53 protein-coding genes (2 of these 53 running past the window's edge) are annotated in these 57,209 nt (G+C 61.5%); 30 read left to right on the top strand and 23 right to left on the bottom strand.

The features are described from left to right. Positions 1–508: the beginning of a Gfo/Idh/MocA family oxidoreductase gene (locus tag QCE79_RS30680; protein WP_309850365.1), read on the bottom strand. It extends 542 nt beyond the left edge of the window; the window shows 508 of its 1,050 coding nt (coding positions 1–508); it begins with the start codon at positions 506–508; the stop codon falls past the left edge of the window. 382 nt (positions 509–890) lie between these two features. Between QCE79_RS30680 and QCE79_RS30675 the strand changes: the two genes are divergently transcribed. Beyond that, complete coding sequence (locus QCE79_RS30675) at positions 891–1,244, top strand: Rieske 2Fe-2S domain-containing protein (RefSeq protein ID WP_250467693.1); 354 nt, start codon at positions 891–893, stop codon at positions 1,242–1,244. Between the two features lie 10 nt (positions 1,245–1,254). Here QCE79_RS30675 and QCE79_RS30670 read toward each other — a convergent pair whose 3' ends face one another. Further along, positions 1,255–2,511: an MFS transporter gene (locus QCE79_RS30670; protein ID WP_309850358.1), complete on the bottom strand. Its 1,257-nt coding sequence runs from the start codon at positions 2,509–2,511 to the stop codon at positions 1,255–1,257. A gap of 206 nt (positions 2,512–2,717) precedes the next feature. On the opposite strand from QCE79_RS30670, the gene QCE79_RS30665 reads away from it, so the two are divergent. The 6 genes from QCE79_RS30665 (at position 2,718) to QCE79_RS30640 (ending at position 8,466) form a co-directional block, all read left to right on the top strand. Further along, positions 2,718–2,894 (top strand): hypothetical protein, encoded by a 177-nt coding sequence (locus QCE79_RS30665; protein WP_250510480.1) that lies wholly within the window; start codon positions 2,718–2,720, stop codon positions 2,892–2,894. Between the two features lie 69 nt (positions 2,895–2,963). Further along, the gene (locus tag QCE79_RS30660; RefSeq protein WP_244828959.1) at positions 2,964–3,263 is read left to right on the top strand and encodes a DUF6723 family protein; all 300 of its coding nucleotides are present in this window, start codon (positions 2,964–2,966) and stop codon (positions 3,261–3,263) included. 84 nt (positions 3,264–3,347) lie between these two features. Next, a complete protein-coding gene (locus tag QCE79_RS30655; RefSeq protein WP_250510481.1) occupies positions 3,348–5,144 on the top strand; it encodes a thiamine pyrophosphate-requiring protein in 1,797 nt (598 codons plus the stop codon). Between the two features lie 115 nt (positions 5,145–5,259). Continuing rightward, positions 5,260–5,517: a hypothetical protein gene (locus QCE79_RS30650; RefSeq protein ID WP_244828961.1), complete on the top strand. Its 258-nt coding sequence runs from the start codon at positions 5,260–5,262 to the stop codon at positions 5,515–5,517. A gap of 24 nt (positions 5,518–5,541) precedes the next feature. Next, on the top strand, positions 5,542–5,871 hold the full coding sequence (locus QCE79_RS30645) for a hypothetical protein (RefSeq protein WP_250493002.1): 330 nt from the start codon (positions 5,542–5,544) through the stop codon (positions 5,869–5,871). A gap of 492 nt (positions 5,872–6,363) precedes the next feature. Next, positions 6,364–8,466 (top strand): hypothetical protein, encoded by a 2,103-nt coding sequence (locus QCE79_RS30640; protein WP_309850350.1) that lies wholly within the window; start codon positions 6,364–6,366, stop codon positions 8,464–8,466. A gap of 121 nt (positions 8,467–8,587) precedes the next feature. Here the strand turns inward: QCE79_RS30640 and QCE79_RS39405 are convergent, their stop codons facing one another. From QCE79_RS39405 to QCE79_RS30630, 3 genes are all read right to left on the bottom strand, one after another. Further along, on the bottom strand, positions 8,588–8,701 hold the full coding sequence (locus QCE79_RS39405; protein ID WP_404989432.1) for a hypothetical protein: 114 nt from the start codon (positions 8,699–8,701) through the stop codon (positions 8,588–8,590). Between the two features lie 450 nt (positions 8,702–9,151). Beyond that, the gene (locus tag QCE79_RS30635; RefSeq protein ID WP_309850347.1) at positions 9,152–10,495 is read right to left on the bottom strand and encodes an MFS transporter; all 1,344 of its coding nucleotides are present in this window, start codon (positions 10,493–10,495) and stop codon (positions 9,152–9,154) included. A gap of 32 nt (positions 10,496–10,527) precedes the next feature. Further along, positions 10,528–11,802, bottom strand: coding sequence for a glucarate dehydratase family protein (locus QCE79_RS30630; RefSeq protein ID WP_244828967.1), 1,275 nt, complete (start codon positions 11,800–11,802; stop codon positions 10,528–10,530). A gap of 154 nt (positions 11,803–11,956) precedes the next feature. On the opposite strand from QCE79_RS30630, the gene QCE79_RS30625 reads away from it, so the two are divergent. Further along, positions 11,957–12,667 carry a GntR family transcriptional regulator gene (locus QCE79_RS30625; protein ID WP_250466325.1) on the top strand — a complete coding sequence of 237 codons (711 nt, stop codon included), beginning with the start codon at positions 11,957–11,959 and terminating at the stop codon, positions 12,665–12,667. A 5-nt stretch (positions 12,668–12,672) separates the two neighbouring features. Here QCE79_RS30625 and QCE79_RS30620 read toward each other — a convergent pair whose 3' ends face one another. Beyond that, a complete protein-coding gene (locus QCE79_RS30620; protein WP_250509736.1) occupies positions 12,673–13,809 on the bottom strand; it encodes a GGDEF domain-containing protein in 1,137 nt (378 codons plus the stop codon). 155 nt (positions 13,810–13,964) lie between these two features. Between QCE79_RS30620 and QCE79_RS30615 the strand changes: the two genes are divergently transcribed. The 6 genes from QCE79_RS30615 (at position 13,965) to QCE79_RS30590 (ending at position 21,117) form a co-directional block, all read left to right on the top strand. Continuing rightward, positions 13,965–14,552, top strand: a complete 588-nt coding sequence (locus QCE79_RS30615) for a glutathione binding-like protein (RefSeq protein ID WP_244828970.1) — start codon at positions 13,965–13,967, stop codon at positions 14,550–14,552. A gap of 291 nt (positions 14,553–14,843) precedes the next feature. Beyond that, complete coding sequence (locus QCE79_RS30610) at positions 14,844–15,581, top strand: SDR family oxidoreductase (protein ID WP_309850339.1); 738 nt, start codon at positions 14,844–14,846, stop codon at positions 15,579–15,581. Between the two features lie 67 nt (positions 15,582–15,648). After that, positions 15,649–17,310 (top strand): rhodanese-like domain-containing protein, encoded by a 1,662-nt coding sequence (locus tag QCE79_RS30605; RefSeq protein ID WP_309850337.1) that lies wholly within the window; start codon positions 15,649–15,651, stop codon positions 17,308–17,310. Then, positions 17,307–18,518, top strand: a complete 1,212-nt coding sequence (locus QCE79_RS30600; protein ID WP_309850335.1) for an LLM class flavin-dependent oxidoreductase — start codon at positions 17,307–17,309, stop codon at positions 18,516–18,518. The genes QCE79_RS30605 and QCE79_RS30600 overlap by 4 nt, the downstream gene beginning before the upstream one ends. After that, entirely contained in the window at positions 18,515–19,846 is a 1,332-nt protein-coding gene (locus QCE79_RS30595; protein WP_309850332.1) for an LLM class flavin-dependent oxidoreductase, read from the top strand. The genes QCE79_RS30600 and QCE79_RS30595 overlap by 4 nt, the downstream gene beginning before the upstream one ends. Before the next feature lie 32 nt (positions 19,847–19,878). Further along, on the top strand, positions 19,879–21,117 hold the full coding sequence (locus QCE79_RS30590) for an SfnB family sulfur acquisition oxidoreductase (protein ID WP_309850329.1): 1,239 nt from the start codon (positions 19,879–19,881) through the stop codon (positions 21,115–21,117). Between the two features lie 37 nt (positions 21,118–21,154). On the opposite strand, the gene QCE79_RS30585 is transcribed toward QCE79_RS30590, so the two are convergent. The 6 genes from QCE79_RS30585 to QCE79_RS30560 form a co-directional block, all read right to left on the bottom strand. After that, positions 21,155–22,153 (bottom strand): ABC transporter substrate-binding protein, encoded by a 999-nt coding sequence (locus QCE79_RS30585; RefSeq protein ID WP_309850327.1) that lies wholly within the window; start codon positions 22,151–22,153, stop codon positions 21,155–21,157. A gap of 30 nt (positions 22,154–22,183) precedes the next feature. Next, the gene (locus tag QCE79_RS30580) at positions 22,184–22,963 is read right to left on the bottom strand and encodes an ABC transporter ATP-binding protein (RefSeq protein ID WP_309850324.1); all 780 of its coding nucleotides are present in this window, start codon (positions 22,961–22,963) and stop codon (positions 22,184–22,186) included. Further along, positions 22,950–23,858 carry an ABC transporter permease gene (locus tag QCE79_RS30575; protein ID WP_250466342.1) on the bottom strand — a complete coding sequence of 303 codons (909 nt, stop codon included), beginning with the start codon at positions 23,856–23,858 and terminating at the stop codon, positions 22,950–22,952. Before QCE79_RS30575 ends, QCE79_RS30580 begins: the two co-directional genes overlap by 14 nt. A 126-nt stretch (positions 23,859–23,984) precedes the next feature. Further along, complete coding sequence (locus QCE79_RS30570; protein WP_309850320.1) at positions 23,985–25,355, bottom strand: LLM class flavin-dependent oxidoreductase; 1,371 nt, start codon at positions 25,353–25,355, stop codon at positions 23,985–23,987. An 11-nt stretch (positions 25,356–25,366) separates the two neighbouring features. Further along, positions 25,367–26,314, bottom strand: a complete 948-nt coding sequence (locus tag QCE79_RS30565; RefSeq protein ID WP_250493015.1) for a TauD/TfdA family dioxygenase — start codon at positions 26,312–26,314, stop codon at positions 25,367–25,369. 45 nt (positions 26,315–26,359) lie between these two features. Further along, entirely contained in the window at positions 26,360–27,376 is a 1,017-nt protein-coding gene (locus tag QCE79_RS30560) for an ABC transporter substrate-binding protein (protein WP_250466347.1), read from the bottom strand. A 260-nt stretch (positions 27,377–27,636) separates the two neighbouring features. Between QCE79_RS30560 and QCE79_RS30555 the strand changes: the two genes are divergently transcribed. Then, positions 27,637–28,275, top strand: coding sequence for an NADPH-dependent FMN reductase (locus QCE79_RS30555; protein ID WP_250493016.1), 639 nt, complete (start codon positions 27,637–27,639; stop codon positions 28,273–28,275). 88 nt (positions 28,276–28,363) lie between these two features. Here QCE79_RS30555 and QCE79_RS30550 read toward each other — a convergent pair whose 3' ends face one another. Together QCE79_RS30550 and QCE79_RS30545 are read right to left on the bottom strand one after the other, a co-directional pair. Beyond that, entirely contained in the window at positions 28,364–28,957 is a 594-nt protein-coding gene (locus QCE79_RS30550) for a nitroreductase family protein (RefSeq protein ID WP_250509745.1), read from the bottom strand. A gap of 101 nt (positions 28,958–29,058) precedes the next feature. Beyond that, complete coding sequence (locus QCE79_RS30545) at positions 29,059–30,288, bottom strand: multidrug effflux MFS transporter (RefSeq protein ID WP_244828984.1); 1,230 nt, start codon at positions 30,286–30,288, stop codon at positions 29,059–29,061. A 157-nt stretch (positions 30,289–30,445) separates the two neighbouring features. Between QCE79_RS30545 and QCE79_RS30540 the strand changes: the two genes are divergently transcribed. Further along, complete coding sequence (locus QCE79_RS30540) at positions 30,446–30,682, top strand: DUF1272 domain-containing protein (protein WP_244829738.1); 237 nt, start codon at positions 30,446–30,448, stop codon at positions 30,680–30,682. A 35-nt stretch (positions 30,683–30,717) separates the two neighbouring features. Here the strand turns inward: QCE79_RS30540 and QCE79_RS30535 are convergent, their stop codons facing one another. Beyond that, the gene (locus QCE79_RS30535) at positions 30,718–31,236 is read right to left on the bottom strand and encodes a hypothetical protein (RefSeq protein WP_309850312.1); all 519 of its coding nucleotides are present in this window, start codon (positions 31,234–31,236) and stop codon (positions 30,718–30,720) included. Positions 31,237–31,385: 149 nt separating this feature from the next. On the opposite strand from QCE79_RS30535, the gene QCE79_RS30530 reads away from it, so the two are divergent. Next, positions 31,386–32,018: a YceI family protein gene (locus QCE79_RS30530; RefSeq protein WP_309850309.1), complete on the top strand. Its 633-nt coding sequence runs from the start codon at positions 31,386–31,388 to the stop codon at positions 32,016–32,018. 11 nt (positions 32,019–32,029) lie between these two features. Here the strand turns inward: QCE79_RS30530 and tdh are convergent, their stop codons facing one another. Further along, positions 32,030–33,061 (bottom strand): L-threonine 3-dehydrogenase, encoded by a 1,032-nt coding sequence (tdh, locus tag QCE79_RS30525; protein WP_309850306.1) that lies wholly within the window; start codon positions 33,059–33,061, stop codon positions 32,030–32,032. Positions 33,062–33,176: 115 nt separating this feature from the next. Continuing rightward, complete coding sequence (locus QCE79_RS30520; RefSeq protein ID WP_309850304.1) at positions 33,177–34,379, bottom strand: glycine C-acetyltransferase; 1,203 nt, start codon at positions 34,377–34,379, stop codon at positions 33,177–33,179. Positions 34,380–34,537: 158 nt separating this feature from the next. Between QCE79_RS30520 and QCE79_RS30515 the strand changes: the two genes are divergently transcribed. After that, complete coding sequence (locus QCE79_RS30515) at positions 34,538–35,140, top strand: XRE family transcriptional regulator (RefSeq protein ID WP_309850298.1); 603 nt, start codon at positions 34,538–34,540, stop codon at positions 35,138–35,140. A gap of 301 nt (positions 35,141–35,441) precedes the next feature. Then, on the top strand, positions 35,442–35,798 hold the full coding sequence (locus QCE79_RS30510; protein ID WP_250526479.1) for a DUF2471 family protein: 357 nt from the start codon (positions 35,442–35,444) through the stop codon (positions 35,796–35,798). A 34-nt stretch (positions 35,799–35,832) separates the two neighbouring features. Here QCE79_RS30510 and QCE79_RS30505 read toward each other — a convergent pair whose 3' ends face one another. Continuing rightward, entirely contained in the window at positions 35,833–37,275 is a 1,443-nt protein-coding gene (locus QCE79_RS30505; RefSeq protein WP_309850295.1) for a DUF2252 domain-containing protein, read from the bottom strand. A gap of 178 nt (positions 37,276–37,453) precedes the next feature. On the opposite strand from QCE79_RS30505, the gene QCE79_RS30500 reads away from it, so the two are divergent. Next, complete coding sequence (locus QCE79_RS30500) at positions 37,454–38,482, top strand: tyrosine-type recombinase/integrase (RefSeq protein WP_250466365.1); 1,029 nt, start codon at positions 37,454–37,456, stop codon at positions 38,480–38,482. A gap of 21 nt (positions 38,483–38,503) precedes the next feature. Here the strand turns inward: QCE79_RS30500 and QCE79_RS30495 are convergent, their stop codons facing one another. Beyond that, positions 38,504–39,703, bottom strand: a complete 1,200-nt coding sequence (locus QCE79_RS30495; protein WP_309850292.1) for a DNA-binding protein — start codon at positions 39,701–39,703, stop codon at positions 38,504–38,506. A 1,712-nt stretch (positions 39,704–41,415) separates the two neighbouring features. On the opposite strand from QCE79_RS30495, the gene QCE79_RS30490 reads away from it, so the two are divergent. After that, a complete protein-coding gene (locus QCE79_RS30490) occupies positions 41,416–42,780 on the top strand; it encodes a replication initiation protein (RefSeq protein WP_244828994.1) in 1,365 nt (454 codons plus the stop codon). A 26-nt stretch (positions 42,781–42,806) separates the two neighbouring features. Here the strand turns inward: QCE79_RS30490 and QCE79_RS30485 are convergent, their stop codons facing one another. Both QCE79_RS30485 and parA read right to left on the bottom strand, forming a co-directional pair. Beyond that, a complete protein-coding gene (locus QCE79_RS30485; RefSeq protein ID WP_309850287.1) occupies positions 42,807–43,868 on the bottom strand; it encodes a ParB/RepB/Spo0J family partition protein in 1,062 nt (353 codons plus the stop codon). Between the two features lie 24 nt (positions 43,869–43,892). Next, positions 43,893–44,555: a ParA family partition ATPase gene (parA, locus tag QCE79_RS30480; RefSeq protein ID WP_250466370.1), complete on the bottom strand. Its 663-nt coding sequence runs from the start codon at positions 44,553–44,555 to the stop codon at positions 43,893–43,895. Between the two features lie 622 nt (positions 44,556–45,177). Between parA and QCE79_RS30475 the strand changes: the two genes are divergently transcribed. Then, positions 45,178–47,574, top strand: a complete 2,397-nt coding sequence (locus QCE79_RS30475; protein WP_309850285.1) for a GNAT family N-acetyltransferase — start codon at positions 45,178–45,180, stop codon at positions 47,572–47,574. A 14-nt stretch (positions 47,575–47,588) separates the two neighbouring features. On the opposite strand, the gene QCE79_RS30470 is transcribed toward QCE79_RS30475, so the two are convergent. Beyond that, positions 47,589–48,134 carry a hypothetical protein gene (locus QCE79_RS30470; protein ID WP_250466373.1) on the bottom strand — a complete coding sequence of 182 codons (546 nt, stop codon included), beginning with the start codon at positions 48,132–48,134 and terminating at the stop codon, positions 47,589–47,591. Positions 48,135–48,222: 88 nt separating this feature from the next. Next, complete coding sequence (locus QCE79_RS30465) at positions 48,223–49,011, bottom strand: IclR family transcriptional regulator (RefSeq protein ID WP_404989449.1); 789 nt, start codon at positions 49,009–49,011, stop codon at positions 48,223–48,225. Between the two features lie 203 nt (positions 49,012–49,214). Here QCE79_RS30465 and QCE79_RS30460 point away from each other — a divergent pair, with 203 nt between their 5' ends. The 8 genes from QCE79_RS30460 to QCE79_RS30425 form a co-directional block, all read left to right on the top strand. Then, positions 49,215–50,246 (top strand): sugar ABC transporter substrate-binding protein, encoded by a 1,032-nt coding sequence (locus tag QCE79_RS30460; RefSeq protein WP_250526484.1) that lies wholly within the window; start codon positions 49,215–49,217, stop codon positions 50,244–50,246. Beyond that, complete coding sequence (locus QCE79_RS30455) at positions 50,243–51,748, top strand: sugar ABC transporter ATP-binding protein (RefSeq protein WP_309850278.1); 1,506 nt, start codon at positions 50,243–50,245, stop codon at positions 51,746–51,748. Before QCE79_RS30460 ends, QCE79_RS30455 begins: the two co-directional genes overlap by 4 nt. After that, positions 51,738–52,760 (top strand): ABC transporter permease, encoded by a 1,023-nt coding sequence (locus tag QCE79_RS30450; RefSeq protein WP_309850276.1) that lies wholly within the window; start codon positions 51,738–51,740, stop codon positions 52,758–52,760. Before QCE79_RS30455 ends, QCE79_RS30450 begins: the two co-directional genes overlap by 11 nt. A gap of 142 nt (positions 52,761–52,902) precedes the next feature. Further along, positions 52,903–53,232: a UxaA family hydrolase gene (locus tag QCE79_RS30445; RefSeq protein ID WP_250509758.1), complete on the top strand. Its 330-nt coding sequence runs from the start codon at positions 52,903–52,905 to the stop codon at positions 53,230–53,232. Positions 53,233–53,237: 5 nt separating this feature from the next. Then, positions 53,238–54,530: a UxaA family hydrolase gene (locus QCE79_RS30440; RefSeq protein ID WP_309850272.1), complete on the top strand. Its 1,293-nt coding sequence runs from the start codon at positions 53,238–53,240 to the stop codon at positions 54,528–54,530. Between the two features lie 22 nt (positions 54,531–54,552). After that, positions 54,553–55,602: an aldo/keto reductase gene (locus QCE79_RS30435; protein WP_309850270.1), complete on the top strand. Its 1,050-nt coding sequence runs from the start codon at positions 54,553–54,555 to the stop codon at positions 55,600–55,602. Further along, complete coding sequence (locus QCE79_RS30430) at positions 55,599–56,432, top strand: amidohydrolase (protein WP_250466387.1); 834 nt, start codon at positions 55,599–55,601, stop codon at positions 56,430–56,432. The genes QCE79_RS30435 and QCE79_RS30430 overlap by 4 nt, the downstream gene beginning before the upstream one ends. A gap of 52 nt (positions 56,433–56,484) precedes the next feature. Beyond that, positions 56,485–57,209 carry the 5' portion of an SDR family oxidoreductase gene (locus QCE79_RS30425; RefSeq protein WP_244829007.1) on the top strand. The gene runs 19 nt beyond the window's last position, so the window shows 725 of its 744 coding nt (coding positions 1–725); it begins with the start codon at positions 56,485–56,487; the stop codon falls past the right edge of the window.

The following is a 57,209-nucleotide window of genomic DNA, read 5'->3' as shown; positions in this document are numbered from 1 at the left end:
TGTTCGCGCCCGGGTTGCCCACAGTGAAGCCGAAGTTCGCCTGAATGGCGCGCACCGCGCCGATGGCGCCTTCGCCGATCAGCGACATCATCTGCGCGGTCTGCGGCTGGAAGTACCACGGGAAGGCTTCGAGCAACAGCACGTCGCTGCGCTCGGCGGCCTCGAACATGCTGGCGGCTTCGTCGCGGGACAACGCGAGCGGCTTCTCGCAGAGGACGTGCTTGCCGTGGTTTGCTGCCTTGATTGCCCATTCGGCATGCAGGCTGTTGGGCAAGGGAATGTAGATGGCATCGACATCGGGGCTGGCGAGCAGTGCTTCATAGCTGCCGAACCATGCGCCGATGTCGTTCGCTTCCGCGAATGCTTTTGCGTTGTCGTCGCTGCGGCTCGCCACCGCGACGATGCGCACGTTTTCGCTTGGCTGCACGTCACGCGCGAATTGCCTGGCGATATTGGCGCCGCCGAGAATACCGAGGCGCAAGGGCGATGAGGCTTGAATCGATGACAAGGCAGCTCCTTACTTGAACGAGAGAAATGAGTGGAATCGATCAGGAACCGTATCACAGCTTGACTGCGCGGCGCTTCATGTACGTGTGAAAGGTGAGGGTTTGCGGGATCGTGTGTTTGGGCGCCTCAATTGCCTGGATTTCGCTTCATTGGATGCGCTACTCGAAGCGCGCGGAGCATTGCTGCATAAGGACAAGCGGCATGACGCTTGGTTTGCTCACGCTCCGCGTATGGACGCGCTCTTCGACCAAAGGTGAGCGTTTTCGGGGAGCATGTCTGCAGACAATTAGCGCGATAACCTTAGGCGCCCTTGGGCTTATCGCTTAAGCTCAGGATGAAGCTTAAGGCGCGTTGCCCGTGCAAACACAGAGAGTCGATGGCGTATGAAGTCGTTGAAACTGCAGGAAATGTCTGGATGGGCTCACGTGTGCACGTCGGAGAACGTGCCGTGCGAAGCGGCGCGCGCCGTTTCGTATGGAGATAGACGACTCGTCGTGTGGCGCGATGGCGAAGGCGGCATCCATGTCTGGGACGATGCTTGCCCGCATCGAGGCAATGAACTGTCGACAGGACGCGTGACGGGCGGGTTGATCACGTGCGCATCGCATGGCTGGCGCTTCGATAGCAACGGTCAGCATGTGCGACCGCTGACGGTCGCATCGTCGTGCCGCGATGACTCTTACGCGAGAACATATGAAGCGCGCGAACACGACGGCACGATTCTCGCGATGCTTTGAGGACCGCGTATCAGCGAAAGAGCGGTGACGAATCCACATCCGCGAGCTTCGACAACTCTTCGCCACGTTCGTCGCATGCCTGCCGGATCTGGCCGCCGTAGCCAATCCATATCGCGAACGATGCCACCGACACGCTGCCGAGTAGCATGAACGCAACCGGATAGCCGAACAGGTGCGCGAGCCATCCGCCGATAAGCGGACTTAGACACGCGCCCGCCGCCTGAACGCCCTGCACCACGCCCTGCCCCAGATTCACGCGACCGCTGCCATGCAGAAGATGCACGACGAGCGCCGGCACGGCCACGCTTTGCAAACCGGCGCCAATGCCGTCGAGAATCTGCACGGGAAGAATGCCCCATGGCGGCTCTAACCACGCTGCCGTCACCGCGCGCAACGGCAAGGTCAGAAGCGTGACGAGAATGGTCCACCAGAAGCCGAAGCGCCGCGTCAGACGGCTCGCGAAAGCCGCCGCCAACAACATGACGACCTGCGCGATCACGATATTCGCCGCCGTGATCTGGCTTGCGCCCGCTTTGTGTGTCGATGCAACCGCGAGACTGTAGAGCGGCAGCATCGCCGAATTGCCGAGGTTGAACGCGGCAAGCGCGATGGCCAGCAGGAGCAAGGGCCGATTGCGCACGAGGATGCTCGCGCTGTCGGTTTGTACCGGCGCGTTGTCGTCGTTGTCATCGCGAGCAATACCGCGTGCGTGATGCCTATGCACGGAACGCGCGGGAATAAGGAACGCAGTAAGCACGCAGCCCACGCCGAAAGCCGCGCTCAAGGCAAACACATAGACGATGCCAAGCCACGCGCCAAGCCATCCAGAAAGCAAGGCAGCAGCAATATTGCCCGCATGATTCGCCACCTGATTGCGGCCGAATTGACGGTCGAAGTTTTGTCTTCCGACGATGCCAAGCGTCAGCCCCGCCAGGGCCGGTCCCATGGCGGCGCCCGCCACTGCCGTGGCGATCTGCGAAAGCGTGACAGGCCAGAAGCCTTGGCCCAGCCAGATGATCACCGCCGCCAGCACCGTCAGCGCGCCGCCCGCGGCCACGATGCTGCGGCGGCGCGTGGTGGCGTCGACGAGCGCGCCCGCGGGCGCCGTCACCAACATGCCGACGATGCCCGCGATGGTCAGCACCGTGCCGATCTTTTCCGACGTCCAGCCATTGGCCAGCAGATAGATGCCAAGGAACGGCCCGACGCCGGCTTGTACATCCGCCGCGAAGAAACTGACGGCGATTAAAGGAAAAGTCGGCTTCACGCGATAAACCGCCGCGATGCAGGCAGTTCGAGGTCAGGCGGATAAGCGCAGGTCACTTGCTGATCTCCCGTAGTTGGCGGTCGAGGAGCAAAGTTCGCGCCAGTGATCGGTCGTCGCGCATCTGCCAGACACGTCTCGCCCCGCGACGGTACGCCGATTGCTCGAACAATGACGATGCAATCGAACGATCGCGACCAGGTGACGAAATGAAGCGTACTGTCCTGCCGACACTCATCCTCGCCATCGCGATGGTCTCGCTCATAACCGGCTGCAAGCGCGACACGGACACAGCCGCTTCGACCACGCCCACATCCTCCGCGCCCGCAGCGGCAAGCTTTCCTGCGACGGCCGCGAGCGATACGCCGGGCGGCGCCAGCCAGTAAGCCATACGGCTCGAATGCGGCACAACGAATGCTTATCGGATTTTCAAAGTTCATCGACCACCACGAATCATGAAAGAGCCAGTTTCCGGACGAGCCAAGCTCGTGCTGTTCCCGCATAAGAAGGATCGCAATGCGAAGCCGGGTTTGACCGATGACGACTACGCGATTTACGCGTCATATCGGCCGCATGTGGGAGGCGGTTATGTCGGCACGCTGAAAGTCGTGCGCTTGACGGATGCCCGCTTGCTCTTTCCCTTCGAGGGCGCGGAAGATATTGGCCCGTTCGATTCGAAGCAGACGGCAAAAGATGCTGCCGTGCTGCGCGGCCGGGAAATCGTCCAGGCCGATTTGCAGGTTCCCGAGCTCTAAACGCAGCATTCTTTTACCTCTGCTACGTTGCGACATCGCGACGTACGCGTGCGCTTTTTGCTTCGTCATCCGGAGAAAAATTCCATGTCCACCACTGTCGGCGATTTTCTGATCGACCGTCTGCACGCCTGGGGCGTGCGCCGTATTTATGGCTATCCCGGCGACGGAATCAATGGCGTCTTCGGCGCCATGAATCGCGCGAAAGGCAAGATCGAATTCATTCAGGCGCGGCACGAGGAAATGGCCGCGTTCATGGCATCCGCACATGCGAAGTTCACGGGCGAGCTGGGCGTGTGCATCGCGACATCGGGACCGGGCGCGGCGCATTTGATCACCGGCCTTTACGATGCGCGGCTCGATCACATGCCAGTGCTCGCCATCGTCGGCCAGCAGGCGCGCGCCGCGCTTGGCGGTCATTATCAACAGGAAGTCGATCTGAGCGCGTTATTCAAGGATGTCGCGGGCGCGTTCGTGCAACAGGCAAGCGTGCCTTCGCAGATACGGCATCTCGTCGATCGCGCGGTGCGCATCGCCATTGCCGAGAAGCGCGTGACCGCCCTCATCCTGCCGAACGATCTGCAGGACCTCGACTACGAAGCGCCTGGCCGCAAACACGGGACCCTGCATTCGGGCGTGGGCTATCGCGCGCCGAAGACCGTGCCGTATCCCGATGACTTGCAGCAAGCCGCCGATGTGCTCAACGCCGGCAAGAAGGTCGCGATACTCGTCGGCGCGGGCGCGTTGCAGGCAACCGACGAAGTCATCGCCATTGCGGAGAAACTCGGCGCGGGCGTGGCCAAGGCGCTGCTGGGCAAGGCTGCATTGCCGGACGATTTGCCTTTCGTGACCGGTTCCATCGGCTTGCTCGGCACCGAGCCGAGCTACAAGCTCATGACCGGATGCGACACGCTGCTCATGATCGGCTCGGGTTTCCCTTATGCCGAATTTCTGCCGAAGGAAGGCGCGGCGCGCGGCGTGCAGATCGACCTGAAGGCGGACATGCTGAGTATCCGCTACCCGATGGAAGTCAACCTCGTCGGCGATAGCGCCGAAACCTTGCGGGCACTTCTGCCCTTGCTTGAAGAGAAGACGGATCGCTCGTGGCGCAAGGACATAGAAGGATGGATGAGCGACTGGTGGAAGACGCTCGAAAAGCGCGCGCTCGAGCCCGCTACAACCGGCGTGAACCCGCAGCGCACCGTGTGGGAATTGTCGCCGCGCGTGCCGTCGAATGCCATTGTCACGAGCGATTCCGGCTCGTGCGCGAACTGGTATGCGCGCGACCTCAAGGTGAAACGCGGCATGATGTGCTCGCTTTCGGGCGGCCTTGCATCGATGGGCGCGGCCGTGCCTTACGCCATCGCGGCGAAGTTTGCGCATCCCGAGCGGCCGGTGATCGCGCTCGTCGGCGACGGCGCCATGCAGATGAACAACATGGCCGAACTCATCACCGTGGCGAAGTACTGGAAACAATGGTCCGATCCGCGCTGGATCTGTCTTGTGCTCAACAACCAGGACCTGAATCAGGTGACATGGGAGCAGCGCGTGATGGAAGGCGACCCGAAGTTCGAGGCATCGCAGGACATTCCATCGGTGCCGTATCACAAGTTTGCCGAGATGATCGGCCTCAAAGGCTTGTATGTAGACGATGCCGAACGCATGGCCGCCGTGTGGGACGAGGCGTTTGCATCGGACCGGCCTGTCGTGATCGAAGTCAAGGCCGATCCCAATGTGGCGCCACTGCCGCCGCATATCACGCTGCAGCAAGCGAAGGCGTTCGCGACCACACTCTTGAAGGGCGATCCAAACCAGGGCAACGTGATCGTCGATACGGCGCGGCAAGTCCTGGGCGCTGTGCTGCCGGGGCATCGGGACAAATAGCTTTCGATGCGACGTGATGCATTGCGGCGGCATAACCGTTGCTGCGTTATTCGCGTAACCGTTGCAACTGTGCGGCCGACCTTCGGCGCACTGATCCTCGATCAGGAGCAAAGAAATGAATAGCGAACCTTCGGACCCGGTGGAACGCGCGGACCAGCGCCGCGAAGCGATTGGCGAAGGCGACGTGAAGGAGAAGGCCGACGGCACGATCGAACAGCGCGAACACGGAAACATGGATGCATCGCTGGTCCCGAAGGGCAAGGACCATCCGGAGCAAGGGCCTTACACGCCGGAGAACGATCATATCGATCCCGATGTCGATCCGGACGCCGGGCCCGATCATCCATCGAGCAAGCGCGATTCGGAAGCGTGAGTCTTATCGAAAAGGAGAGATGCCATGAAGATCAGCAAGCAACTCGTTCTATGCGCACTCATGTCGGGATTGTCCGGCGCGGCGGTCGCGCAAAGCGCGCAGACACAGCCGGGTGCGAGTCATGGTCCGGCCAGCCCCGGACAGGTCAATAGCGATATGACTCGTTCGGGCACCGCCGATATCACTACTGGTAAATCGGCAACGGGTGGGTCCTATAACGGCACGAGTGCCGCGGGTCGTGGCACGAATCAGGGCTCGGGCGGAATGCAGCCGCGCGTAACCGGATCGGGCGGCGGTAGTTCGAATGGTGGAACGAGTCCTTCAACCAATGGCGGCGGTGGACAGGGCTTCTGATAACCGATCGCTTGAGCGCAATGCGGCGGTGTTCGATGGTTCGGACACCGCCGCTTTTTTTATTACGCGCTTGAGGAAGTTATGCGGTGTGGACCGCATATCGACTGTCATTGAAGCTTTCGAATAACCATCGAATTAACTTTCAACTAGCATTCGTTCCGAGTGCTCGACCGTGCTCCTACGTGCGTTCGATGTTCCTCCTATTAGTTAGGATGCCGACTATTTTCACGATTCTCCCGTTGCTGATCGATGCATTTCTCCCATTGCGGCAAGGCAAAATTTCCGCTGATGATCGGCTCCACGTGGTAACTGCAACCGTGTCTTTTGTGGCTTATGCAAACGTTTTCTGAGAGGTCGCGCACGCCCTGCTACATGGCCGCCCGGCGCTAGGTTGAGTAACGCACAGAACGACATCCTGAGACTGCCATTCTTGCCCCACATCGCGTTAAACGCCTCACCGAAGCGTCGCGATAGCCAAACTACGGGGAAGACATGAGGAACCCAAACAAATACAAATTGAGGACGGCGCTCAAGCTTAGCGTGATCGTTATCGCGGCTGCGGTGTCGAATCTTTCACATGCTCAGACAGCCACGGAGGCTTGCAATAACCTGACATCGGCGGCATGCGCGAATGGTGTCATCGGGGTTGCGCCGGCGGCGGTGTCTGCTGCAACGGACCCGCAAACGCGTGCTCAAGCCGCCGTTTTGCCGGGACGGATGGTTGGACTTCCAGCGGGTAACCGGAGTGGGACATCCGCTGGTGCTGCGGGTACTTCGAGCAGCAATGGCGCGAGCACGGGTAGTGGAACCGCTAGTGCTGGAACGGCGGCTGGTCAGGGATCGACCGGAGGGCAAGGTGCGGGGTCGACTGGTTCGCATGGTGGCTCGAGTTCCGGTAGCACGGGGTCGGGTTCTGGGTCGGGTTCGAGTTCGGGTGGCGGGAGCACGGGGTCGGGTGGTGTAGGCGCTGGTGGTGGTAGCACGGGCGGTGGCAGCACGGGCGGTGGCAACACGGGTGGTGGCAGCACGGGTGGTGACAGCACGGGCGGTGGCAGCACGGGTGGTGGCAGCACGGGCGGTGGCAGCACGGGCGGTGGCAGCACGGGCGGTGGCAGCACGGGCGGTGGCAACACGGGCGGTGGCAACACGGGTGGTGGAAGCACGGGCGGTGGCAACACGGGCGGTGGCAGCACGGGCGGTGGAAGCACGGGTGGTGGTAGCACGGGCGGTGGCAGTACGGGTGGTGGAAGCACGGGCGGTGGCAGCACGGGTGGTGGTAGCACGGGCCATGGCGGCGGCAGCTCCGGTCACGGCGACGGCGGTCACGGCGACGGCGGTCACGGCGACGGCGGCCACGGCGATGGTGGTCACGGCGACGGCGGCCACGGCGACGGTGGTCACGGCGACGGCGGTCACGGTAACGGTGGCGGCAACGGCAGCAGCGGTGGTCACGGTGACGGCGGCCATGGCGACGGCGGTCACGGTAACGGTGGCGGCAACGGCAGCAGCGGTGGTCACGGTGACGGCGGCCATGGCGACGGCGGTCACGGCGATGGCGGTCACGGCGATGGCGGTCACGGCGACGGTGGTCATGGCGACGGTGGTCACGGCGACGGCGGTCACGGCGACGGCGGTCACGGCGACGGCGGTCACGGCGACGGTGGTCACGGTAACGGTGGCGGCAACGGCAGCAGCGGCGGTCACGGTGATGGCGGTCATGGCGACGGCGGACATGGCGATGGTGGCCACGGCGACGGCGGCCACGGTAACGGCGGTGGCAACGGCAGCAGCGGCGGTCACGGTGATGGCGGTCACGGCGACGGCGGTCATGGCAACGGCGGCGGCAACGGCAGCACCGGCGGTCATGGCAATGGCGGCGGCGATGGTGGTGGCCACGGTGATGGCGGCCACGGTAACGGCGGTGGCAACGGCAGCACCGGCGGTCATGGCAATGGCGGCGGCGATGGTGGTGGCCACGGCGACGGCGGTCATGGCAACGGCGGCGGCAACGGCAGCACCGGCGGTCATGGCAATGGCGGCGGCGATGGTGGTGGCCACGGCGACGGCGGTCATGGCAATGGCGGTGGCAACGGCAGCAGCGCTGGCGGCCACGGCGACGGCGGTCATGGCAACGGCGGTGGCAACGGCAGCAGCGCTGGTGGTCATGGCGATGGCGGTGGCCACGGCGACGGCGGTCATGGCAACGGCGGCGGCAACGGCAGCACCGGCGGTCATGGCAATGGCGGCGGCGATGGCGGTGGCCATGGCGACGGCGGTCATGGCAACGGCGGCGGCAACGGCAGCACCGGCGGTCATGGCAATGGCGGCGGCGATGGCGGCGGCCACGGCGACGGCGGTCATGGCAATGGCGGTGGCAACGGCAGCAGCGCTGGCGGCCACGGCGATGGCGGTCATGGCAATGGCGGCGGCGCAGGTAGCACCGGCGGCCACGGCAATGGCAGCAGCGGCGGTCACGGCAATGGCGGCGGCGCGGGCAGCAGCGGTGGCCACGGCAACGGCGGCGGTGGTCACGGTGGTGGTGGCGGCGGCGGCGGCGGCGGTGGCGGTGGCGGTGGTGGAGCAGGCGGCCGCTAACCCACCCTTCCCAAACGCGTCGATCGGACCGCAATCCGGTCGACGCGAATCAAAAGCAAAGCCAACACAAAGCGCTAGAAGCACCCGATGCTGCCTTTGCAGCATCAAACAGATTCAAACGTCAATCGACAACCGCGGGCCCGATGCAATGCGCCCGCGGCCGCAACAAACTTCCCTCCTCGATCTGCTCCATCGAATGCGCCATCCATCCCCCGCTTCGCGCGATGGAGAACAACGCGAACGCCGCACCCTCCGGTACTCTCAATGCTCAACGAGCGCAGCCAGCGCGACGTCGATGCGGGCTTCCTACCTGTCAGACGCTCGGCTCAATCGATCAAGGCACGCAACACATCGGATGCCTCGAAAGCGCATAAAGATCCGCGCGGGAATCGCCCTGCGGATAAGGCTCGGCGTGACGCGAGGCATGCCAAGCGCGCGCAAGACGCATATGCAACGGACGAGCAGCGAAAGCAAGCTCGACAAAGCTGCTCGCGAGCCGGCCGATAAGTTCGGCGGCGCACTAGAACATGCCTGCGAAATCGGCATATCGGTTTGAGTACGGAAGAAACGCGCCAAGCGATGGCCGAACGTAGTCGATGCGCTGGCCAAGCATTCCAACATTGCCAGGCCGCGCGATGAATCGAAACGACGTGCGGTGCGTATCGCCTGACGCCGGACGCCACAATCAGTGCGAACGCCCCGCCTTTGCAATCATCACGCCGCGTCCATCGCGCGGCTTCATGGCCGCGAAGAAGACGAGCGCCGCGGCCACGACCGACATCGCGGCGAGCCCCGTGAGGCCGCCTTCGATCGATCCCGTCTTCTGCTCGAGAAAGCCGAAGGTCGCGGGCGCCACGAAGCCGCCGAGATTGCCGAGCGAATTGATGAGCGCGATGACCGGCGCCGCGATGCGCGCGTCGAGATAGCCTTGCGGAATCGGCCAGAACAGCGACGACGCGGCCTTGAAACCCATCGCCGCAAAACAGATCGCCACGAACGAAAACACCGCGCTGCCCTGCCCCGCCGCATACATGCCGAGCGCGGCGATGATCAACACCACCGCCACCCACGCCTGCTGAAATTTGAAGCGCGCCGCGAGCATGGCGAAGACGTACATCGCTGCAATGGAGATGATCCACGGAATCGAATTGAAGAGCCCGACCTGGAAGTCGTTGAAGTGCCCCATCTTGCGGATGATGCTCGGCAGCCAGAACGTCGCGCCGTAGATCGTCAGCGACACGGAGAAGTAGATCAGGCAGAAGATGAGAATCTGCGGATCGCGCAACAGGCTCCACGTGGATGGCTTGACGGTATGCGACGCGTCACGTTCCACTTGTTCGCGCTCGATCTCGTCGATGATCGCGTCCTGCTCCGCACGCGTGAGCCACTTTGCATCGCGCGGCTTCGAATCGAGCCAGAACCACACGAAGGCCGCGAGCACCACGGAAGCGGAACCTTCGATCAGGAACATCCACTGCCAGCCATGCAGACCCATGCCGTCTACCAGCATGAGCGCGCCGGAGATCGGCCCGGATAGCACCGAAGCCAACGCGGAGCCGCTCAAGAAAATCGCCATGGCACGGCCACGCTGATTGCTCGGCAGCCAGCGCGTGAAGTAGAACACCACGCCGGGAAAGAAGCCCGCTTCAGCCGCGCCGAGGACCAGGCGCATGATGTAGAACGAAGTCTCGCCGCGCACGAAAGCCATGCCGACCGCCGCCAGTCCCCAAGTAATCATGATGCGCGTGAGCCACGCCTTCGCGCCGAAGCGCTGCAACAGCATGTTCGACGGCACTTCGAACACGGCATAGCTCACGAAGAACAAGCCCGCGCCCAGTCCATAAGCCGCAGCGCCGATCCCGAGATCAGCGCTCAGATGCTGACGCACGAAACCGATGTTCACGCGGTCGATGTAATTGACGATGAACATCACGACGAGAAGCGGCAGGATGTGCCACTTGATCTTGCTGACGGCGCTCGTCAGTGGATTCGTCGGTTCATCCGCGCGATCTGGCGTCGAACTGCTCATGGGCTTGTCTCCTCGTTGATCGTGCGTGCCGCTCAGAAGCGCGGATTCTTGCCGGTGAATTCCGGCTGATATTTGCGCATCTGCTTGAGGTCGTCACGATTGCGCACGCCGCACGAGAGATATTGCTCATGCAGTTCCGCGAGCCTGTCGCGGTCCAGTTCGACACCGAGGCCCGGCGTCGTCGGCACGCGCACCGCGCCGTTATCGAACTTCACCCGGCCGCCCTTGATGACTTCCTCTTCCTGCCACGGATAATGCGTGTCGCATGCGTAAGTGAGATTGGGGATACTCGCGGCGACATGCGTCATCGCCATCAGGCTGATGCCCAGGTGCGAGTTCGAGTGCATCGACATGCCAAGCTCCCACAGGGCGCACATGCGTGCAAGCGTCTGCGTCGCGCGCAGGCCGCCCCAGTAGTGATGATCCGACAGCAGCACCTTCACCGAGCCCATTTCGCAGCCGCGCCGGAAGTCGTCGAAAGTCGTGATGACCATGTTGGTCGCAAGCGGCAACCGCGTGTGCTTGGCGAGTTCCGCCATGCCTGCCAGACCCGGACACGGGTCTTCGTAGTATTCGAGCAGTTCGTCGAGTTCGGGCGCGGCCTCGATGCTCGTTTCGAGCGTCCAGTTGGCGTTCGGATCGAGCCGCAGCGGCGTGCCGGGAAAAGCCTCGGACAGCGCGCGCATGCAGGCAATTTCATGCTTCGGCTCGAATACGCCGCCCTTCAGCTTGATACTCTGAAAGCCGTACAGATCGATCATGCGGCGCGCCTGCGCCACGATCTGTTGCGGGCTGATGCCTTCGCCCCAGGCATCCGGCGCATACGGCTTGTCGATGTGTTCCGCATACTTGAAGAAGAGATAGGCGCTGTACGGCACCGCGTCGCGCACCTTGCCGCCGAGCAGATCGACGACAGGCGCGCCGACCATTTGCCCTTGCAGATCGAGCATCGCGACTTCCAGCGTGCTGATCACTTTCGACGCGTTCTTGGCCGTGTGCGAGCCGGGTGCGAGTTCGAATTCCACCGCGCCCGGGCTTGGCTTGATGCTCGCACGCACGCGCTCCTCCATGCGGTTCAACTCAAACGGCGAGAGGCCGATGGCCAGTTCCTTCGCTTGTTCCAGCACGCGCAGCATCGGCTCATCGCCATAAGTTTCGGAGATACCGACGCGCCCGTCGCTCGTTTCCAGTTCGACGATGGCGCGCAACGCCCACGGCTCGTGAATACCGGCCGCGTTCAGGAGCGGGCCGTCGCGAAAGGCGATCGGTGTGATGCGGACTTGCGTGATGGTGACGCTGCGGCTCATGGGAATGTCCGAAATGGAATCGATGTCCGCATCATAAACACTAATATATTAGTGCGTCAGTGGGGAAAGTACCCATCGTCGCTGCCGCGCCATGCGGCCGGATATCGCTCTTGCAGGCCTTAAAATCGCGAATATCGCAATCAAACAGTCCACCATGAAACTCATCGACGCCCCGGCTGCGGCAACCCGACAAGGCCTCGACCGGTCGCGCCACGCCGCGCCGCAAGTGTTCGAGCAGTTGCGCGCGCGCATTCTTTCGCTCGAACTCGCGCCGGGCACGGTGCTGTCGCGCGCCGATCTCGCCGCGCGTTATGGCCTCTCCCAAACGCCCGTGCGTGACGCGTTGATGAAGCTGGGCGAGGAAGGTCTCGTCGATATCTTCCCGCAGCACGCCACCGTGGTTAGCCGCATCAGCGTGACTTCGGCGCTGCAAGCGCATTTCCTGCGCCGCTCGATCGAGCTGGAAGTGGTGCGCACGCTGGCGAACGCGCGCAATGCCGAGTTGGTGGAGCGGCTGCGCACGACCATCGAGAAGCAGATGGAGCTGCGCGACCTCAAAAACTACGAGCAGTTCTCGCTACAAGACCAGGCGTTTCACCGGCAGATGTACGAAGCCGCCGGCGTGCCGCAGTTGTGGGATCTGGTGCGCCGGTTGAGCGGCCATATCGACCGGTTGCGGCGGCTGCATTTGCCTGTCGAGGGCAAGACGCTTGCCGTGGTGCGCGATCACACCGAAATCGTCGATGCCATCGCGAATGGCGACGCCGAAGCCGCCGACGCCGCGTTGCGCAAGCATCTGTCCGGCACGCTGCATCAGATCGATCAGATTCGCACGCGTCATCCGACCTTTCTGGCGGACGACTGAGCGCGCTACCAGCACGCGTCGCCAATAGCGGTCAGCTTGTCGCGTCCGGCGACCTTCGCGCGATACAGCGCCTTGTCCGCGCGTTGCAACGCATCCTGAAAGCCTTGCTCGCCTTCGCTCACCTGCGCGACACCGATGCTCATCGTCCATTCCGGCATGCCTTCCGTGAACGAGCGGCACGCGCGATGAATCTGGTTGGCGCACGCCTGTGCATAAGGCGCGCGCCATTCCGGCAGGATCGCGATGAACTCGTCGCCGCCCAGCCGCCCGAACTCGCCGCCGAGCGAGCCGACTTCCGCGCCCGCCAGCCGTGCCAGTTCCATCAGCACGTTATCGCCCGCAAGATGGCCGTGACGGTCGTTGATCTGCTTGAAGTGATCGAGGTCGATGGCGAGGATGGTCGCGCCCGGTGCGATCAACGGCCGCGCGTGTTGCTCAAAGCCCGCGCGATTCCATACGCTCGTCAGCGGGTCGCGCAACGCGGCGTCGCGCAGACGCTGCTGCGCGCGTTCCGCCGGAATCGCGAGCAGGCCAAGATTGAGCACGGCCAGAAGCAGTTGATCCGAAAGCATTGGAATGACCGCGAGAAAATTCACGCGCGAGTCGCCCCACGCCAATGCCGCGAGCGTGATCGCGTAACCCGGCAGATAACCGAGCATCGCAAGACCGGCGATGCGCCCGCCCCGGCTCTTTAGGCGGCGCGCGTCCAACACGAGCATGGCGCCCGCGATCAGCGCCGATATCGCGATGCCGATGGTATCGCCCGCGCGCGTCCAGGCGAACACGGCCGGCCGCGCGCCGAACGTCAACGTGGGAAGCACGTGGACCAGCACGGAGCCCGCAATGGGCGCGAGCATCCACCAGCGAAAAGGCGGCTTGCCGTCGAACGCGCGCATGCCCGTGATCAGCAGCATATTGCTCGCCGCCAGCCCGCCCAGCAGCAGGCCATCGAGGAATAAACGGTCTTCCCAGAACTCGAAGCCGACCAGAACCGCCGCATAGAGAAACGCGCTCGCCGACCAGTGCGCGAAGTAGCGTTCCGCGCGCGGTTCGAAGCGCACGAGCGCAAAGACGAGGCCGAACGCGCTGCTCGAAAGCACGCTGCAAAGACGTAGGGTTTCGGTGTCGGGTGTGGGGAACATGACCGGGCGACGCGGCCTGCGCGCGCGAGGGAGAAGGACACCGGTATATCGGCAGCCAAATCGTAAAACTTGAGCCACGGCGCGACGTTTGCGCGCGGCATAACCCTTGCTCGCCTTCAAGACGCCAAATCAACGAAACCAAGGAGGGGCACACGATGAAACTTTATTACGCACCCGGCGCATGCAGTCTCGCGGATCACATTGCCATGCACGAGGCAGGGCTCGATTTCGAACGCGTGAAGGTCGATCTGAAGACCAAGCTGACTGAAGACGGCCGTCCATTCGACGAGATCAACCCGAAAAGCTACGTGCCGGTAGTCGAATTGGACGATGGCCGCCGTCTGACCGAAAACATCGCGATTCTCTCGTGGGTCGCGCGTCAGAAGCCCGCGCTCGCACCATCCGACGATGAAGGCGGCACGCGTCTGCTCGAAACGCTCGCCTTCATCTCGACCGAAATCCACAAGCAGTTCGGCCGCGTGTTCCGCCCGACATCGGATGCGGAAGCGTCGGCGGCGCGCGAGAAGATCGGCCAGCGTTTTACGCTCATCGACAAGATGATGAAGGGCGACTATCTCTTCGGGGAATCCGCAAGCGTCGCGGATGCTTACCTTTTCACGATGCTGACATGGGCCAACAAGATGAGCATCGAAGTGCCGGCAAAGCTCAAAGCGTTCTACGAGCGCATGCGCGAGCGGCCCGCTGTCAAGCTCGCGCTCGAACACGAAGGCATTTCGCTTTGAACCTGACCATCTAACCAAATACGAAATCAGGTAAGAAGCATCGTTGAAATGATCGGTTTGCGATGACCGCAAGCAAGGCGAAGATGGGCGACTCCGCTTCCGAAACACTTCGTCCATGCTCCTTTCCGCTATCGCCACCAACACACCGGGGCGGCGCGCATGAACGCGTTGCCCCGGCGCCTGTCCGCCTCGTTCCTTGACGTTTTCCGCGAATCTTCCGCCGGTCGCCTCGACTACCGGCTGTGTGGGCGCGCGCGCCGCATACTTTCCAACCATTTATCGGAGTAAGCCATGAGCAGCACATTCAAGGACCGGGTTGTCTGGGTGACGGGCGCTTCCGGCGCGCTGGGCGCGGCCACCGCGCGCACGCTCGCCGATGCGGGCGCGACGATCGTCGCATCGTCACGCAGCGTCGATGAGCGATTGTTCGCAGCGTCGCCGAACGTGGTCCCGCTCAAGGTCGACGTGACCGATGACAAAAGCGTGAAGGCGGCGTTTGCGCAGATCGAAGAGCGCTTTGGGCGCCTCGATGGCCTCGTCACCAGCACCAACGTCTCCACTTTCGGCGACTTCCTCGAACTCACCGACGACGACTGGCAAAGCGTGATCGATGCCAAGCTGCTCGGCTCGGTGCGCCCGATTCGCGCCGCCTTGCCGCTCTTCATCAAGCAAGGGCGCGGCGCGATCGTGGCGATCTCGGGACGCGGCGGCATCGCGCCGCCGCCGAATCATTTCCCCGGTTCGAGCGTAAACGCGGCTATCGATCTGCTCGTGCAAGGTCTCGGCCGCCGCTACGGTCCGCAAGGCGTGCGCGTGAATGCCGTCGCGCCCGGTCCGATCCGCTCGCCGCGCTTCGATGCGCTCGCCGGCGCGCAAAGTCAGAACGAGCCCACGCGCCTGACCGCGCTCGAAGGCCCCGGCACGCCGGAAGACGTCGCGGCCGCGGTCGCGTATCTGCTTTCGGACGATGCCCGTTTCGTCACCGGGTCGCGTCTCTATGTCGATGGCGGCGGGCCGCCCTACGCGTAACTCGTAATGCGTAACGCATAGCGCCCGATTCGCCGCGTCAACCGAAACCCATCCAAGGACCTTCTTCATGTCACGTTTCGTTTCTCCCGCGCAATTGCGCACCCTGATCGCTCAACACAATGAACTCGCGGTGCTCGACGTGCGCGAAGAAGGCGTGTCGTCGAAAAAACGCCTGTTCTATTCGTCGGTCGCGCCGGTCGGACGCCTGGGTCTCGTGATCGATCGGCTCACTCCACGGCGCGGCACGCCCGTCGTTCTCGTCGATGCCGAAGGCGCCGAGGACGGCTATGCGCAACGCGCCGCCGCATTGCTGGCGCGCTGGGGCTACACGGACGTGTCGATTCTGGATGGCGGCGTGGAAGGCTGGGCACGCGCCGGCTTCGAAATTTTCAGCGGCACCAACGTGCCGGGCAAGGCGTTCGGCGAACTGATCGAGCATCGGCTGCATACGCCCAACATCGAGGCCGAAACGCTTAAGGCGCGTCAGGATGCGGGCGACGATCTGGTCGTGCTCGACTCGCGCCCCTTCGGCGAATTCAACAACTTCAATATTCCCGGCGGCATCGACTGCGCGGGCGCGGAGTTGGTGTATCGCGCGCTCGCGGCGGCGCCTTCGCCGGATACGCTGATCGTCGTCAATTGCGCCGGGCGCACGCGCAGTATTCTCGGCGCGCAATCGCTCATCAATGCGGGCGTGCCGAATCCGGTCGCCGCACTCACGGGCGGCTCGATGGCTTGGCTGCTCTCGGGCCTCGAACTCGAACACGGCGAGATTCGCACCGCACCGCGTCCCGAAGGCGCGAGCCTCGCGACCGCGCGCGAACTTGCGGCGGCCGCCGCGCGCAAGGCGAACGTGCCCGTGATCAACGGCGAAACGCTCGCGGCGCTCGAACGCGAAAGCGGCGAGCGCACGCTGTATCGCTTCGATGTGCGCGATCCGCTCGAATACGCGGCGGGGCATCCGGCAGGCTGGCGTTCGGCGCCGGGCGGTCAACTGGTGCAGGCGACCGACGAGTACATCGCCACGCTGCATGCACGCGTGGTACTGCGCGACGACGATGGCGTGCGCGCCCGCATGACCGCGTCGTGGCTCAAGCAACTCGGCTATCTCGATGTCCGCGTGCTCGACGATGCCGCCAGCGCCGCCCTCACCCACGACGCGCTCGAAGCCGGTCCCGAGCCGTTGCGCGTGCGTCCGCATGGCGCGCGCACGCGCTGGATCGAGCCGGATCATCTGCAACGCGCGCTCGATGCCGGCCGCGCGCAAGTGATCGATATCGACGCGAGCATTGCGTATCGCAAAGGCCATGTGCCGGGCGCGCGTTTCGTGGCGGCAAGCGCAGTGGAAGACCACCTGCGCTCGGGCGTTTTCAAGCGCGATGCGCCCGTCGTGCTGACTTCGGAAGATAGCTTGCTCGCCGGACTCGTCGCCGCCGAACTCGCGCCGCGCTGGCCGGAGATCGCCGCGCTCGTGGGCGGCACGGCGCGCTGGAGCGCGATTGGCTTGCCGCTCGAAACCGGCGACGCGCACAACCTGACTGGCGACGACGACGCGTGGTATAGCCCGTATCACGTCGAGAAGGAACGCGTGGCCGAGCAAATGAATGCGTACCTCGCGTGGGAGCTGCAACTGGTCGAACAGGTAGAGCGCGACGCGATTGCATCGATCGATGTGCTGGACTTCAAGACGGCCACGGACAAGCGCAGCCGCGAACGCCTGGCATCATGACTTCACCGACGATACGCCCTGTCTTCGACGGTTCGACGAGTCCCGCCGACATTCCCGGCAGCGCGCTTCACGGCGCGTTTCAGCAACCGTTGATGCTCGGCCTCTTCTTGCCGATTCAGAACGGCGGCTGGTCCATCTCGACCTTGCCGCGCTCGACCGACTGGCGCTTCGACTACAACGCGCGGCTCACGAAGACAGCGGAAGCGCTCGGCTTCGATCTGGTCTTCGGCCTCGCGCAATGGCTTGGCAAGAACGGGCATGGCGGCGCGCTCAAGTATCGTGAGCAATCGCTCGATGCGTTCATCGCGACGAGCGCGCTTGCCGCCGTCACCGAGCGCATTTTGCTGATCTCGACGGTGCATGCGCTCTATGGTCCGTGGCATCCGCTGCATCTCGCCAAGTTCGGCGCGACGCTCGACCATATTTCGGGCGGACGCTGGGGCATCAACCTGGTGACGGGTCACGTCAAAAGCGAATGGGCGATGTTCGGCCAGCCGATGATCGAGCACGACACGCGCTATGAACGCGCGGCCGAATTCGTCGCCGTGCTCGATTCGTTGTGGCGCAGCGATGCGAATCAGAACATCGATTCGCCGCACTGGCAGTTGCAGGACGCGTTCGTGAGTCCGCGACCGCGCTTTCATCGGCCGGTGCTCGTGAATGCGACCGGGTCGCCCGCGGGGATTGCGTACGCGGTGCGTCACTCGGACCTGATCTTCATCACGAGCCCCGCAGGCGCGGATTTCAACGACGCCATCGGCGCTCTGCCTGCGCATACCGAGACCATTCGCGAAGAGGCCGCGCGGGTGAAACGCAACGTGCGCACGCTCATCAATCCGACCATCGTGTGCCGGCCGACCGAACGCGAGGCGCGCGAGTATCGCGATGCCATCGTCGCTCACGCCGATGAAGGCGCGCTCGACGGCTTCGTCGGCCAGCACGGCCGCAGCGACGCGAAGGCATGGGCGAATCACAAGCGCGAGCAGCGCATTCTCGGCGGCAATCTGCATCTGATCGGCTCGCCCGAGCAGATCGTCGATCAGTTGCTTGCATTGAAGCACGCCGGTTGCGATGGCGTGCAACTCACCTTCTTCGACTTCGAACCGGACCTCGCGTATTTCGGCGAGGCCGTGTTGCCGCTTCTCGTCGATGCGGGTTTGCGACTGCCCGTGCCCGCAGCGAACTCCTTACCTCGGACGACGTCATGACCAAACATCGCCAATTGCATCTGAACACCAACATCACGGGCGTCGGGCGGCATCCCGCAGGATGGCGCACCTTGGACAACCCGCGTGCGATCATCGACTTCAAGTTCTTTAGGGAGATTGCAACGACAGCGGAGCGCGGCAAGCTCGACGCCGTGTTTCTCTCGGATGCGCTCGCCCTGCGCAATCACGCCGAAGGTCCGCAGCAATCGTTCGAACCCACGGTGCTCCTCACCGCGCTCGCGGGCGCGACCGAGCATGTCGGTCTCATCGGCACGGCATCGACCACGTTCAACGATCCGTTCAATCTCGCGCGGCGCTTCGCATCGGTCGATCACCTGAGCTGCGGGCGCGTCGCGTTCAATGCCGTGACGACCTACGACGCAGCCGCCGCCGCGAATTTCAGCTTCAACACGCCGCTTTCCACGGAAGAGCGCTATGCACGCGCGCAAGAATTCGTGGATGTGGTGACGAAGCTCTGGGATAGCTGGGAAGACGACGCGCTCGTCGCCGATCAGGCCACGGGACGTTATGCGGACCCGTCGCGCGTGCATGCCATCGAGCATCGCGGTCAGTACTTTTCGGTGCGCGGCCCGCTCAATGTGCCGCGCAGTCCGCAAGGAAGGCCCGTGCTCGTGCAGGCGGGATCGTCCGAAGGCGGACGCGCGCTTGCCGCCCGTTTCGCCGATGCGGTCTTCACCGCGCAAACCACCTTGCCGAGCGCGCAGGCGTTCTACAAGGAGATGAAGGAACGCGTGGCGCGGCATGGGCGCAACCCCGATCACTTTCTGCTGTTGCCGGGCCTGTATCCGGTGGTCGGCGGAACCGAACAGGAAGCGCGCGCGCATAAAGCCGAACTCGATGCGCTGCTCGACACCGACCGGGAAGTCGCGCGCCTGGCAGGCGCGCTCGGGCTCTCGCTGGACGATCTGCATATCGACAAGCCGCTGCCTTACGAGCGCATCGAAAAGGTCGTGCGCTCGGACTTGCCGCGCGGCTTCATCGACTCGACGGTTGCGCTTGCCAAGGCCGAAAACCTGACCGTACGCGATCTGCTCGATCGCAATCCGGGCGCGCATCGAATCATTGTCGGTACGCCCGAGCAGATTGCCAACGACATCGCGCAGTGGTTCGAGGAGCGTGGCGCGGATGGCTTCAATCTCAACGCGGATGTGTTTCCGAGCGGCCTTGCGGCGTTCGTCGATCACGTCGTGCCGCTCTTGCAGCGCAAAGGCATTTTCCGCACCGACTACGAAGGCACGACCTTGCGCGAACATTATGGTTTGCCGCGTCCTGACAGCCAGTATGCAAAGAGGCGCGAGGCCGCCTGATCTTTTATCGTCCGAGCCTCCAAGGGAGTTTCATGTCTTCTACTCTGGATCAACCGACTCTCGCGCAAGAAGCGCATCGCATTCGTACCGATGCAGAAGCGCTGGAAACGGCACAACGTCTCGAACATGCGTTCGCGCAGGAAGCGTCGGAGCGAGATCGCGAGCGGCGCTTGCCGCGTAAAGAACTCGAAGCGTTCAGCGCATCGGGACTGTGGGGCATCTCGGTTCCCAAGGCATTCGGCGGCGCGGATGTTTCCGTATGGACCATCGCGCAGGTCTTCGAACATATCTCGGCAGGCGATTCATCGCTCGGCCAGATTCCGCAGAATCACTTCGCCAATCTGGAACGCCTTCGGCACGACGGCACGCCTTCGCAGCAGGCGTTTTTCTTCGAACGCGCGCTTGCAGGCGAGCGACTCGGCAATGCGACGGCCGAACCCGGCGATCGCTTGCCGGGCTCGCATGAAACACGCGTGCGGCGCACGACGCGCGGGCTCGTCGTATCGGGCAAAAAGGTGTATTCCACAGGCGCGCTCTTCGCGCACTGGATACCCGTCGCCGCGCGCGATGACGATGGCTCGCCCGTGTTCGTCTACGTGCCGCGTCATGCGCGCGGCGTCGAAGTGATCGACGACTGGTCGGGCTTCGGGCAACGCACGACTGCAAGCGGTCGGGTGCATATCGACAATGTCGAAGTGGACGCGGTGCAAGTGGTGCGTCGCGAGCCAGGCGGCGAGATCGATACGGGCAACGCGGTTTCGCAGCTGATTCATGCGGCGATCGACCTGGGTATCGGCCGTGCCGCGCTCGATGAGACGAAGCGCTTCTTGCGCACGCTTGCGCATCCGGCACGAGGAAGTGGCGCCGCACATGCCACGGACGATCCGTTCACGTTGCGCGATATCGGCAAGCTGACCGTGGACCTGCACGCTGCGCGCGCGTTGACCGAGCGCGCAGCGGTGTTGATCGAAGCGGCGCGTGTGCCCGGTTCAGCGCGTGACAAAGTGAGCGCGGCCATCGTCGCGACGGCGGAAGCCAAGATTCTCACGACCCACCTCGCGCTCGATGCATCGAACAAACTCTTCGAGCTTGCAGGCACGCAATCGACACGCGAAGAGCATAACCTCGACCGCCACTGGCGCAATGCGCGCACGCATACGTTGCATGACAGCGTGCGCTGGAAGTATCACGCGGTGGGGCAGTATGCGCTGAACGACTTGCTGTGCGATCCCTTCAGCTACGCGCATCCTTATACGGCGGTGAAGGAATGAACAAGCGGGCGTGTTCTGCGCACGCCCGCTTCAGGCATCAACGCGCGGCGACTGCTTGCGAATCGAATACCGGATTGAACTCGATATCCACCTTGATGTTGTTCTTGATATCGCCGGACTTGTAGAGCGTGTCCGCAATCTTCTGTTCGCGCGCGACGAGCGTCTTGTCGAGCGGATAAAACACGGAGCGTCCATTTTCCGCCGAGAACTTCGCTCGTGCCGGCGACTGCTTCATTTTCTCCGCATAGATCTTTTCGACGGCCGGCACGTTCTGCGCCCACCACGTCCACGAGCTCTTGAGACGTCCGAGGAAGTCACCGATGGCCTTGCTCTTCGCGGGATCGCGCAAGACATCGGTGCGGGCCGCGAACACCGAGAGCGCTGGAATATCCAGTTCGTCGCTCTTGACGATCACGCGTGCATCGCCCTTATCGACCGCTTCCTTCACCGGACCAAAGCCGCCCGAATAAACCGACACCTGTCCCGCGTTGAAAGCGGAAGCCGACACGTTGCCATCGCCGAACTTGACCGCTTGGAAGTCCTTCGGCTTGAGATCGGCCTTCACATACGACAGCACGTATTGCAGATAATTGAAGCCGCCGAAGTTGTAGCCCCAGGTCTTGCCGCGCAGGTCCGCGAGCGTCTTCAAGTTGGCTTCCTTTCGAACCACGGTGACGATAGGCGGATACGCGTTATCCGGGTTGCGCCATCCCGCGATGATCTGCAAGGGCGCGGTCTCCGGCGTCCATGTCTGACGCGCATTCCCCTGTTCGATGATGAGCGAGGTATCGCCCATCAGACCCACGTCGAGCACTTTCGAATAGAGCGCGGACAGTTGCGCGGCGGGTCCCGTGAGCACGGCCCACTTGACCTTGTACGGCGCGCCATCCAGCACGTGCGATGCCTCGACGATCAATGGCCACGCGGCATCCTGCGTGCCGATCTGAATGGTGAGCGGCTCTTCCGCGAACGCCGAAGTCGATAAAGCAAGGAAGCCCGTAACGAAGAGTGCGGTTAAGCTTTTCTTGATGCGCATGAAGTGAGTGGTCGCTTAAGGAAAGGAATGTCAGGCCGCGCTTGCTGTCGCGGCTCGTTGTGGTTCTTCTGTCGTCACGCCGAGCGCTTCCAGCAGTTTTGTTCTGAGTGCTATGGCGTTGGCGTCCGCACGCGAACGCGGCCGCGGAAAGTCCACGGTGAAGTCCGCGCTTATCTCGCCTTGCGACAACACGACAATGCGGTCCGACAAGAGAATGGCTTCGTCGATGTCATGCGTCACCAGCACGACCGCCGGCGTATGCGCGCGCCACAAGCGTGCGACGAGGTCGTACATGCGGATGCGGGTCAATGCATCGAGTGCGGCGAAGGGTTCATCGAGAAGCAAGAGACGCGGCTCGCGCACGAGCGCTCGGGCCAATGCGACGCGTTGCGCTTCGCCGCCCGAAAGCGTCTTTGGCCAGCCTTCCGCGTGACTTGCAAGACCCACTTCGTCGAGCGCGGCGAGTGCGTCGTTTTTTGCGGCGCCCAACCTGTCATGGCCGATGACGACGTTCTCCCACACGCGCCGCGCCGGCACGAGACGCGGTTCCTGAAACACGACGGAGCGCGCATTCGCCACGCGCACGCGTCCTTCATCGGCCTTGTCGAGGCCCGCGAGAATACGCAGTAAAGTGGTCTTGCCGGCGCCCGATGCGCCGAGCATCGATACGAATTGGCCGCGCCTTATGTTCAGCGATACGTCCTTGAGTACTGCACGTCCGCCGAAGCGACGGCTCACGCCTTGCAATTCGAGTGCGATTTCACGATGATCGCGTACGTTCTTCAAGGCATCGATATCAGGCGAGCTCAAAGCGCGGCCTCCACGGAAGCGCGACATGTTCGAGACCGCGCATGATGAGATCGGTGAGAATGCCGAGCGCCGCATAAACCAGAATGCCCGCGATGATGATGTCCGCGCGCTGGTTCTGGTTCGCATTGACGAGGATGTAGCCAATGCCGTTCTGTGCGTTGATCTGCTCCGCGACGACGAGCGCAAGCAGCGCCACGGCGGACGCATAGCGCAAGCCGACGAGTATGGAAGGCAGCGCGGTCGGCAGAATGATGCGCAACGCTACTTGCCGGCTCGATAGCCCGAACACGGTGGCCGCTTCGAGCAGCTTGGGATCGACACCGCGCACGCCCGCGTAGGTGTTGAGGTACATCGGGAAGATGGTCGCGGCGAGAATGACCGCGATCTTCGCGCCCTCGCCGATACCGAACCACGTGATGAAGAGCGGAATGAGCGCGATGAATGGAATCGTGCGCAACATCTGCAAGGGCGCATCGACGACTTCTTCGCCTACGCGCCACAGTCCCGCGAACAAGCCCGCAATCAGGCCGATCCCGCCGCCAATGGCAAGGCCGGTCGCCGCACGCGCAAGCGATACGCCGATAGCGCTCTGCAATTCGCCATCCGCGACGAGTTCCTTCAATGCAGCAAGAATGACGGTCGGCGGCGGCAGCGTTTCGGGCGCGATGAGTTGCAGCGACGACACGAGTTGCCACAGCACGACAATCGCAATGGGCACGCCCACGCGCAAACTGCGCGAGCGGATGAGCTTCCAGTTCAGTGTCGTGGTACGGGCACGTTCGCGTGTGGGCAGTTCGACCAGCGTCTGTGCGCCGGATGCGCGTGGCGCGGGCTGTTCGAGCGGCGTGCCCGGATCGAGCTCGAGTGTCGCCGAGGAAAAGCGAGGGGCATTCATGGGCATTCTTCGAGTGAGAAAGAGAACACCCGATACTACGTTCGTGTTTGCCCCACGCAAACCAACGGTTTGCCAGATGCTATCCAAGGATCGCGCAATATCGTTTTGCGCGCCGCTGGCTCACGTTCAGGCGAGATCCGTGCTGGCTTCCTCTTGCGTCACCGCATAGCGAGAGCGCGGTCTTTCGAGACCAAGATGATCGCGCAACGTGCGCCCTTCATAGCCGTGTCGGAAGAGCCCGCGCCGGCGCAATTCAGGCAGCACCAGTTCAATGAAATCATTCAGCGAATCGGGCAGCAACGCGGCCATGACGTTGAAACCATCCGCCCCGTAATTGACAAAGCGCTCTTCCAGCGCATCCGCAACCTGCACCGGCGTGCCGACGATTTGCCAATGACCGCGCGCGCCCGCAATGCGCAAATAGAGCTGACGTATGGTCAGATTCTCGCGGCGCGCCAGGTCGATCATCAAGCCCTGGCGGCTCTTGCTGGCATTCGTTTCCGGCAAATCGGGAATGGGTCCGTCGAGCGGATAGCCCGAGAGATCGAAGCCGCCCGTGAGCGTCGAGACCATCGCTAGGCCGACCACGGGATCGATCAATGCCTGCAGTGCATCGAACTTTTCGCGTGCTTCTTCTTCCGTGCGTCCGACTATGGGCATGACGCCCGGCATGATCTTGAGCGATTCGGGATCACGTCCATATTGCGCCATGCGTCCCTTTACATCGGCATAGAACGCAACGGCATCTTCGAACGTCTGCTGCGCGGTGAAGATCACTTCGGCGGTGCGCGCGGCAAGCGCCCTGCCCGCTTCGGACGATCCCGCCTGCACCACGACAGGATGACCCTGCGGCGCACGCGAAACGTTCAGCGGACCATGCACCTTGAAAAACTCGCCGCGATGGTCGAGCACGTGCCGCTTGTCGGGATCGAAATACCTGCCCGATGTTTTGTCGCGCACGAAGGCGTCGTCGTCCCAGCTATCCCACAGGCCCGTCACCACTTCGGCGAATTCCTCCGCGCGTTCGTAACGGTGTGCATGCGCGAGATGCTGATCGAGATTGAAGTTGCGCGCTTCATGCTCGCTCGACGAAGTGACGAGGTTCCAGCCCGCGCGGCCGCCGCTGATGTGATCCAGCGACGCGAACTTGCGCGCGATGTGATAAGGCTCGTTGAACGATGTCGATGCCGTACCGACCAACCCGATGCGCTCCGTCACGGCCGCAAGCGCGGACAACAGCGTAAGCGGCTCGAACTGCGCGACATAGCTGTGCGCGGTGCGGCTCAGGAACGCGGCATCGTCGCCGCGCGTGCCGGAGCCATCGGCGAGAAAGACGAGATCGAAGCTCGCCGCTTCCGCTGCCTGCGCGAGCGCTGCGTAATGCTTGAAGTTGACGCCGGCATCCGCGACGGCATGCGGATGACGCCACGCGGCAATGTGATGTCCCGTCGGATAAAGAAACGCGCCCAGGCGCAGTTGTCCGCTTCGTTTTGCCATGGCGTCGTCGATCAGTTGAGTGCGACAGCGGCCGCGGCACCCACCGGCGAGCCTTCGATTGCCACCGATGATTGACCGTCCGGTCCCACTGGAATATCGCCGACAAGCGTCGTGCGATATAGCTGTCGATCGAAATCCAGATCGAAGATATCGGTCGGCGCGAGATGCGCGGTCGTGCGGTTATCCCAGAACGCGATGCTGCCCGGCTCCCACTTGAAGCGCACGGTGAATTCCGGCCGCGTCACGTGTTCCCACAGCAGTTCGAGCAACGCCTGACTCTCGCGCGGCGCAAGACCCGCGATGTGCTTGAGAAAGCTCGGGCTTACATACAGCGCGCGTTCGCCGGTTTCAGGATGCACACGCACGAGCGGATGCTCGCTCACGAGCGTGTGCTGGTCGACCGCTTTCGCGAAAGCATCGGTGCCGGCGGCGCCTTGCGGCGGCGCGAAGCGATGCACGCCACGCAGGCCATCGACGAATGCGCGCAGCGGCGCCGAGAGCTTTTGGTACGCGGCCACGAGGTTGGTCCATTGCGTATCGCCGCCATACGGCGGAATGGTCACGCCGCGCAAGATGGATGCATACGGCGGATTCACGGCAGCGGTGACGTCCGTATGCCAACCGGTCCACGGACGCAATACCGACTGCCCTTCGAAGCGCGTGGCCTTGCGGAACTTGGAGATCGAATAAATCTCGGGATGCCCGTCCACGTGACCGAAGACAGGGTGGCCCACCGTCAATTGGCCGAACTGCGCGGAAAACGCGACATGCTGTTCATGACTCAGGAATTGCTCGCGAAAGAACACCACGCGCCACTTCAGAAGCGCGTCGCGAATGGCCTTGACCTCGTCCTTCGACAAGGGCCGCGTAAGGTCGACACCGCTGATCTCCGCACCGATATGCGCGGACAACGGCTTCACTTCGACACGCGCTGCGTGTTCGATGACGGCTGCGTTCATATGCCTGTCTCCTGATTGATGTTGATGCCGGCGCGGATGCTCGCGTCAACTGCCTTGCGCATTTGCATCGTCCACGAAAAAGTAGTCGCGCCAGGACTTCGGTTCATGATGAATCACGCCTACGCGATAAAGAAAAGCGCCTAATTGCAGCGTGTTTTGCGGCGTCGTCGTGAAGCTCACGTCTTTGTCGCCGAGAATGCGTGCGACGAAAGCGGGCGTGAGTTTCGACTCGTCCTGACGAAGATAGATGGCTGCGGCCTGTTGCTTGTCGCTCGTAACGAGCTTTGCGGCATCGACAAGTGCGGCGCGTACGGCTGCATAGGTCTTCGGATTGTCCTTGCGCCATTTCTCCGATGTCACGACCACGCTGCCCGTCGATGGACCGCCGAGAATGTCGGTCGAGCTGATGACCTTGTGGATCTTCGGATCGTCGAGCTCCTGATACTGATACGGCGCGTTCGAGAAATGCAGGTTGATGACCGAGTTGCCCGAGAGCATCGCGGTGGTTGCATCGGCATGCGGCATGTTCACTTCGAAGCGGTCGAGTTGCGCGTAGTTCGCGTCGCCGTATGCCTTGGCCGATGCCATCTGCAACAGCCTGCCCTGCTGCGAGACCGCGACGGAAACCACCGCGATGCGGTCCTTTTCGCCGATATCCTTGATGCTGCGAATGCGGGGGTCGTTCGAAACGAGCACGACCGGAACCGAGCTTTGCGCCGCGATTGCACGGAAATTCTGGTGACCTTGCGTGCGGTCCCAGATCGTCATGAGCGGTCCGATGCCGAGCGTGGCGATATCCGCCGCACGCGAAAGCAGCGCTTCGTTCACGGCCGCGCCGCCGGAGAGCGTGTGCCATTCCACGTCGATCTTGATTCCGGCGCGCTCGCCTTCCTTCTCGATGAGCTTCTGGTCCTTCACGACCTTCAGCAGCAGCGAGCCGATGCCGTATTGATCGGCGACTTTCACTTCGCCTTCAGCATGCGCGCATTCGAAGGGAAGCGCGATCGATGCGATCAGCGCGAGCGCGGCCATGCTGCGATTGCTTGAGCCTTTGATCGTCATGCGGGGATTTTTGCCGTGGATTCGTCGCGCCAAGACGATGAAATGTACAAGCCGTCTCGTCACGCGCGAACCAAGAAAACGCCATACGGTTATCTCCGTGCGAGATAAGGTGCGCGGCACGGCACTTGCACATGCTTACTGAATATCCTTAGCGCAAATCATGCGTTCCGATACGCACGTTCGCTGGCTATCATGTTTAGTCTGTCGGCTCGCCGTAAAACGAACGCGCGCGCTGCTTTACCTTTCATGGAGCGTTCACCTTGACTCGAAACACCTCATCGCGTCAGCCGCTGGTTGTCGGTATCGGCGGAACGACGCGGCCGGCATCGTCGACCGAGCGTGCGCTGGCTTTTTCGCTGCGCGGCGCACAGGAATCCGGCGCGCGCGTGCAGTTGTTCGGCGGCGCGTTCCTGCATAGCCTGCCGCACTACGCGCCTGAGCATCGCAATCTGACCGACGAGCAGCACGAACTCATCGAGGCGGTGCGTATCGCCGACGCAGTGATCATCGCGACGCCGGGCTATCACGGCGGCATCTCGGGGCTGGTCAAGAACGCGCTGGATACGCTGGAAGAGCTGCGTGAGGACGAACGCCCTTATCTGGATGGGCGCGCAGTCGGCAGCATCGTGACCGCTTACGGATGGCAGGCAGCAGGCACCGTGCTGACGTCGCTGCGTTCGATCGTGCACGCGTTGCGCGGCTGGCCGACGCCTTTCGGTGCGACCGTCAACACGCTTGAAACGCGTTTTGAAACCGCCGATACGTGCTCCGACCCGAAGGTCGTCGAGCAGCTGCGCACCGTGGGCCGTCAAGCATCGAGCTTTGCGCTCGCATTCGCCGCGCACGATAGCGACGCTTATCACGATGTCGAACGACGCGTGGCCGTCGCGCAGAGTTAAACGACGTCGCCTTAACGAAAAAGCCTTCGCCGTGCGTGGCGAAGGCTTTTTTTTCATGGGCGCTACGGCTTGTTCGCGCTCGCTATCACTAAGCCGATTCGGGCCATCCACCGAACTTGGCGATCTCGTCCAGCGCAAGGCGTGCACGTGGCGCCTGCTCACGTTCGGCAAGCGCTTCGGGCAACGCCTCTGCCTCGCCATGATGCGCGATGGAGATCATGCTCAAAGCCTGATAGCGCTCGGGAATCGCGAAGGTATCGCGCAATTTCGCTGCATCGAAGCCGCCCATCGCATGGGCGGCGAGGCCGAGTGCATGCGCCTGCAACAATACGGCAAGACCCGCGGCGCCCGCGTCGTAACTCGCGCTTGGATTGATGGTGCCTTTGGCCGTGAGCGTATCCGCAAGAACGGCGATGAGCACCTGCGCATGCGCGTTCCACGACTGATTGAACGGCACGAGCGTGGCGAATGCGCGCTCGAAGGCCGCTGCATCTTGGCCCTTCTCGAACACTACGAAACGCCACGGTTGAACGTTATAAGCGGACGGCGCCCAGCGCGCGGCTTCCAGAACCGCGACTACCTGTTCATGCGCTACGGGCTGCTCTGCATACGCGCGCGGACTCCAGCGCCCTGCAAGCAGCGGATGAATGTCGATATCGGTTGGAGCGGGACGATGTGTCATGCGTTTATCTTCGATGGATATGACCATGCTTCATATGCGAAGCTTGGCAGTCAAGGGAATGCATCAAGTGTCGCCGATGCGCGCGGCATGGACAAGTCGCTTCAGGCGTTCATCTGTTCGAGATGCGCGAGCAGCTTCGTCACCATCCACACGACGGTAAGTCCAAGCAACACGAAGAACGCTGCAAGGGGCGCGAGGATATGGACCGATACGAAGCCCGCGAGTCCCATCATCACCGCCGATACGAGCAGCAATGCGCAACCGAGTATCGCGCTCGTCAATCCAGCAATGTGGGGAAACAGCGAGTTGCCCTTGGCCATCAATGTCGGATACATGGCGCCTGCGCAGAAGCCCATTACGAGGACCGGTAGCGCAAGCGTCCACACTTGCAGACCTATCGTCAACGAAAGCAATAGCATCACGATGGATGCGCCCGCCATGATCCGCGAGCCATACTTGAGCCGTTGTTCTGCTGTCGGCAGACGCAGGCTGTGAATACGGTTGGACAGGCCGCCGAGAAAGTACATCAAGCCGATGCCAAGCGCGAGGTAACCGAAGTAAGTCGGCGGCTTATGCAACGTGTTCTGCACCATGAAAGGCCCGACGATGTTGAACACGAGCAGAATGCTGTAGCACAGTCCTTGCGCAAGAAAGCAGCTCTGAAAAACCGGGCTCGACAAGACCTTGCCCGTGTTCGCGACGAGCGTACGTAATTCGAGTCGAACAGGCTTGGGTAATGTCTCGCGATAACGCCACACGAGCACCCACATGACAATCGAATACACGAGCAGAAACACGAGACAGGCCTTCCAGCCGAACCACTCCTGCAAGTGCGCACCGATCACGGGCGCAATGATCGGCGCGAGTCCCCAAGCAATCGACATGTAGGTGAATGCGTGCAGCAGCGCCTGGCCTTTGAATGAATCGGTGATGATCGCCTTGGCGAGCAGATTGGTGGCCGCAATGCCGAAGCCCTGCAGACAGCGCGCCAACAGGAATGTTTCGAGGCTCGGCGCGACGAGTGACAGCAGACAGCCGACCGTATAGACGACGAGTCCGAAGGCCAGCACTGGCTTGCGGCCGTATGCATCCGCTATCGGACCAAATACGAGTTGGCCTAGCGCATAAGCGGCCATGTAACTGGATACGCTCGACTGGATCGCTTGCGGCGAGGTATCGAAGAAGCGCGCCATGGCGGGCAGCGCAGGAACGTAGATGTCGATTGCGAGCTGCCCTGCCGAAGCGAACAGGCATACGAGAAACAACAGATAGCGCGGCGAATTAGATACGCGCGCGACGGTACTGGTGCGGCTGGGAATGTCAGATGGCATGGAGGCGTCGGGAAGCGGGTGGCGATGTGCGATGGCATCGCAACGTATTGTGCCTGCATGAGCGGGATTTGGCGTAAATGTCCACTGCACGCGCGGGGATTGGTAGGATCTCAGGTTCGAGACCATGAATGCAGCACTGAGGAGAAAGGAGCAAAAAATGCTTGAATTAAGGCCCGGTTGCGAATGTTGCGACAAGGACTTGTCGCCCGCTTCATCGGAGGCATTCATCTGCTCGTTCGAATGCACATTTTGCAGCGATTGTACCGAGCAAGTGCTAAAGGGCACGTGTCCGAACTGCGGCGGTGAACTGGTGAAGCGTCCGCGACGACCGGCGGAGAAACTGGAGAAGAACCCGGCATCGACGAAACGAGTCTTTAATCCAGCGTGCCGTTGATTAGTTCGGATGCCGTATAAAATCGAGTTTGACGGTCAAAACTTGACCTTGATCTGAAAGCCGAGCGTGAACGGCAAGTCGCTCGAAGGAATGGGCGGAATGAGGATGATGTTCGCGCCCACGCGCTTATAGTCCACCATGATGAGCGGCGCGGCCACGGGGCCAAGCGTGTGATTGTGGCCAATACCCCAGCGGCCGTAGTCATAACCGGAGATCAAGCCACCCATGGCTGCGAGCCGCACGAAGCCCCAGTGAAGGAACTCGGGCGCCCAGACCCCGCCGCCGTAAAACGAAGGCTTTGAGAGCGAGTTGCGGAAATAGCCGCCGGTTAATGCCCATTGCGGCGAGACCCAGCATTCCACGCCAATGCCGGGATTGAACTGCTCGAAGTGCTTATCGGGATGAACGTGATGCGAGCCGATCATCGCATCGATCCAAACGCCGTCAGAGCACAGCGCGGCGTGCGCCGACGGCGTCCAAGAAACCGTGATCGCAGCGAGCACCGCCGCACACGCGGCGCGAGCGAATCGGAAACAGAGTGGCCATGAGCGCATGATTTAGGCGTCTTATTTTCGAGATGAAGGTCGTCGCGAACTCTACCTGATCGTGCCATTTTCGTGTGATGAACTGACACGCACGTGACGAATGCGCACTTTTCTGTTTCGGAGGAAACTCGTTTTTCGCGTCGAGGAGATACAGATCGATGAAAGTTTGGAAAAGCTTGCAATGCGTCGCGCTATTCGCGTTGATCGCAACGAGTGGATGCACGCCGCTTGCCGTCGTCACGCACAGTGTGTCCGCGAATGAATCGAGTGTGCCGCCCGGGATGTATCAGTTAGATGCGCATCACTGGAATGTGAGCTTCGACGTCGATCATCTTCATTATTCGCGCTTTGTCATGCGTTTCGACAAGACGGCCGGACAGCTCGACTGGAGCGCGGATGGCATGACGGGGAGCACGGTGCATGTGACTATCGACGCCGCGAGCGTCAATACGAATGTGCCGTTGCTCGACCGGATGGTGAAGGGCCCCGACATGTTCGATGTCGCGCGTTATCCGAACATCGAATTCGTCAGCACCGGCTTCACGCGTACGGGCAACGACAAGGGCACACTGGCAGGCAATCTCACGATTCGCGGAACGACACGACCCGTCACTCTGGATGTCACGTTCAACGGGCATTCGGTCGATCCACTGACCAAGCTGGAAACGTTAGGCTTCTCGGCCGACGGTCATTTCAGCCGCGCGCAGTTCGGACTGACGACGTGGTATCCGGCAGTCGGCGACGATGTTCACGTCGCCATTCAGGCCGAGTTCGCAAAAGTAAAGCAGTGAAGCGCTGACACTTACGCCGCGGTCCAGTCGAGCACGACCTTGCCGCTGTTGCCCGAAAGCATGGTGTCGAACGCGCGCTGGTAGTCGTCGACGGGGAATGTGTGCGTGAGGATCGGCGAAAGATCCAGACCACTTTGCAGCATTGCGACCATCTTGTACCAAGTCTCGAACATTTCGCGCCCGTAGATGCCTTTGATCTCCAGACCTTTGAAGATAACCTGATTCCAGTCGATCGCAGTTTGCGCGGGTGGAATGCCGAGCAGAGCGACTTTGCCGCCGTGGTTCATCGCTTCCAGCATGGCGGTGAAAGCGCTCGGTACGCCGGACATTTCCAGGCCGACGTCAAACCCCTCGGTCATGCCGAGTTCTTGCATGACATTGCGCAGATTTTTTTTGGAAACGTTGACCGCTCGCGTTGCACCCATCTTGCGGGCAAGTTCGAGACGATATTCGTTGACGTCCGTAATGACGACATTGCGTGCTCCGACGTGCCGCGCAATGGCGGCGGCCATTACACCAATGGGTCCGGCGCCGGTAATCAGCACGTCTTCGCCGACAAGGTTGAACGAAAGGGCAGTGTGCGTCGCATTGCCGAAGGGGTCGAAGATCGCGGCAAGGTCGTCGGAGATATCAGGCGGAATCTTGAACGCGTTGAAGGCAGGGATCACGAGGTATTCGGCAAACGCGCCTTCGCGATTCACGCCGACGCCAACGGTGTTGCGACACAAGTGACGTCGACCTGCGCGGCAATTGCGGCAGAATCCGCATGTGATGTGACCTTCGCCGGAAACGCGATCGCCGATGGCAAAGCCGCGGACTTCCTGTCCCATCTCGACGATCTCACCGACATATTCATGTCCGACGTGCATCGGCACCGGTATCGTCTTCTGCGCCCAGTCATCCCACTTCCAGATGTGGATATCCGTACCGCAGATTGCAGTCTTACGGATGCGGATGAGGACATCGTTATGTCCGACTTCCGGCCGCTTGACGTGAGTCAAGGTAAGACCGGGGGTGCGTTCGAGTTTGGCGAGTGCTTTCATTGTTGGTGTTCCGGGCGGTTGTGTCGCGGCGCTGCCTGTAACCGCGCCGTGCATCTAAAGGTCGCGTGACGTGTCCTGACTTTATGCGCATAAAGGACCCTGCGAGGCGTGAGTCCTAACCGATCACACCAAGCGAGCGGCCCACGCGCGCGAATGCATCGACTGCGCGGTCGATGTGTTCGGCGGTGTGGGCGGCGCTCATCTGCGTGCGGATGCGCGCGCGGCCCTTTGGCACGACAGGGTATGAAAATCCGATCACATAAACGCCTTCGTCGAGAAGCGCGTCGGCCATCTTCGAAGCGAGTTGTGCATCGCCAAGCATGACGGGAATGATCGGATGCTCGCCGGGCACTAGATCGAAACCTAAAGCGGTCATCGCTTGCCGAAACCGCGCGCCGTTTTCGCGAACGCGTCGCCGGAGCGCGGCGCCTTCATTGCTATCCAGCAACTCAAGCACTTTCAGCGACGCTGCCGCAATGCTCGGCGCAAGCGTGTTCGAGAACAGGTACGGCCGGCTGCGCTGCCGCAACAAGTCGATAATCTCCTGATGCGCAGCCACATATCCGCCTGACGCACCACCGAGCGCCTTGCCGAGCGTACCCGTGATGATGTCGATTCGATCGAGCACGCCGCAATACTCGGGCGTCCCGCGTCCGTTCTCCCCGATGAATCCAACGGCATGCGAGTCGTCGACCATGACCAGCGCGCCGTAGCGTTCAGCCAGATCGCAGATGCCAGCGAGATCGGCGATGATGCCGTCCATCGAGAACACGCCGTCAGTTGCGATCAATTTGAAGCGGGCGCCGGCTGCATCGGCTTCCTTCAAGCGCGCTTCGAGGTCTACAAGATCGTTGTTCTTGTAGCGCAAGCGTTTTGCCTTGGAAAGACGCACGCCATCGATGATGCTCGCGTGGTTCAACTCATCGCTGATGATTGCATCATCCTCGGTCAGCAACGTCTCGAAGAGCCCGCCGTTTGCGTCAAAACAGCTTGAGTAAAGAATGGCGTCGTCGGAGTGGAGAAACTTCGCGACTTGTTGTTCGAGCGCTTTGTGGACTGTTTGTGTTCCGCAAATAAAGCGAACGGATGCCATGCCAAAGCCATCTGCTTCAAGTCCGGCTTTTGCGGCTTCGACCAAGCGAGCGTCGTTCGCAAGACCGAGATAATTGTTCGCGCAAAAATTGAGGACGGTGCTCCCGTTGGCAAGGCGGATCTCCGAGAACTGCGGGCTAGCGATGACCCGCTCGCTTTTGTAAAACCCGGCGGCGCGAATCTCGTTAAGCGTAGTTCGCAAATGGGAGAGGTATCGGTCTTTCATCGGCATCTTTCCAGTATCCGGCTGTTTAGGAGTCGATGCGGACCAGCCAGGCTCGGCCACACCTTTAGCCCTGTTATAGTTCATTCATTGCATTGGACAGGTTCGGTATTTCGAACCGATTTCCAGTATATCGAACACTCTAAGGGAATGCAGCGTTCATGACAAGTTCTGTCACAAGCGGCAAGGCTGGTGATTCCTCAGGCAGCGGAACTGCGCCACCACGCGTTGGCGAGCAGATTCAGCGTCTACGCAATGAAAGGAAATTGACGCTCGATGACTTATCCCGCGCCGCTGGCGTTTCGAAATCGATGCTATCGGAGATCGAGCGGGACAAGGCCAATCCGACGATTGCCGTGGCGTGGCGGCTAACGAACGCACTAGGTATCAGCCTCGATCAGCTATTTGCGCAGCAGAAGGCCGGTGACGTCATACGCGTTGCAGGTCCGCATGAGATTCCTACGTTGAATGGTGATAACGGCGGCTATCAGCTTCGCGTGTGGGGACCGATTGAGCTGGCTGGAAAATTCGAATGGTACGAGCTCACGTTGCACGCGGGTGCGGCGCTCATCTCGGACGCGCATGAGCCAGGCACGCGGGAGCATTTGACCGTGTTAAATGGCGCGATCGAAATCGAAGCATCAGGTGCTGCGAAGCGACTGAAGGCGGGGGAAACCGCACGTTACGCTGCCTACGACGGTCATGTCTTTAGGAATGTCGGGCGAGGAGAAGCAAAGGCTTTGCTCGTGGTTATACATGGGTAATGGCCCGACTCGCGAGTCTGCGGTTTTCCGCGAGCAGGTGCTCCGCCTCTTCCTCCAGCGCACAGCAACGGTGGCATGGCACTTCTTTATGCGCATAAATTTCTGGCGCGTCCTGCGAAGACGTAGCATCCGTCTGCGTCGCGCGGCCGCCTTACGTTACTCGCCGCGCACTCCCACGCAGGACTGAACCGCCGATAAGCGAAACCGCACATACACGCAAGGCGACTGGCGAGACCCTACTTTCATGACGGCAAGTACTGTATATTTATACAGTATAAAGACCAGTCGGAAGGGGCGAATCATGGAGTCGAACGGCGAGCATCTCAGCAGGAAGCAGTTTGCACGTGCGGTACAAGATCTGGAACGCATTACGCGGCAGATTGCGGGCCGATACATCGATCTGGGCGTGCCGCTGACCTGGCGTTTGCTGCACGCCATCGAAGCGGAAGCCGTGGCGGACCTGGGCTTCGCTGGCCGGCACGAGGCTGCGTTGCGCGAACTTTTTGCCCGCCCCGACGACTTCCATTTCCCCGAAACCGACGACGTGGTCGATGTCGCCTCTTCCGACGCTTTGCCGGCAGTATTCGCATTCGCCGTCGACGCTTACGAATGCGCTGCACGACAAGGCCGACCGCAACTGGCCATCGCCGCACACTGACATGCGAGCGATGCACGCCGCACATCGCTAGTCATCAGGCGGCAAAGTCCGCCGCCATGTCCGCATCCGTGCGGGCTATAAGTTTGCCGCTGCGGCAGGCCAAGCGGAACGCGTCGTAATCTTTTTCGACTTGATCTGCATAGGAGCTCGCGTATCGGACGAGCACTTCCGCCATGCGATCACCCGAACCCAGATAGCCGGATATCTCAAGCGCGCAGCCGCTTGCCTTGGCATGCGCGCGCGCGAGCGCCCAGCCGCATAGCGACGCGTATCCGCGAAAGGCCTCGCCGCTGAATGTTTCGAGGTCGGCGGATATTTTCATGTCGCGCAGTTGGCGAACATAAAGCGGGCGTCCAACCGGGCCCGACGCCCAGCCTAGAAAAGGATCGCTCGCCGCCTGCATCAGGCGTTGCCCGTGAACGATGCGATGCCCGTCGTGCGTATGTTTTGTCGCGCCGACGTAGCGCGCCACCACGGACGTCGATGCCTCTTTCAACTGCAGGAAGAGCGCCTTACCAAGATGATCGGTAAGCAACAACACGAAGCATCGCGTTCCGACACTTCCCACTCCAACCACTTTGAAAGCGATGTCCTGAAGCGCGAATTGCGACAAAAGCGCGGCGCGCTCGGATGTCAGCGTCGAAACGTAATCGCGTATGAGCGGAGTCAGGATCGTGTGCGAATCGCCTTCGAGCTTCATCCACTCGTCGTCCTCGTCGACGAGCGTGCTTGCGCCACGAATATGAAAGATCGCGGGCGGCGCGTCGCGAATTCGCCAGGCATCGCCCGATCGATCGGCGAGCTTCGGCAGCAGCTTTTCATGCGTGCGCCGGCTCGCGCGTTCGCTACCGCGCTTGATCCGACGTTTCACGTCTTCGTTTTGCACATCGTCGTACATCCTGTCGAACGTAATTCGTTCGTACCAAAGATCCAGCACGCCCATCTCGGCATACTCGCGCATGTGCTGCTGATAGCTCTGGGCCGCTTCGAAGCAGAGTGCTTCAGAGCCCGCACGGCCGTGGCCCAGATGCCTGCCCGCGACCGCCACGCTCGCGACGAGTCGCTTGACGTCCCATTCCCATGGACCTTGTGCGGTTTCGTCGAAATCGTTCAGATCGAATACGAGCGCACGCTCGGGAGTCGCGAACCCGCCGAAGTTTGACAGGTGGCAGTCACCGCAGATTTGAACGGTCAATCCACTCGAAGGTGTACTAGCCAGATCGTGCGCCTGAACAATCGCGCTGCCACGAAAAAAAGCAAAGGGCGATGCCAACATGCGGCCGTATCGCAGCGGAATCAGCGCAGGGACGCGACCCATGCTGCTTATTCGCAGCAACTCGATGGGATCGCGATCGATGTCGCCGACAGCCTCTTGCGTGCCTCGTGGTGTTCGCTGACGCGCGGCACGTCCGCTAGCCCGGCGTTCCTGCCACGTCGACGTCGATTGCCCCGAGTCTGATGCGAAGCCTTCGCCCATGGATCACCTCTCGTTATTATTCGAAGTACGTCACATCGAAAACAGTAGTCGACGATTGCAAACACCGCTACAAGACACTTCACCACACTTATCCTGAAGAGTGCCCTTGACGGAATCAGTCCGAAGTCCGACGCTGTTCGCAACGCAACATGACGCTTAGAAGCGCACTTTGAACACCATGCCGAACACTACCGATCTCTTCGACCAACAGCGCGCCGACTGGCAAGCGGACCCGCATGCTGCTTTCGATGCGTGGCTCGCGCAACAGCAGTTCCGGGCATCGTCGGCTGATGTCTATCGGGCGCAATGGGGCAACTTTCTTGAATGGCTCGCGGCCAGGCGCACAACGCTTCATACGGTGCAGCGACCGGTCATCGAGCAGTTCGTCTCTCAACTCGAGATTCGGCGGCCACAGCGCATGCGCTATCTACGCTTGATCGAACGCGTGCTGGATCACGTGCGCGAGATCGAATCGGCGTCGACGAATCCGGCTCGATTCATCGCGCAGGACGGCGAGGCGGCGTGGCGCAAGGCACGCGACAACGAGCCGACCGGCTTTCTCACGCATGACGAACGCGGCTTGCTGATCGCGCGACTCGATGCGCCGCTTGGCGCTTTGTCGAGTGTGCAGCGGTGGCGCGAGCTTCGCGATCGAGCGCTCGTCGCGGTGTTTCTAGGCGCAGGGGTGAAGACCGGTGAGGCGGCGCAACTCACTATCGATTGCTATGCGCGCGGCGCGCCGTATGTCACCGTCGACGCCTCGAATCCCATGCTGATTCGGCAGGCCCGGCTCGCGCCTTTTGCCGTCGATGTGCTGGATCGGTGGATCGACGAACGAAAGGTCGCCGGACTCTCGGGCGCGCTGCTCTTCCCGGCCGCGCCCGCCGGTCGGCCGATGCACAAAGCGACCATGCTGCGCGCCATCGATGCGGTGGTCGCAGCGGCGGGAATCGCCGAATCACGCGCCGCGCGCGCGAGCCCGCAAACGCTGCGCAATACCTATGCGGCCGAACTTTTCGAGAACGGCACGGACCCTGAACGCGTTGGACAATGGCTCGGATTCCAGCAGATGATCTCGGTTCATCGCCTGCATCGGGCGTGGCAGGACTGGATGGGTGAGCAAATACGGGAGCGCGATATGGCCGAGGCTTGCGGGCAAGACGGGATGGAAGATCGGTTCATCGATCCCGAAAACTCTCACCTTTGACCTTCGATACCCGCGTGCGGGCTAATCAGCCTTCAATCGCGGGGCTTCGATGAATCCTTCGATTGCGGCCAGCTTCGACGCGGCGGCGCCCGAAGTGCGCTCGCAATTCGGACAAGAGAGCTCGAACTCGTCTTCGTGACGCTGCAATTCCGGCTCGCCGATTTCGCAGGCCGGGCACGCGTTGGGGGTCACGAAGTACGCATCGACCTGGGTGCCGAGCGCCGCCAACTCTTCGGGGTTCAGTCGGCCGTCCTGGGCCATCGACGCCAGCAATTTGCCGATCTCGGCACTCATGCCCGCTCTGACGCGATGCGCGTCTCGCTCGCGAACCAAGGCATCGATCTCGTCCGACTGCGTGCGGACCTGCGATTCCAGCCGATCCGCGCGGCCCCTCGCGGCGCTAAGTTGTTGAATGAATTCGAATTCTTTCTGACCTGCTTCTCGCGTGCCGGCCTGATACGTCGCCGCCATGCCGCGTAACGCATCCAGTTCGACGAGCATGGGCTTGACCCGGCGCTCCGCTTCCTTGACTGCATCCTTTATCTGCTGCGCGTAATGCTCGCTATTTCGACGCGATTCGTCCTGAAGCGCATCGATGCGTTCGCGCAGCCGCGCGCCATGCGCTTGCTCTTGCGAAAGACGATCAGAAAGGGACGAGTTTTCCTTTTCCAATCGCGCGATGACCTCACGCAGGCCTGTCTGCGCATCGATCTGCTGCTCACGGGCCACTCTCAAGTCGGCTTCAAGATTTGCGATTTGCGCCATCGCCGTGTCGAGATGCGCTTTTGCTTGCTGATGCGCAAGCTCGATCGCTTCCCTCCGGCTTTCGGCCTCGCGCGCTTGCATTTGAGCCGCGCTGACAGTGGCATCGACTTGCGTGCGCTCGGCATTCAGCTTCGAGCGGGCTTCTTCTTGCGCATGTACGAATAGTTCCGTGAGCAGCTCGCCAGCGCGCTCCTGTAAGGCTGCAGGCAGCCCGCCGGCATCGATTCGTACGCGCATCGACGAGCGCACGGTGGACCAGAACGCTTCAATGTCTTTGGGAATGTCGCCAGCGCTACCCGTCTGCGTGAATTCTCGGACCGTCGTAACTGACGGACGAATGCCAAGATCGAAAAACAGGCGCTTACACGCATGCATGGACAAGTCCTGCCTGCGTGCGCCTGACGCCCTCATCTGTTCTATTTCTTCGCGCAAGGACTCGCGAGTCGCCATTTTCATATCAATTTCCAGCGCATTTGTATCGAACGGTACGTTTTACGTTTTGAGCGTTATACGGCAGCAGATCCGCTCGCGTCAAGAGTTGTCGATGTGCGGTGGCACCGACTGAGTACTGCAAATCTTAATGCTTTGAACATCAGCGCGTGAAACATCCTTAGCTTTTCCATCTATCATGTTGATATTCTTGAATAATTTCTGCTGCGACTGGCTTTTGCGAGGTTTCACGTCGTACAGAGTCGGGACGGATCGTTTTGTTTAGAGCCAGATGCTCGCGGGGCTCGTTTGAGAGTAATAAAAGTAAACACCTTTGAAACCTTGTTAACCCTGTTAACGCCTTGGCAAAGCCTTACTGCATAAGGCTTTCCAGGCCGTCGGGTGAGATGTTTCAGGATAGAAGGTGAAGCTATTCGGGACACTCTGGTGATGTCCTTCAGGGTCGTACGTGAGGACTCGCGGGAGGCTTGGTGAGCGGATTCAGGGAGCCCGTTTTTGATGTAGGTGAGATTTTCCGGGGGCTTAGTGCCTCAGTTCTCCCGCCATGGTTGGATTGTGGTCGAAATCCTCGATCAACCGAGGTGAGGCTTATCGGGATTGGCCGATTTGTGTCCGTCACTGGATAAAACGGGTCGATTTTACCGATAGGTGAGGTATTTCAGGCGCCAAAGTGTTCGTGCGGTGAGACTTTGCAGGACCAACAGCCATAAAACGAGCGAAATCGGACCCCGAAGCCTTGGAGGTGAGGTTTTACGGGGAGAGGTGAGGCCAGAGAGACCGCCACGTTTTGTGCAATGCTTCCCTTGAAGCGGGCCAAAATAGGAGAGGTGAGCTTTTACGGGGGCCTACTCGTGGCAAATCTAGCCTCATTCCCGCATTGGCTTGCTCGACGGAAAACACTTCCTTTGTCCTACTCCGAAATAGCGTGACATCGCTGAACTCGGTTGAAACACCTCATCTTCAGAATACCTTCTTTAAACAATGAGTTAGCACAAGCGCATGGGTTATGCCGGCGTTAGGGTGAGAGTATTCGGGACCTCGTCGCGATAAGGCAGCGCTCAAGGAATATCTTCTAGGGTGAGAATATTCAGGATCGGGCATTCGTCACGTAAGCCTTTCCAGCCGTCTTCGGAGCCTTATAGGGCGAGTCTTCAGCAGACGTAGACAGCGAAGGTGAGCTTTCTCAGGAGCTTCAAGTGAGCCTTTGCAGGACCCAAACGGGTCTCGAATTTTCCTTCAAGGTGAGCCCTTTCGGGATGCCAACACGCATGAACCAAGACGGCGTCTGGAGACGGCTTTGCTCAGGTCTGTCCTCTATTCCGCTTAAGGTGAGGTATTACAGGAGCGTTTTGAAGTTCGTCGACTTAAGGAGATCCACATATGCCCTTTTTCTGTTGCTTTTGGCGACGATCGTCATCCCAAATGAACGCGTCGTGCGTGTGCGACACGCCATTTTTGGGGAAAATTTTTTTCGGTGAGATTTTTCGGGACCTGTGCCGCGATGCCGTGATGCCCCCTGGCGCTCGCCGCTCCCGTTTACCCGCGTGGCTTCTAGGGATGGCGCCTGACGCTCAAAGGTGAGTGGTGAGAGTTTACGGGGCCGCACCGCAGTGAGCTTCTGTTCGTTCTCGCACTTCACCCCAAACGGTGAAGGCCACCCTGTAGACGTTGATCACCGCACTCGGTATGCTGCTGGCAATCCCGATACTGTCCGACGCATGGCAACCAAACGCGCAAAGAAAACCGATGTTGTCAGCCCGAGCTCGGCTGAGTTGCGCAAGGCGGTCGAAGCCATCGCGATTCAACCGAAGAGCGGCAAGATCACGCTGCTTACTCGCAAGCTCTTCAACGTTCTGCTCGCCGTGGCGCAGCAGGCGGACGAATCTGGCGACACCTACCGCGCGTTGCTGTCCGACATTGTCGCGAATTCCGCATTCGATTCAAACGATACAGCGCTGGTCAAGGAGCATCTGCGTCGCATGGTGTCGGTGCAGGTCGAGTGGAGCACGGGCACGTCGAGCCAGAAGCCCGGCCGCAAGTGGGGCATCTCGACGCTCATCGCCGACGCGGAAATTCTCGAGGACCCGACGACGCGCCGCGTATGGGTCGAATTTTCCTTCGCTCCAAAAATCAAAAAGAAGCTGCTCGATCCGGTGCAGTATGCGCGTCTGAGCCTGCAGTTCCAAAGCCAGTTGCGCAGCAGCGCGGGTCTTGCGCTTTATGAAATATGCGTGCGTTATCTGACCAACCCCAGCCATCTGACGATGCGCGAAACGTGGGAGTGGTGGCGGCCGATTCTATCCGGCACGCCAGATACCGAGGCTGGAGACGAGGCCAAGCGAGAGTACAAGTATTTCAAGCGCGACTATCTTCGTCCCGCAATCGCGGAAGTCAACGCCGTCACTAACATTTTCGTTGAACTCGTGGAACATCGAGAGGGTCGGCGCGTCGCCGAGATTCAGTTCCGCGTCACGGAGCGCAAGCAGCCGATGCTGGCGCTCGACGAACATCCGAACGTCTTCGACAGCACGCTGGTCGACAGGATGGTAAAGATCGGCATTCCGTTGAAAGAGGCGCAGACGCTGTACGCCGACAGCGAGGAAAATCGCATTCGGGCGGCGTTGCAGATGACCGAGCAACGGTTGCGCAGCACGACGCTTCCGCCTATCAGAAGCGCGGCAGCGCTGTTCAAGGACGCGCTCAAGAAGGGCTACGCGCCGCCGCTCGAAGCGCTACCGCCGGCAACGGCCAACGGCGCGCCGCGGTCGACAGCGGGATCGGCATCCGGCGCCGATGATCTCAAGGCACGCCTGCTTGGCGAGTTCTCGGCATATAGAAGGAAGGAAGCGCGTGCGCTCTACGACGAGCAAGGTGAGCGGGAACGGGAGCTGGCGCGGCAGAGTTTCGAAGACGACGTATTGCCGGAACTCGGCACGCATATGCGCGACGATTGGCGTAAGCGCGGCCTCGATTCGAAGCTGGCGGAAACGTCATTTTTCGACTGGCTGGCTAGGAAGACGTGGGGCGAGCCGACCGATGGGGATTTGCTCGCCTTCACACTTAGCCAGACACGCGCTAACTGAACGCGTCTGGCAGAGGGCGGACGCTGTTATTTCTTCTCTTCGTTGAACTGAAGCATGGTTTCGATCTGACGCAGCAGTTCATCTCGTCGATCCCGTGACAAGCCGCGCAACCGCAACTCAAGGCGATCCTCGCCATATGACTTGAGATCGCCGACCGCGACGCCGTCCAGTTTAATCTCCATTCGTTGGGCATAGCGTTGCCGGCCGGGTGGCTTGGGCACTTCTTGTCCGCTTGCGCGTCCCTTCACGATATCCGCGACTTGTCGCGTGCTCAGATCATCCGACGTGATCTTGTTGATGAGGCGCAGCGTGGCATCGCTGCCACGCGCCGAGTGGTAGCGCGTGATTTGATAGGCCATGTTCGACCCGAATCGATCAGGCCGAGCGACCATTTCCTGCATGACGTTTTCAGGAAGCTTCGCAACCGATAGCGCGACAGCGATAGTAGATTCGTCTAGCCCAAGATGGTCGGCCAATTCTCGTTGGCTCTGGAAATGTTGCTCGTCCAGAAAGCGTCGCCAGACGACGGCATTATCGAAGACGGTTTGCGAATCCCGCTGAACGTTTAGATCGTAGCCAAGCTTGTAGCTTTGAATTCCAATAGGCAGGTCGACGACGATCGCTTTGACGGTTTCCTTGTTGGCTTCCTTGAGCGCACGGACGCGACGGCCACCGTCGCTTACGAAGAAGGTCCCAGCGTTATCGTAGTCGGGGATGACGTGGATGGCCTGCTGCTGTCCCTGCCTTGCAAGGTTGACGGCTAGCTCCGCGATTGATGCTTTCAGATAGAAATGGCGCGGATTAAACGGGCTTGCTTTGATCGCCTTTAGCGGCAACTCGATGACCTGCCCAGCCGTGTAGCGGCTCGCCCGTCGCCACGCGCGAAACTGCTCGGATTCGGTGCTGACCTCTGCGTCGGGCTGCTCGTCGGATACGAAGGCGCTTGCGCGTCCATTCGCGGCCTGTCCGACGCTTTGTATATCGACGATTCCATCGATGGCGTTCAGGCGATCTAGAGCGGTTCGCTTCTCGCTGCTTGTCGTGTCGGGGCGGGCCTTGAAGCCTTTTGCCAGTTGGGACGGTTTCATTCAGGGTCCTTTATGCGCATAAAGTCAGGAGAGCATGCCGAGGATTTCATCGGCGCACGCGCGAATCTCGGCAGCAGCGAGGCGCGAGCCGCGGTCGGACATTTGCAAAACGGTTTGTCCTAACGCCATGGCCTGCTTGTAGCACTCTCGGGTTGGGATCTGCGTTTTTAGTAGCGGAAAGCCCAGTTCTTCAAGAGCGACCTTCAGCTCGCGCGTGAGCATCCGCTTCTCTTCCGTCTTGTTCAGCAGAAACACCGCGCGCAGATCTTCGTTCATCACCTGCGCTTGCTGAACCAGTTTGACGAGGCCGACGCTCGACCAATAATCGGCTGGCGATGATGAAGTCGGAATCACTGCCACGCTCGCGGCTAACAGAACGACGCCTGACACCTTCTCTGTAATTGACGGCGGGCAATCCACCACGATGATGTCGTAGTCATTCACGAACTTCCTGATTTCACGATGGATTTGTCCGCCCGCTTCCGAAAGATTCACGACAGGAAAGGGGATGCCGCTCGCTTCGTCTGACGCAGCGCTCGACCAGTGGATTAACGTGTTTTGACCGTCTGCATCGACGACGAGCACGCGCTTCTTCTTTTCGTGAAAAGCTGCGCCCAGGTGCATTGCAATCGTGCTCTTGCCAACGCCGCCCTTCTGCTGCGTGATCGCTATGATTTCCGCCGCCACTTTAATGCTCCAGTTTTTGCAGGCGGTTGAATTTTACATTGAGGTCTAGTAATTTCAACTTTAATTCGACATTAAATGTGTCGTTAGCCATTTGGCATAGGGGTGAGCTTTAGTTGATATTGTGAAAGCGCGGACGTGGGCCTGATGGATGCAGTTTTAAATCAAACATGATGCTCGACAGCAAGAAGCTAAGACGCGAGACCAATATCTCCCCGTCACGGCTTTAGGCGTCTTGGAAATTGTTAAGCGGTGCCGCGCGGCCGGACCAGCTTTATGCGCATAAAGTCACGGCATCCCCGAAGCCCCGAAGCCCGAAGCCCGAAGCCCGAAGCCCGAAGCCCGAGCCCGAAGCCCGAAGCCCGAAGCCCGAAGCCCGAAGCCCGAAGCCCACAGCCCACAGCCCACAGCCCACAGCCCACAGCCCACAGCCCACAGCCCACAGCCCACAGCCCACAGCCCACAGCCCACAGCCCACAGCCCACAGCCCGAAGCCCACAGCCCGAAGCCCACAGCCCGAAGCGCACAGCCCGCAACGACACCGCACCCCCACCCCCCACCCCCAAAATCGCCTATCCTAACCCTGCCTCAACCGCCATTCGCCGACCGAGTCCGGAGCTCCGTAATGACCGTTCGCAACCTGGACATCTTGTTCGCGCCGAAGTCAATTGCTGTGATCGGCGCATCAACGCGGCCGGGCAGCATCGGCGAAATGGTATGGGCCCGCGCCAACAGCGCTGGATTCAAAGGCCCAATCTGGCCAGTAAATCCAAAGCACCAAACCATAGGCGAACAGCCGAGCTTCGCCGACTTAGCTCACCTTCCTGAAGCGCCGAGCGTTGCGGTGCTATGCACGCCCCCTAAAACTTGGCCTCAACTAGTTGAACAACTCGGAGACTGTGGGACCAAAGCTGTCGTCGTTATTGGAGAGGCAGCGAGACACCCCGCGAGAGCCGAATTCATCTCCAATGCAGAGTCCCACGAATGGACTGCCCGTACCCTTGCCGCCGCGCGTCCCTTCCTGCTGCGCGTGGTAGGACCGGCAAGTCTCGGCGTAGTGTCTCCCGCCGTCGGCGCATGCCTCGGGGCGCCAGCGTGCAGTGTCAAATCGGGCGGCGTCGCTTGGGTATCAGGCTCGAACGCGCTAACCAATGGCGTGCTCGGCTGGGCCCGCGCGCGGGGCCTCGGCTTCTCACGCATCGTCGCGTTGGGCGATGAAGCCGACGTCGATTCCGGCGATATCCTCGACTTCCTCGCTACCGACGCATCGACCAAAGCGATTCTTCTTGCGATCGAAACGGTCCGCGCCGCACGCAAATTTATTTCCGCCGCGCGCGCCGCCGCGAGGAATAAGCCGGTACTCGTTCTACGAACCGGACACGACGATCCATTCGATCGCCTATACGGTGCCGCCTTCCGCCGTGCCGGACTTGTACGCGTGGATTCGCTTGACGATCTGCTCGACGAAATCGAAACCCTGGGCGTGGGAAGCGTCGCAGCCGGCGACGTGGCAACCGTCATCACCAGCGATCGCGGCGTCGCCACTTTGGCAAGAGATGCGTTCAGCAAAGCCGGCGATGATCTGGCGCAATGGCCACTCGCCGCACGCGACGCCGTCTCGCTCGCGTTACCCCGAGCCGAATCCGGTAATCCCCTCTTGCTCGGCGACGATGCGTCGCCCGCCGATTTCGGCATCGCGGTGAAAACGCTGGCTCCGCATCGCGACACCGGCACCATCTTCGTCGTACACGCGCCGACGCATAGCGCGCCCGTCGCGGACGTCGCTCGCACATTGATCGCCGCGCGCCGCCATGCTCATCGCGGATTGCTCGCGTGTTTCTTCGGTTGCGTGGATGCCGCCACCCGCGACGCACTCCACGCAAATGGCATCCCGGTTCACACCACCCCGCAGCGTCTCGCGCGTGGTTTTGCACGCCTCGTCGATTTTCGTCAGGGACGCGAATTGTTGATGCAAACACCCGACGGACTTCCAACGGAAATTCCAGAAGAAATCGATATCGCGCAAAACGAAATTCGAATCGCGTTGGAAAACGGCATTGCGGAATTGAATGGTGAACGTGCGGCGCGCATCCTCGCCCGCTTCGGCATCACGGTGAAGCCGGGACCGCCCGATTCCTTTTCCGCCGATGCAGTCGAGATACAGACGCGCCTGCTCAACCATCGCGTCTTTGGACCGGTGTTCGAATTCAAGGCCGAAGGCGCGCTCGGACTTGCCGATGCGCTTCATGAATTTGCGCTGCCTCCGCTCAACCCTGTCCTTGCGCGCGATCTCGTCGTGCGATCGCCGCGCTCGCGCGAGTTGCCCACCGACATGCTGTTGAACGCGCTGACCGCGCTGTCGCAAATGGTTTGTTATATAGAGGAGATCGTCGCACTGCGGCTGACGTTGCGTGTCACGCGCGATTCGGTTGCGGTGCACGAGCCGCAACTGACCTTAGGCGCGCACCGCAAGCAGCTAGCGATCGTGCCGTATCCGCGATGCATGGATGAGACGCTCGACTGGCGCGGTATGCGTATCACCGTGCGGCCCATTCGTCCCGAGGATGAAAATGCGCATCGCGCGTTCGTATCGGCGAACACGGCCGAAGATTTGCGCTTGCGATTTTTCGGCGCCGTGCGCAATTTCGATCATTCGCAACTCGCGCGGATGACCCAAATCGACTACGACCGCGAAATGGCGTTGATCGTGACACGGAGCATTGCGGAGGGCGCCACGGAAACGCTGGGCGTCGCACGCGCCATTTCCGATCCGGACAACGAGACTGCGGAGTTTGCCGTCGCCGCGCGCTCGGACATGAAAGGGAAGGGCTTGGGCTCGCTGCTGCTCACGCGAATCATCGACTATGCGCGAGAGCGTGGAACACGCTGGCTGGTGGGCGAGGCTTTGCGCGAGAACACGGGGATGATCGCGCTCGCGCGCAAAGCCGGTTTCGAATTGATCAGAACCGAAGATCCGAGCGTCGTTGGTTTTCGGATGCGACTCGGTGAAAAACCGACCTAGCCGGCCGTTCGCGATTAGCCGGCCAGTCGCCCGGACGCCTCGTCGATCTGCGCTCTCGTTATCGCCAACTCTTCGAGCAAAGCATCGGGATACGAACTTCCCGTTTCCTTTTCGAGTCTCGCGATCGTCAGCGCCGAGCGCGCCGAGTCTTTCGGCGTCGCGATGAACGACTTCACGGAATGTCCCGCCGAGAATGCTTCGAAGAGCGGTACACGAATCTCTTCCGGCAGCGCACGCGAAGTCCATTGATAAGGCTTGCCGTTATGCGTCAGTTGCGGCGGCAGTGTGCGTTCCTTCTTCGCGGCCGGAATAAGGCCGAAATTGCGCGCCGCTTCCGCGATCTGCTCGGCGGAAAAAAGCTCGTCCGGCGTGATGTCGAACTGCGCGATATGCGCTTCGAGCGCTTGCATTGCAGCGGCGCGATCGTCGCGCTTCTTCTGTGCGCGCGCGACGATATCGCGCAATTCGTCGGCCTCGTCAGGCGTGATCGTAAAGCTCGCCTGTTTCTGTTGAAGTTCGGAAAAACGCTGGAATTCTGAATCGGAAAGGAGTTTTGCCATGAACCGTGAAGATAGAGCGCGGCGTGGGCGTGAACCGGCTGCCGCTTTTTAGGAGGGCCGCCATTCTAACGCGTGTATCAGCCGTGGTTCAGTCTCGCGTCATCGAAAGCTCGCTCGCGGCGCCGCGCAAAAGCGCCGTTACTTCTTCGATGGAAGGCGCGACGTATTCGTCGATACGCCGCATGAAAGGGCAGGTCAGCGCCGCGATGGCTTGGCCCGATGGCCCAAGCAACGGAAAAGTCACATCGGTGACGCCGAAGGTCTGCTGGCTGTCCTTTTGTGAATAGCCGAGCTCGCCGATCTTTTCGTAGTCGGCATCGAGTACCGCGCGATCGAGCGCCAGTTCGCCTTTCACCTTTGTATGTTCCGCCAGCATGTGCTCGCGCTGCTCCTCGGTCTGAAACGCGAGCATCACGCGACCGGAGCCGGTGTCGATAAGGCCGACGCGTGACCCCAGCCGGACCGAAATTCCCCACGTGCCGGGACCGTCCACTTGCGCGATCACCAGCAGGTTGCCGCGATCGTAGACGACCAGATGAACCGACTGCTCGGCGGCATCGGCAAAACGTTGCATCACGGGCAGAGCCTCGGCAATCAGCCGGTTCATCGGCGGATGCCGGTGCGCAAGCGCGTACAACTTCAGGCTCAGCGAATAACGGTCGCCCTCGGGCGAGCGCACGACGTATTGTCGCGCGACCAGCCGTTCCAGCATCCGATACATCTCGCTTGCATTGCGCCCGAGCATCTTCGTGATCTCGGCGCGCGTCAGTCCCGATTTCTGTTCCGAGAGTAATTCGAGAATGTCCAGTCCCTTGTCGAGCGCGGGCGCGCGATAGCGATCCGCGTCGCCATCGGTGTCGGTTACTTCAACGTCCATGTTGGGTATGCGTCGATTCATGAATTGGCGCCGAGTTTAAGCCTTTCGTCAGCAATAGCGTTGCCCGCGCTAGGGAAAGCACCAACTGACTTCTGATTGTCCGTATATGAATAATACGTTCACTGATAAATATCCATATCGACAGTTTCCCGTAGTCACCCACACGGCCGTAGTCGCAAAAAACACAAGATCAGGAGACAAGCATGACGTCCTCAACTTCCTTTCGCCGCCTGGCCGTAAAAGCCGGCGTGGCGCTCGCCGTACTTTCGACCACCGGTGCAGCTGGCCTCGCGCAAGCCGCCGATGCCGGCAAGGTCGGCCTCGGTCTCCCGCTTCTGACCTCGCCGTTCTGGCAGTCGTACAACAACTATCTGCCGAAGTACGCGAAGGACATGGGCATAGACATCCTTGCGCCCGTCAACTCGAACGGCGATCCCGCGCAGCAGATCACCGACATGAACAACCTGCTGAACCTGGGCGCGAAGGGCATCGTGGTCGGCCCGCTGGATTCGGCCGCAATCAGCCGCGCGCTCGACGCCTCGGCGGCGAAGAACGTGCCGGTCGTCGCCGTCGATGTCGCGCCGACGCAAGGCAAGGTCGCGATGGTCGTGCGCGCCGACAACCGCGCGTATGGTTCGAAGTCGTGCGAGTACATTGGCGAGCACGTGAAGTCGGGCAAGGTCGTGCAGATCATGGGCGATCTGGCATCGGTCAATGGCCGCGATCGTTCGGAAGCGTTTCGCGAGTGCCTGAAGAAATTCCCGTCGCTGAGCCTGCTCGAGATTCCCGCCGCATGGAAGGGCGAGGCCGCCGCGACCGCGCTCGACAGCCTGCTCACCGCGAACCCCGACGTGAAGGCGATCTATATGCAGGCGGGCGGCGTCTATCTGTCGCCGACGTTGCAGACCTTGCGCCGCAAGCAGTTGCTGGTGAAGGCGGGCGATCCGAAGCACATCGTGATCGTGAGCAACGACGGCATTCCGCAGGAATATGATGCGATCCGCCGTGGCGATATCGACGCGACCATCTCGCAGCCCGCCGATCTCTACGCAAAGTATGGCCTCTTCTATATCAAGGCGGCTCTGGCGGGACAAACCTTCAAACCGGGCCCGACGGATCACGGCAGCACGATCGTTCAGCGCGGTCCAGGCATTCTCGAAGATCAATTGCCCGCGCCGCTCGTGACGAAAGCCAATGTCGATGACAAAACACTTTGGGGCAACACCGTCAAATGAGCGCGCCCGTCGTTGAGACAGTTGGCCTGACGAAGCGCTATGGCTCGACGCCCGCACTCGCAGATGTAAGCATGCGCGTGCTGCCCGGCGAGTCGCATGCGCTCGTTGGACGCAACGGCGCGGGCAAATCGACGCTCGTGTCGATGATCACCGGCCTGAAGAAGCCGGACGCTGGCGAGATCCGCTTCAACGACGCGCCCGCGCCGCCGCTCGCCGACCGCGATGCATGGCGCGAGCGCGTCGCCTGCGTCTATCAGCATTCGACGATCATCCGCGAGTTGTCGGTGGCCGAAAATCTGTACATCAATCGGCAGCATCAGAAGGGCGGCGTGATCGACTGGCGCGCCATGCGCCGTGATGCCCGCGCGCTGCTCGACCACTGGAAGATCGACGTGCGCGAAGACGCACGCGCGGGCGATCTGACAGTAGAAGCGCGGCAGTTGGTGGAGATTGCGCGGGCGCTGTCGTACGGTGCGCGCTTCATCATTCTCGATGAACCGACTGCACAGTTGGACGGCGAGGAGATCAAGCGTCTCTTCAAGCGTATTGAAGAGTTACAGCGCGAAGGCGTCACTTTCCTGTTCATTTCGCATCACTTGCAAGAGGTGTACGAAATCTGTCAGGCAGTGACAGTTCTGCGCGACGCTCGGCATATCGTCAGCGCGCCGGTTTCGGCATTGCCGCGCGACCGGCTCATCGAAGCGATGACGGGCGAGCAGGGGGGGCTTGCCGTCGCGGATGCCGCCGCGCGCGCGCCCCTGCCCGCTGATGCGCCGCAAGCGCTGCGTGTCGAAGCGTTACGCGGCGACGACTACGAGAACGTCACGTTGAGCGTTCGCAAGGGCGAAGTGATCGGCCTGACCGGCGCGACGACGAGCGGCCGGACGAGCGTCGCCGAAGCCATCGCCGGATTGAAGGCGCAACGCGCGGGCACGATCAGCGTCGATGGCCGCGTGCTGCCGCCGGGCGACGTGCCGGCCGCGCTGGCGCATGGTGTCGGCTGCGTGCCGAAAGACCGGCATCGCGAAGGCTTGGTGCTGTCGCAATCCGTCGCGGAAAACGCGTCCATGACGATCGCGCGATTGCTCGGCCGCTTCGGTATTGCGACGCCCGCGAAAAAGAACGCCTTCGGACGCCGCATGATTGCCGCGCTCGGCATCAAGACGCAGGGCCCGGAACATATCGTGTCGGGCTTGTCGGGCGGCAATCAGCAAAAAGTGGTGATGGCGCGCGCGCTCGCCACTGATCCGGACGTGCTCGTTCTGATCGATCCCACCGCTGGCGTCGATGTGAAGTCGAAGGAAGCGTTGCTCGGCGTCGTCGAGCGCGTGCGCGAGGAAGGGAAGGCGGTGCTCGTCGTATCGGGCGAGCTGGACGACTTGCGCACGTGCGACCGCGTCCTGGTGATGTTTCGCGGCGCCATCGTCGCCGAATTCCCTGCCGGATGGCAGGACCATGAACTCATCGCATCCGTCGAAGGGGTGAATCTCCATGAAGCATGACGTACCCAACCCGGCGATGAACGGCGCGAGCATGGCCGTGGCGCGCCCGCGCATCGAACTGGCGCGTTTTCGCGACCTCGCATTGCTGCCCGCGCTGGCGCTCTTGCTTGCCATCGGCGCGTTCGTCAGCCCGAGCTTTCTCACGCAGGCGAATCTCATCAGCATCCTTGGGGCATCGGCGGCGCTTGCGCTTGTCGTGCTGGCCGAATCGCTGATCGTTCTGACAGGCAAGTTCGATTTATCGCTCGAATCGACGGTCGGCATTGCGCCGGCTGTCGGCGCGATGCTCGTGATGCCGGCGGCGTCGGCGGGCTTCGGCTTCGAGTGGCCGGCGGCAGCGGGACTTGCGGCGATCGTTGTGGTCGGCGCGCTGATCGGCTTCTTCAACGGCTTTTTGGTCGTGCGGCTGCGGCTGAACGCGTTCATCGTCACGCTCGCAATGCTGATCGTGCTGCGCGGCATGCTCGTCGGCGCGACCAAGGGCGGCACGTTGTTCGACATGCCGCCTTCGTTCTTCACGCTGGCCACGACACTCGTGCTCGGCCTGCCGCTCTCGGTATGGCTCGCGGCGGCCGCGTTCGCCGTTGCCGCGTTCATGCTGCGTTACCACCGCCTCGGCCGCGCGCTTTACGCGATCGGCGGCAATCCCGAAGCGGCACGCGCGGCAGGCATTCGCGTGGAGCGCATCACGTGGGGCGTGTTCGTGCTCGGCAGCGTACTGGCGTCGATTGGCGGTTTGATCGTCACAGGCTACGTCGGCGCGATCAACGCGAACCAGGGCAATGGAATGATCTTCACGGTGTTCGCGGCGGCAGTGATCGGCGGCATTTCGTTGGATGGCGGCAAGGGCACGATGCTCGGCGCGCTATCGGGCGTGTTGCTGCTGGGCGTCGTGCAGAACTTGCTGACCTTGGCGCAGGTGCCATCGTTCTGGATTCAGGCGATTTACGGCGCGATCATCCTGGGTTCGCTGATGGTGGCGAGACTGGCGGGTGGAGATGCGCAGAACTGAAGCGGGAGCGCAGCCGCGCGCGTCTCGCGAAATCGGCTGACGCGTCCAGCGCCCGGACGACGAACGTCAGCAGGCGGCTGCTGAAGATGCCGCGAGCATACGGCTCAATGTCCACGACGACACGGATTTCAGAAGGAACGAGATGCCCGACACAGAGACAAAAACCACCGACCCCCGCCTGATCCTCTTGAGCAAAGAAGACAACTGTCTGATAGCAGCAGCCCGCCTAATCGCAGGCGAAACGCTTCAGATAGAAGGCGAGCCAGTCAAGCTGGAAACGACGATAGAACTGGCTCACAAAATAGCCCGCCGCGCGTTGAAGAAGGACGACAAAGTCCTCCGCTACGGCGCGATCATCGGCCACGTGAGCATAGACGTTCCCCGCGGCGCGCATCTCCACACTCACAATCTGGAGAGCGACTACATCCCCACCTACACGCACGACGCCGGCCACGCCTACGTGCAGCATTGAGAGCCATGAACACATCAACATTGCTGGGCTTCCCAAGATCCGATGGCCGCAAGGGCATCCGCAACATCGTCGCGGTGGCGTACATGGTCGAGTGCGCGCATCACGTTGCCCGCGAGATCGTCACGCACTTCCGCCCATCGTTCGACGCTTTCGACGCCGCGCAAAACGAAGCGCCGCCCGTGCACCTGATCGGCTTCCCCGGCTGCTATCCGAATAGCTACGCCGAAAAGATGCTGGAGCGCATCTGCACGCATCCGAACGTGGGCGCGGTGCTGTTCGTGTCGCTTGGCTGCGAAAGCATGAACAAGCACTATCTCGCCGATGTCGTGCGCGCGAGCGGCCGCCCCGCCGCCGTCGTGACGATCCAGGAAAACGGCGGCACGCGCAGCACGATTCAGCACGGTCTCGACTGGGTACGCGAAGCGCGCGCGACGCTCGCCGCGCAAGAGAAAGTGCCGATGGCGCTCGATGAACTCGTCATCGGCACGATCTGCGGCGGCTCGGACGGCACGAGCGGCATCACGGCGAACCCGGCCGTGGGCCGCGCCTTCGACACCTTCATCGACGAAGGCGCGGCGTGCATCTTCGAGGAAACCGGCGAACTCGTCGGCTGCGAATTTCATATGAAGACCCGCGCGGCGCGTCCCGAACTCGGCGATGAAATCGTCGCGTGCGTGGAAAAAGCCGCGCGCTATTACACGACGATGGGCCACGGTTCCTTCGCGGTCGGCAACGCGGACGGCGGGCTCACGACGCAGGAAGAGAAGTCGCTCGGCGCGTATGCGAAGAGCGGCGCGTCGCCTATCGTCGGCATCATCAAGCCGGGCGATGTCCCGCCGACCGGCGGCCTTTATCTGCTCGATGTCGTGCCCGACGGCGAGCCGCGCTTCGGCTTTCCGAACATCAGCGACAACGCGGAAATCGGCGAACTCATCGCGTGCGGCTCACACGTAATCCTCTTTACGACGGGGCGCGGCTCGGTGGTCGGCTCGGCGATATCGCCCGTCATCAAGGTCTGCGCGAATCCGGCGACGTATCGCAACCTGTCCGGCGACATGGACGTGGATGCCGGCCGCATCCTGGAAGGCCGCGCGACGCTCGACGAAGTAGGACGCGAAGTGTTCGATGTCACCGTGGCGGTGGCGGCGGGCGCTGCGTCGAAATCGGAGTCGCTGGGTCATCAGGAATTCATCCTGACTTACAAAACCTTCGAGCCCGTCGGCCCCGCGTGTTTGCCTGGCGGCGCGCAACGCGTTAGTGTTGCGTCTCGCGGCACCGCAGAAGTCGTTTCGAACTGAACAATCGACTGAGGGTTGCACAATGAACGGAGACACGCAGGAGGCCGTCACGCGCCGACGCAAGATCGGGCGGACGGATCTGGAGGTGACGGCACTTTCGCTCGGCACGGCGCCGCTAGGCGGGCTATATCACGAACTGACGGAAGACGAGGCGCGCGCTACAGTCGATGCGGCGTGGCAAGCGGGCATCCGTTTCTTCGATACCGCGCCGCATTACGGACACACGAAGGCAGAACACCGTCTCGGCGATGCCCTGCGACGCCACGCGCGAAGTGACTACGTGCTCTCGACCAAAGTGGGCCGCCGCTTCGTGCCGCGCACCGCGCCCGACGACGGCAGCGAAGGCTGGGCCGCGCCGCTACCGTTCCAGGCCATCTACGACTACACCTACGACGGCATCTTGCGCTCGTTCGAAGACAGCCAGCAGCGGCTCGGCATGATCGACATCGATATCGTGCTGATACACGACATCGGCCGTGTCACGCACGGCGAAAAAAACGCGCATTACTGGCGTCAGCTCACCAGCGAAGGCGGTTTTCGTGCGCTCGATGAACTCAAGCAGTCGCGCGGCGTGAAAGCAGTCGGCCTCGGCGTGAACGAAGGCGCGGCGGTGCGCGAGGCAATGGCCGAATACGACATCGACTGCGCGTTGCTCGCTGGCCGCTACACGCTGCTCGAACAGAACACGCTCGACGATCTCTTGCCCGAGTGCGAACAGCGCGGTGTGAGCATCCTGCTTGGCGGCGCGTTCAATTCGGGCATTCTCGCGCGCGGTCTCGATGCCGACGCGCAAGGCGATCTCAAATTCAACTACGGCGATGCGCCCAAAGAGATCGTCGATCGTGTGGCGAGGCTGGAACGCATCTGTCGCGAGTATGGCGTCGCGCTGTCGACGGCCGCCCTGCAGTTTCCTTATGCGCATAAAGTCGTCGCCACGGTGTTGATGGGCGCGCGCAAGCCCGAGGAAGTGCGTGAGAATGCGGCGTCATTCGCCACGCCGGTTCCTTCGGCGTTGTGGGACGCTTTGCGTGCGGCTGGCTTGCTGCATGAGAAGGCGCCGACACCGCAATGAACATCGACGCTCATCAACATTATTGGGACCCGGCGCGTGGCGATTACGGTTGGCTCACGCCCGATCTCAAGCCGCTCTATCGCGTCTTCGGTTCCGATGATCTGGCGCCGCTCCGCAAGATCACGAATGTCAAGCAAACGGTCGTCGTGCAAGCGGCGGCGACCGTCGATGAAACGCGTTATCTGCTCGATCTAGCGCGCGATGACGAATCCATTGCGGGCGTCGTCGGCTGGGTTCCGCTCGATTCCGTCGACGCGGTAGAAATCATCGACGAATTTGCGCGCGACAAAAAATTCAAAGCCGTGCGGCCGATGCTGCAAGACCTGCCCGACGATACGTGGATAGACCACGCGCCGCGCCCGGAAGCCATCCAGCGTCTGATCGAGCTCGATCTTGCTTTCGACGCGCTCATCTTCGCGCGCCACGTGCCATCGCTCGTCGAGTTCGCCGGGCGTTATCCGGCGTTGCGTATCGTCGTGGATCACGGTGCGAAGCCGCCCATCCGCGATGGCGAAGCGGGCTGGCAACCGTGGGCCGATGGCATCGCGCAACTCGCTGCCTTGCCGCAGCGCCTCTATTGCAAGCTCTCGGGGCTCGCGACAGAAGCGTCGCCTAGCTGGACCGCCGACACGCTCGCGCCTTACGTCGCGCATCTCATCGACCAATTCGGACACGAGCGCCTCATGTGGGGCAGCGATTGGCCGGTACTGAACTTAAACGGTTGCTACACTGATTGGCACGCCGCCGCGAGGCGCTTGGTCTCGCATCTCGAAAAAGCCGAGGAAGACGCGATTTTCGGCGGAAACGCCCGTGCGTTCTATCGCCTCTGAAGCCGCTGATATACCCGGCATGTCTTAAAATCAACTTCCACTGGAGCAGTAGATGGTACAAAGACTGGCAGGCAAGACGGCGCTGATCACCGCGGCGGGACAAGGAATCGGGCTCGCGACGGCCGAGCTTTTCGCGGCGGAAGGCGCGCGCGTGATCGCAACCGACATTCGTATCGAAGGGCTCGAAGGCAAGCCGGTCGAAGCCCACAAGCTCGACGTGCTCGACCCCCAAGCCATCGAGGCGCTCGCGAAGGAAGTTGGCGCCATCGACGTGCTCTTCAACTGCGCGGGCTATGTGCATCCCGGTTCGATTCTCGAAGCAAGCGAAGCGGACTGGGACCTCGCTTTCAATCTGAACGCGAAGGCCATGTATCGGACGATCCGCGCGTTCCTGCCGAAGATGCTGGAAAAGGGCGGCGGCTCGATCGTCAATATGTCGTCGGCGGCGTCGAGCGTGAAGGGCGTGCCGAATCGCTTCGTGTATGGTGCGTCGAAGGCGGCGGTCATCGGGCTCACGAAATCCGTCGCGGCGGATTTCGTCACGCGCGGCATCCGCTGCAACGCAATTTGTCCGGGCACGGTGGAGTCGCCGTCGCTGAAGGACCGCATCGCCGAGCAAGCCAAGGCGCAGGGCGCGACGATCGACCAGATTCAGGCGGCTTTCGTTTCGCGTCAACCAATGGGCCGCGTCGGCCGCACGGAAGAAATCGCGGCGCTCGCGCTGTATCTCGCCTCGGACGAGTCGTCGTTCACGACGGGTCAGGCTCACGTCATCGA

The organism is Caballeronia sp. LZ003, from assembly GCF_031451465.1.
Taxonomy (GTDB): Bacteria; Pseudomonadota; Gammaproteobacteria; order Burkholderiales; family Burkholderiaceae; genus Caballeronia.
This window is presented reverse-complemented; position numbering and strand designations above follow the sequence as displayed.

Excerpts from the sequence above, each read along its gene's own strand:
- QCE79_RS30675 (WP_250467693.1), top strand. The coding sequence starts at position 891 with ATGAAGTCGTTGAAACTGCAGGAAATGTCTGGATGGGCTCACGTGTGC.
- QCE79_RS30665 (WP_250510480.1), top strand. The coding sequence starts at position 2,718 with ATGAAGCGTACTGTCCTGCCGACACTCATCCTCGCCATCGCGATGGTC.
- QCE79_RS30660 (WP_244828959.1), top strand. The coding sequence starts at position 2,964 with ATGAAAGAGCCAGTTTCCGGACGAGCCAAGCTCGTGCTGTTCCCGCAT.
- QCE79_RS30655 (WP_250510481.1), top strand. The coding sequence starts at position 3,348 with ATGTCCACCACTGTCGGCGATTTTCTGATCGACCGTCTGCACGCCTGG.
- QCE79_RS30650 (WP_244828961.1), top strand. The coding sequence starts at position 5,260 with ATGAATAGCGAACCTTCGGACCCGGTGGAACGCGCGGACCAGCGCCGC.
- QCE79_RS30645 (WP_250493002.1), top strand. The coding sequence starts at position 5,542 with ATGAAGATCAGCAAGCAACTCGTTCTATGCGCACTCATGTCGGGATTG.
- QCE79_RS30640 (WP_309850350.1), top strand. The coding sequence starts at position 6,364 with ATGAGGAACCCAAACAAATACAAATTGAGGACGGCGCTCAAGCTTAGC.
- QCE79_RS30635 (WP_309850347.1), bottom strand. The coding sequence starts at position 10,495 with ATGAGCAGTTCGACGCCAGATCGCGCGGATGAACCGACGAATCCACTG.
- QCE79_RS30630 (WP_244828967.1), bottom strand. The coding sequence starts at position 11,802 with ATGAGCCGCAGCGTCACCATCACGCAAGTCCGCATCACACCGATCGCC.
- QCE79_RS30625 (WP_250466325.1), top strand. The coding sequence starts at position 11,957 with ATGAAACTCATCGACGCCCCGGCTGCGGCAACCCGACAAGGCCTCGAC.
- QCE79_RS30620 (WP_250509736.1), bottom strand. The coding sequence starts at position 13,809 with ATGTTCCCCACACCCGACACCGAAACCCTACGTCTTTGCAGCGTGCTT.
- QCE79_RS30615 (WP_244828970.1), top strand. The coding sequence starts at position 13,965 with ATGAAACTTTATTACGCACCCGGCGCATGCAGTCTCGCGGATCACATT.
- QCE79_RS30610 (WP_309850339.1), top strand. The coding sequence starts at position 14,844 with ATGAGCAGCACATTCAAGGACCGGGTTGTCTGGGTGACGGGCGCTTCC.
- QCE79_RS30605 (WP_309850337.1), top strand. The coding sequence starts at position 15,649 with ATGTCACGTTTCGTTTCTCCCGCGCAATTGCGCACCCTGATCGCTCAA.
- QCE79_RS30600 (WP_309850335.1), top strand. The coding sequence starts at position 17,307 with ATGACTTCACCGACGATACGCCCTGTCTTCGACGGTTCGACGAGTCCC.
- QCE79_RS30595 (WP_309850332.1), top strand. The coding sequence starts at position 18,515 with ATGACCAAACATCGCCAATTGCATCTGAACACCAACATCACGGGCGTC.
- QCE79_RS30590 (WP_309850329.1), top strand. The coding sequence starts at position 19,879 with ATGTCTTCTACTCTGGATCAACCGACTCTCGCGCAAGAAGCGCATCGC.
- QCE79_RS30585 (WP_309850327.1), bottom strand. The coding sequence starts at position 22,153 with ATGCGCATCAAGAAAAGCTTAACCGCACTCTTCGTTACGGGCTTCCTT.
- QCE79_RS30575 (WP_250466342.1), bottom strand. The coding sequence starts at position 23,858 with ATGAATGCCCCTCGCTTTTCCTCGGCGACACTCGAGCTCGATCCGGGC.
- QCE79_RS30570 (WP_309850320.1), bottom strand. The coding sequence starts at position 25,355 with ATGGCAAAACGAAGCGGACAACTGCGCCTGGGCGCGTTTCTTTATCCG.
- QCE79_RS30565 (WP_250493015.1), bottom strand. The coding sequence starts at position 26,314 with ATGAACGCAGCCGTCATCGAACACGCAGCGCGTGTCGAAGTGAAGCCG.
- QCE79_RS30560 (WP_250466347.1), bottom strand. The coding sequence starts at position 27,376 with ATGACGATCAAAGGCTCAAGCAATCGCAGCATGGCCGCGCTCGCGCTG.
- QCE79_RS30550 (WP_250509745.1), bottom strand. The coding sequence starts at position 28,957 with ATGACACATCGTCCCGCTCCAACCGATATCGACATTCATCCGCTGCTT.
- QCE79_RS30545 (WP_244828984.1), bottom strand. The coding sequence starts at position 30,288 with ATGCCATCTGACATTCCCAGCCGCACCAGTACCGTCGCGCGCGTATCT.
- QCE79_RS30540 (WP_244829738.1), top strand. The coding sequence starts at position 30,446 with ATGCTTGAATTAAGGCCCGGTTGCGAATGTTGCGACAAGGACTTGTCG.
- QCE79_RS30535 (WP_309850312.1), bottom strand. The coding sequence starts at position 31,236 with ATGCGCTCATGGCCACTCTGTTTCCGATTCGCTCGCGCCGCGTGTGCG.
- QCE79_RS30530 (WP_309850309.1), top strand. The coding sequence starts at position 31,386 with ATGAAAGTTTGGAAAAGCTTGCAATGCGTCGCGCTATTCGCGTTGATC.
- tdh (WP_309850306.1), bottom strand. The coding sequence starts at position 33,061 with ATGAAAGCACTCGCCAAACTCGAACGCACCCCCGGTCTTACCTTGACT.
- QCE79_RS30520 (WP_309850304.1), bottom strand. The coding sequence starts at position 34,379 with ATGAAAGACCGATACCTCTCCCATTTGCGAACTACGCTTAACGAGATT.
- QCE79_RS30515 (WP_309850298.1), top strand. The coding sequence starts at position 34,538 with ATGACAAGTTCTGTCACAAGCGGCAAGGCTGGTGATTCCTCAGGCAGC.
- QCE79_RS30510 (WP_250526479.1), top strand. The coding sequence starts at position 35,442 with ATGGAGTCGAACGGCGAGCATCTCAGCAGGAAGCAGTTTGCACGTGCG.
- QCE79_RS30505 (WP_309850295.1), bottom strand. The coding sequence starts at position 37,275 with ATGGGCGAAGGCTTCGCATCAGACTCGGGGCAATCGACGTCGACGTGG.
- QCE79_RS30500 (WP_250466365.1), top strand. The coding sequence starts at position 37,454 with ATGCCGAACACTACCGATCTCTTCGACCAACAGCGCGCCGACTGGCAA.
- QCE79_RS30495 (WP_309850292.1), bottom strand. The coding sequence starts at position 39,703 with ATGAAAATGGCGACTCGCGAGTCCTTGCGCGAAGAAATAGAACAGATG.
- QCE79_RS30490 (WP_244828994.1), top strand. The coding sequence starts at position 41,416 with ATGGCAACCAAACGCGCAAAGAAAACCGATGTTGTCAGCCCGAGCTCG.
- QCE79_RS30485 (WP_309850287.1), bottom strand. The coding sequence starts at position 43,868 with ATGAAACCGTCCCAACTGGCAAAAGGCTTCAAGGCCCGCCCCGACACG.
- QCE79_RS30475 (WP_309850285.1), top strand. The coding sequence starts at position 45,178 with ATGACCGTTCGCAACCTGGACATCTTGTTCGCGCCGAAGTCAATTGCT.
- QCE79_RS30470 (WP_250466373.1), bottom strand. The coding sequence starts at position 48,134 with ATGGCAAAACTCCTTTCCGATTCAGAATTCCAGCGTTTTTCCGAACTT.
- QCE79_RS30465 (WP_404989449.1), bottom strand. The coding sequence starts at position 49,011 with ATGGACGTTGAAGTAACCGACACCGATGGCGACGCGGATCGCTATCGC.
- QCE79_RS30460 (WP_250526484.1), top strand. The coding sequence starts at position 49,215 with ATGACGTCCTCAACTTCCTTTCGCCGCCTGGCCGTAAAAGCCGGCGTG.
- QCE79_RS30455 (WP_309850278.1), top strand. The coding sequence starts at position 50,243 with ATGAGCGCGCCCGTCGTTGAGACAGTTGGCCTGACGAAGCGCTATGGC.
- QCE79_RS30450 (WP_309850276.1), top strand. The coding sequence starts at position 51,738 with ATGAAGCATGACGTACCCAACCCGGCGATGAACGGCGCGAGCATGGCC.
- QCE79_RS30445 (WP_250509758.1), top strand. The coding sequence starts at position 52,903 with ATGCCCGACACAGAGACAAAAACCACCGACCCCCGCCTGATCCTCTTG.
- QCE79_RS30440 (WP_309850272.1), top strand. The coding sequence starts at position 53,238 with ATGAACACATCAACATTGCTGGGCTTCCCAAGATCCGATGGCCGCAAG.
- QCE79_RS30435 (WP_309850270.1), top strand. The coding sequence starts at position 54,553 with ATGAACGGAGACACGCAGGAGGCCGTCACGCGCCGACGCAAGATCGGG.
- QCE79_RS30430 (WP_250466387.1), top strand. The coding sequence starts at position 55,599 with ATGAACATCGACGCTCATCAACATTATTGGGACCCGGCGCGTGGCGAT.